The organism is Acinetobacter sp. YH12131, assembly GCF_013418635.1.
Taxonomy (GTDB): domain Bacteria; phylum Pseudomonadota; class Gammaproteobacteria; order Pseudomonadales; family Moraxellaceae; genus Acinetobacter; species Acinetobacter towneri.
Window position 1 is genome coordinate 1 of the sequence record NZ_VPBQ01000005.1, and the last position, 57671, is coordinate 57671.

Consider the following 57671-nt stretch of genomic DNA (forward strand, 5'->3'; position numbering starts at 1 on the left):
GCATGCTTGGCCAGAAAAATGAGTCGTTCTCGCTGTTCTAAACTAAGTGGTACAGAAACAATTCGAGGCATGTGTGAACATCTGTTAACTAAAAAAACTTTTTCGCATGATTAGTTATTTTTGTCAACTTACTGATCAAGCCGTCAAAGGCAAACATCAGCGCTCATCTTGACAAGCTGCGAGCATTAATCAATGCAAACAAAGCGACACGACAGGCCACTTTGATCGGTTTGCTCAACCCGATTCTAAGGGGTTGGGCCAACTATCATAGTCATGTCGTTGCCAAGAAGGTTTTCAACCAGGTAGACAACGCAGTGTGGGAAATGCTCTGGCGATGGGCGGTACGTCGCCACCCTCGCAAGACACTCCGATGGGTCAAAGATCGGTATTTCAAAGTACAAGGAGCGCGTCGATGGGTGTTCTCATGTGATGAACAGTCCGCCGATGGTCGGAAGCGACAATACACATTAGTGTCTGCCTCGGACACGCCAATTGTGCGACATATCAAGATCAAGGCTGCTGCTAACCCTCATAACCCCGCATGGGATGAGTACTTCGAATCCCGATGGGGTAAAAGAATGCTGGTCTCCGCAAAGGGGCGAGCCAAGCTGTATCGGGTGTGGCTAAAACAAGGTGGTCGCTGCTGCGCCTGTCTTAAACCAGTCACCAAAGATACACCATGGCACAGCCGTCATATTGTGAAGCTAAGTCATGGTGGAACGGATGCAGTTGCTAATCTTGAGATTTACCATCTGTATTGTCCGAGGAGTGTTCAGTTTGCCAATGTCAACGATGTATAACCGGGTGCCGAATGGCGCCTTAGCAGAGGCTTGAGCCGTGTGCTGGGAAACTCGCATGCACGGTTCTTAGGGGGTTGGACGTAGGTAACTGCGTCTGACTACCCGACAACCAGATGCGCCCCTGGGCGTTGGGACGTAAGAACTGGTTATTTGCAGGTTCGCTGCGCAGCGGTCAGCGAGCAGCCAATATTATGACATTAATCCAGTCAGCAAAGCTGAATGGCTTGGATCCGTATGCCTATTTAAGTGATGTGCTGAAAAGGTTACCGACACACAAAGTGACCCAAATTGAAGAATTGCTGCCGCACTGCTGGAAACCTAAATCGAATTAAAAAATAGGTATGGGATTCAGCGGACGCTTACACTTGTTTTTTATAACGTTGAGGAATAGGAATAGAACGTTTACGCTGATTTTGGGGTAATCGATTCATACCATGCCGTTTTAAAACATGGTACGCCCCAGCTGCTGAAATTTTAATTTGGTGATAACGCCATAAATACCAACTGATCCGTAGTTGTCCAAAATGATAGTGTTGACGTAAATAAATAATCTTATCTTCAATCACAGCAGGCGTGCGTAGCTTAAGGTTCTGTGGACATGGCTTACTGTTGACTAATCCTATCTCTCCTTTGGATTTATAATTCTTCTTCCAACGATAAAAAGTATTTCGTGAAATACCAAAATATCGACAGGTCAATACAACATTGCCATTTTGTTCAGCATGAGCAAACACTTTTAATTTATGGGCAATTTCCCGTTGGGCTTTTGTACTCAAAATTCAAACTCCTATGACATGAGGTAAAATTTACCAAAATGTCAGTAGAAGTCTCAATTTTCACACATTACTCAATTATCCATTTACTTTGAAGGTCGATTAGATCGATATAATTAAAATGTAGTCAAATTTACTGACATAGATTTTTGAACGCCCTCTTTTGAAGAGTGTGTAACCAAGTATTTTTAAAACTGTATTTACACAGAATTATTTACACCCTTTACCAGTCAATTTCTTAACTGACTGGCATTAGTCCGTTTCGAGGTATTTCAATTAATGCCATTTTGCACTTGTTGCAAAATCCAATCCTCGTATTCTTGCAGTGTTTCTCGTAGCATATCCATAGGTCGTACGATATAGTGTCTCTCAACTAATGCACTTGGTTTATGACCTGAGATCTGTGCTAAAGATCCTTCATTGATTTTTGCCCATATAGCTAATGTTTTATATGACCTTCTCAATCCATGGGGGGTAAGTCCAATATTTAGTTTTTTACATATTTTCTCTAAGCTATCATAAGGATTAACAATATGGCCACATTCAGCGCCTTTACTGCTAAATATGAATTTAGAATCAGAATTTTTCTTTAGTTCTAATAATAGGCTTTCAACATATGCAGTCAGAGGAATTAGGCGACCCTCATCTTCAATTTTATCTCTGACTTTTGCTGTTTTCCAACGAAAATCGACATCTGTCCATTTTAATGAAAGCAGCTCATTCTTTCTGCAACCAGTGATTAAACTACATATAAAAAAAATCGCAATTTTTCTACTAGTTAACTTATTTACCTCTTCAAACCATGGTTTTAGATGTTGTTTCATCAAACAATCATTTTTGGCTTTGGGGGAAGGGACTTTATCTTTAACCTTTTTGGCGTTATATGATTTTGGAGGTACTAAGTTTTCATAGTCTTCATGTTCCTCGCACCAATTGAGAAAAGCGCGTGTGAGCCGATATGCTTTAGCTGACGTTGTAGGGCGATAGTCATTTTGATCAAGCCAATCACAAAACACATCTGCAGTTAATTCAGAAAGCTTATACTCAAACAGTTGATAAATAGGTTGATTAGCATAAACACTATTTTTTTCAGGATCGTAACCACCTCTAGATAATTCGATATGATCCTGATAACTTCTAGGTCGCCAATTAGGTTGTCTTGCTTTTAAATATTCAAGCCATACATCTTTAAATTTAATCGTCTTGCGTTTTTCTTGTTTTAGCAGTTCTTTGTTATCTGCTAAAGCTTTCTTACGCTCGATCAATGGGTCAATCCCTTTGTGACACATAATAGCCAATTCTTGTGCATATTTACGAGCATCATCTAATTTCCATACATCAACGTCACCAATTTTGATACGGCGATTTTGGAGTCCAATACGCCCTTGGAAAATATAGCTTTTATTATTTTTAGGAGTAACTTTAACACCAAATCCAGGTGTTTTCGCATCCCAAAAAAAAGTTGGTTTATTTTTGTCTGAGCAATCAATTTTATCAATAGCAGGTTTTGTTAACTTCATTCTAGTAAGCATCTGGTAAGCAAGTAGTAAGCAAAATCAATATATATTAATCAACAAAAAGAGTTAATAATAAAATTTTAAAATTATATAAGTGTATGATAATATTTATTTTATATATGTTACTTGTTGATTTTTAATTGCCATGTAAACGGACTCATAATCCGTTGGTCGACAGTTCAAGTCTGTCTGGGCCCACCATATAAAACAACCACATAGGTGTACTAATCCTAAGTGGTTTTTTATTTTAAGCTTTATGTAAGCAATTGAAATGTAGTCTGTGAGCAGCTCAAAAGCTTATTCATTTAAGATTCCACTTGCACATCTACTTCTTCCTCGCCAACAACGTCGCAAAACGCTGTTTAATGCGATTGCCATCTGCATCTGTGCGGTGCAACTCACCGACATTTTCATTGTATTTCACAATATCCCAATCAGCATAATATGCACTTAACTCACCCGCTTTAAAACTAAAAGGGAAGTCTTGTTGCACGGGGTAATCTTCAGTATCCATCGCGCAAACAATTAAGTTAAAGCCTTGTGGTTTGGTCGCTTGCTGCATGTGCTGAATAAGCGTAGGAATGGTTTCAGGCGCCAAAAACATCATCACCACTGTACAGTTAATGAAGTCATATTCCTCCGTAATTGTGGCATCCTGATTTAAATCCCGCACAGTAGTTTGAATAGATGAAATCTGTTCTGTAGCAATAATTTCATTTAATTTTTGGATACTACTCGGATTCACATCCCAAGCATCCACCTGAAAACCGTTTTGGCTCAAATACAGCGCATTTCGGCCTGTACCACAGCCAACATCCAAAGCTTTACCCACGGTTAACTGTGGAAGTGCCATTAAAATTTCAGAATGTGTTGGGCTTAATTTATATTTTTTAACAAAATAATCTTGAGGCAAACAATAAAAACTAAGCTGGCACTCAATATCATCACTGGCAGATACAATTTTATGCCACGCTTGCGGTTCAATAAATGGTGGTTGATTTTCCACGGAAAAAATATGCTCAGATTGTACTTCACCAGATTCATGCAGCATCGAAAAATGCAATTCGCCTTTTAAAATAGTCAACTTCGCCCATGTGCCGACTTGGGTATTGTGTTGTTTTTTAAACCCTTGTGGAATTGAGTCATGATTCCAAATAGGAAGTTGTTTATAACAGATCAATTCTTGTTGCATCATAAACTCCAGTTATACCGATTCTGATGGGGTAAAGCTTCACAGTAATGTAGTGTCTTGTGTAGATTAGAAAATATCATCTTCATTTCAGCATAACATTGCAGACCTGTTTCAGCCATCTTCTGAATTTTATCCATCTCATTAAAATCAAAATTATTTAAATGATGTAGATGGTTAAAATACCAAACTGAAAAATATTCACCTCAAATTGCATGATTTTCATGTCTATTCAGTTGTGAATGTTTTACCATAAGCTGTTTTAATTCATTGAATTATCCCGTGTTTATTCAAGCCAATCAGTACGTTATTCCAACACAGCAGCATGATTATCCTGAATGGCATCGTGGGCGTGAGCGTTATGTGCTTTGGTATTTAGCTGTTCAACATCCAGCTTTAGAATGTTATTTACAACAATTAAAACAGCAATTTTCAGATGTATTATTTCGCCCAAACACTCGCCAGTTTCATATCACCTTATATATTTGTGGGTTTTATGCAGCAAAAAAGCATTGGGAAGATGACTTTCTCGAGTCACAATTTCAACAACAAGTTCAAGCCTTACAGCAGTTGCAACTAGAGCCTTTTCAACTGAAAGTGGGCGGCATCAATAGTTTTGATAGTGCTTTATTTGTAGAAGTGCAAGATCAATCACAGCAACTGGCGCGTATACGTCAGGCACTTAGCGTAGGCGGGGCTGAAATCGCAGCTTTACAGTATCATCCACATATTACTTTGGGTTTATATCAAACAGCGTGTTCAACCAATTTGATTTTGCAGCGTATTCAAAATCTCCCCGTGCAATATTTCGATTTAGATATCCATCATTTAAATTTTGGTTATTATCAGGCACACACTTTACAAGGTCAGCTATTTAGCACGCATCAATTTCCTTTGGAGCACATGTGATTCAACTTATTTTGGGCGGTGCGCGTTCGGGTAAAAGCCGTATGGCTGAGCAAACCGCGCAGCAACTTGGCAAATCCGTCATTTATGTAGCAACTGCACAAGCGGGCGATGCAGAAATGCAGGCGCGGATTCAGCATCATCGACAACAGCGTCCGCAGACTTGGCAATTGTGCGAAGAGCCTTTGTATTTGGCGGAGCAGTTAAAGATGCTAGATCATCCGAATGCTGTGATTTTAGTAGATTGTCTGACCTTGTGGATGAGTAATTTGTTGATGCAATCTGCAGAAAGCTTTGCCGAACAACAAATTTCAGCATTGCTCGAAGTTTTACCTCAGTTGCAAGCCGATATTATTTTAGTGAGCAATGAAACAGGTTTGGGCGTTGTACCGATGGGCGAAATAACCCGAAAATTTGTCGATGAAACAGGGCGATTACATCAGCAATTGGGACAAATTGCAGACAAAGTGCAGTTCTGTGTCGCAGGTTTTCCAATGCTTTTAAAAGGAGAGAAGAAATGACTTGGTGGTTTGCAGCGTGTCAAAAGCCAAATGAACAGATGAAACAACAGGCAATTGCACGACAACTTCAATTGACCAAACCAACAGGTTCATTGGCAGCATTGGAAAATATTGCGATTCAACTGGCGGCTTTGCAAGGAACAACGCAGCCGAATATTGAACGTCCGTGGATATGTATTTTCGCAGGCGATCATGGCGTGATGGAAGAAAATATTTCCGCCTATCCCCAAGCCGTGACTCGGCAAATGCTACAAAATTTTGCCACAGGTGGGGCATGTATCAGCGTCATCGCCCGACAATATCAGGCGCATTTACAAGTGGTGGATTGCGGCTCGGTCGGGGAAGCGTATGAATATGCAGGAGTAGAACGGCATTGTATTCGTGCAGGCACAGCGAATTTTGCTAAAACCCGCGCCATGACTGAACAAGCGTGTGCAGATGCGATGGCACTTGGACGTCAAAGTGTGGAAGATGCCATCGCACAGCAGGCCTCGATTTATGTCGCAGGTGAAATGGGTATTGGAAATACCTGTTCGGCATCAGCCTTGTCTTGCTTTTTATTACAAGAACCTGCTGAAGCCTTGACTGGCATAGGCACAGGAATTGACACTGCACAATTGCAACATAAAAAACAGGTGATTGATGCTGCTTTAGCTCTACATCAGAACTATGTGCAAGATGATGCTTTTAAAGCCTTATGTGCAGTTGGTGGATTGGAGGTCGCTGCAATGGTGGGCGCGTATATTCGCTGTGCGCAGTTGGGCTTGCCGATGGTGGTGGATGGTTTTATCAGCAGTGCTGCTGCATTAGTTGCAGTGCGTTTAAATCCTCAAGTCCGAGAATGGATGTTGTTTGGGCATCAATCGGCTGAATATGGACATCGTCGCTTATTAGAAGCATTAGGTGCACAAGCCTTGCTGCATCTAAATTTACGCTTAGGTGAGGGCAGCGGTGCGGGCGCGGCATTGGGCATTATCCAACTGGCCTGTGCCTTGCATAATCAAATGGCGACTTTTGCCGAAGCTGCGGTTATTGGTGAGAAAGTATCTTTATGATCATGCTAGACCTATTAAGACATGGCGAAACAGAATTGGGTCATACTTTGCGTGGCTCAACCGATGATGCTTTGACTTTAAAAGGTTGGCAAGACATGCAGCAGACTTTAAACACGGCAATAGCTACAGGACAGCGATGGGATGTTGTGGCAAGTTCACCTTTACAGCGTTGTCTGCAGGTTGCTCAGACCTTTGCGCAAGCACAGCAATTGCCACTGTATATTGATGCACAATTTCAGGAAATGCATTTTGGTGCATGGGAAGCTATTTCCACTCAAACCTTATATGAACAATACCCTGAAGATTTAGCTAAATTTTGGATGACACCGACCCAATTTAGTCCGCCACAAGCAGAATCTTTGCTAAATTTTCAGCAGCGCGTTTTGCAAGGTCTGTCTGATCTAAACCAATATATACAACAACTTGAGCAACAACCTAAACGTGTGTTATTGGTCACGCATGGCGGGGTAATTAAATTGCTCAAAGTATTGGCGCAGAAAAAATCTTTAGACGATATTTTAAAAATGTCTGCAGCGTTGGGGCAATTGAGTTCATTCCAGTTACATCCCAATGGCAACATTTGCATGCAGGGGCAAACATGACACCTTTTTGGATTGCCTTGCAATTCCTGAGCACTTTTCCTGTTTCTTTAAAACAGATGCCAACTGCAGCGCAAAATGCACAATCACTGCTGTTTTATCCGCTCGTTGGCTTACTAATTGGAGCTGCGCTGTGGGGGATGGCGCATTTATTGCAATTCTTGCCTTTGGTTCTGAGTAGCAGCTTAATTTTAGTGCTCTGGATTTGGCTGACAGGTGGTTTACATTTAGATGGACTGGCTGATACTGCCGATGCATGGGTCGGCGGTTTTGGTGATCCTGAACGTAGCTTAAACATCATGAAAGACCCAAGCAGCGGCCCGATTGGAGTATTGAGCTTACTGATCTGCTGTTTATTAAAATGGTCTGCGTTGTATGTATTGCTCGAACAACAGTATTTGGCATTTTTGCTGTTTGTACCCGTATTGGGACGATTAAGCGCTTTGGTTTTATTTTTAAGCACGCCTTATTTACGTGCCAATGGTTTAGGCACTGCTATTCAGGCACATTTGCCTAAAACAGGCACAAAAATTGTGATCGCATTGACCTTGCTTGCAGGAGTGCTTTGGGGATGGGTGGGTTTGGTGACCGTTCTGACTTTTATCCTTAGCACCTTGTATTTGCGATATAAATTTATGCAGCGTTTAGGTGGAATTACGGGCGATACCGTTGGTGCGAGTATTGAAATAACAGAAAGCATGATGTTATTGGCTATTGCGATTCTTTGGTTTTTAATAAATTAGCTTTTGAGCAGTTTTTCTTGTTTCAAGTGCGCTGAAAATTGAAATAATATAAGCGAATGAATTTACAGCTATTTATGCACTCAATTTCAGCAAGTATGCAGATGAATTTGTCATTTGTCAGAAAGTTCCTAAATTAGATTTGCTATTTTTTTTAAATATGATAATAGTAGTTTATGTCAATCAGCCTTGATGACATTTGTATCTCAGGATGAGATCACAAACGTGATGTATAAAAATCAAAAGGAATGTCATTTATGATCAAACTGTTAAAGCAAATTTTCTGTATCCATATTTATGAATATGACGCAATGGAAGAAATCGGGGCGCATTTAGAGTGTCGTAAGTGTGGGGATTCTAAGACACAATAATGTTAAGTATTGAATCTGTATTAAAACCAAGTGAGTCTTTATGACTCACTTTTTTATTTTAGGCTAATAGCCTGAATATTTTGCTTAGTCTTGCCTGCATGTATAGATTAGACTGCACTTATCCATCTTCAAAACTACATATATCATTCCCACCTCTTTTGGTGGGGAGACTTCTCATGCTGTACGAAGTTTGATTTATACAAGTGCACAATTAAATTTTCTATCCTCCGCACACTTTATCCCACAAGGTATTCCGCTTAAAATCCAGTACCTAGAAATATTGAACTGACCGTATTTATGGCTAAAAACTTTCAAGAAAAAACGTATATTGTAGATGACAATCTAGCAGATACTTTGACGTGGTTGCTGCATCATCAGGACTGTTATGATCGGTTTTATTATGATGCGATTCAGCAACAACTGACGGTAGAACATGCCAACGGGGTAGATATTATTAAAACAGGGCAGTATTTAAATGCCAGTTACGGAATTTTAATCACCTCTTAAAAGCATTGCCGCATAAACTTATTTTGCTGCATAAAAAACAAAGTCCCTTTGCGGGACTTTGTACATTTGGATGGATGCTAAAACTTTAAGCCATTGCCATCGCATCTACCGACAATTCAGAAACCGTTGGTTTAGCACGTTCAGGCACTAAGCCTAACTTTTGGAACAATTGTTTGTCTTTGCCTTCGCCTGCGTTTGGTGTGGTTAAAAGCTTTTCACCTGAGAATAACGAGTTCGCACCTGCCATAAATGCCAACGCCTGATCTGAATCAGACAACGATTCACGCCCTGCAGACAAACGAATATAGCTGTTTGGCATGATAATACGTGCAACTGCAATAGTACGAATCCATTCAATCACATCTAGCTTTTCGACTTCAGCCAGTGGTGTACCTTCAATCGGAACTAACATATTGATTGGCACAGATTCAGGGTGTAACGGTAAAGTCGCCAATTCATGTAACAAACCAATACGGTCTTGGGTATCTTCACCTAAACCGACAATACCGCCACTACACACTTTCATACCTGTTTGACGCACAATATCCAAAGTATTTAAGCGGTCATCAAAGCTACGAGTACTAATGACATTCGGATAATATTCACGCGATGTGTCTAGGTTGTGGTTGTAATAATCCAAACCTGCATCTTTTAAGCGTTCTGCCTGAGATTGATTCAACATCCCTAAAGTCATGCAAGTTTCTAAGCCTAGAGCTTTGACTTCACGCACCATTTCTAAAACATACGGCATATCACGTTCATGCGGATTACGCCAAGCAGCGCCCATACAAAAACGTGAAGAACCTGATGCTAAAGCTTCTTTGGCTTCCTGAATGACTTTATCCACTGCAATACGTTTTTCAGCTTCAAGCTGTGAATCATAATGCGCAGATTGCGAGCAATATTTGCAGTCCTCAGGGCATTTGCCTGTTTTAATAGACAATAAGGTACTGACTTGTACGGTATTGGCAGCAAAATGTTGGCGATGCACACGCTGTGCTTCAAAGACTAAATCCAGAAAAGGTTGTTCATATAACTGCTGAATTTCTTCTCGAGTCCAATCATTGCGTACTGACATAAGTAAAAGTCCATCATCCCTATTATTCATAGTCTGTATCATACACAAATAGTTTGAATCAGAAAGGCATAATCTCCCAATTTCATGGCTAATATTCGACAGTGTGGAAACAAAAATATGCAGTCGATTTAGTCGCAAACTTAAGCAATTTTACTGTTATTTAGCTGCAAAATTTATTTTTATGGATTTTTATTTTGCAATGAATTGGTCACTAAAATTCAGTTAACTGCATAAATTGGCAAGTAACCTGCAGTCAAAATATCGCACGGTTTTGGATATGATTTTTGTTTAAAATTTAGACTGTTTAAGGAGTTGTTCCTGAATCGCCCAATCAATATGGATTTGCACAATCTCATTATGCTGTGCACGCGTTTGCTGCAAAGTTTGTAAAATCTGTGCTGAAAATGGGGCATTTCCAAGCCCGATTGCAATATTACGCATAAAACTTTGATAGCCTGTACGACGTAATGGACTACCTTCGGTTTTGGCTAAAAATGTGCTTTCATCCCATTGCCATAAATCTAGCAAGCTGACCTGATCTAAGGCATGTCGGGGATGAAAATCCTCCACCGTGGTGACTTGAGCAAAGCTATTCCACGGGCAAATCAGTTGGCAATCATCACAACCAAACACCCGATTACCAATGCCACGACGTAATTCTTCAGGAATGATACCCTGATATTCAATGGTCAAATAAGCAATACATTTACGCGCATCTAACATATAAGGTTCAACAATGGCTTGCGTTGGGCAAATGTCGATGCAGGCTGTGCAAGAGCCGCAATGCGATGTTGCAGGTGGATCAAAAGGCAAATCTAGTGAAGTAAACAGCTCACCCAATACAAAAAATGACCCAGATTTTTTATGAATCAGTAAGGTATGTTTACCTGTCCAACCCATGCCAGCACTTTCAGCCAACGACTTTTCAAAAATCGGGGCTGAGTCCGCAAAGGGGCGTGATTCAAACTCGCCCACTTTTTCACGAATACGGGTGGCAAGAGTTTTTAGGCGTCCGCGCATGACTTTGTGATAATCGCGCCCACGTGCATAACGGGCAATAATTGCAGAGTTAGGTGCATCGGGAATGTGTCGTGGACGTGGTGTTTCCACCAAATAATTCATCCGCACACAAATAATACTTTTTGTATTCGGGACTAACAGTGTGGGATTAGCGCGCTTGTCTAAATTTTCTTCCAGAAACTTCATATCCCCATGATAGCCACGTTTTAAATATTCCTGAAAACGTGCTAATTCTGCTTGAGCATCTGGTTTGGCAATGACACAATCAGCAAAACCAAGCGCCAAAGCTTGAGCTTTAATCCACGCTTTCAAGGCGGCTGGATCGTCTTGATGCAGAGAAATATGTGCTGAAGTGGTGGATGTTGCCATAACAAAATAGAAGGGAAGAAAATGCCGCAGCAAGTGTACCATAGCCCTGTTTATCATAGTCAAAGTATTCAAGCGTGGGAGCAGCGCTGGTTTGCCCGTCAAAATAGTTCTTACGGTTTAATGCAGCAAGTGGCGTGGACACTGCATTTACAAATTCGCAAAATTTTTGCAAAACAGCCATCTACAATACAAAAAATTGCTGTGTGTTGTGGACAAGGCAATAACGCAGGCGATGGCTATTTAACTGCAAAATATTTAAAACAAGCAGGTTTTCAAGTCGATATTTATGCAGCAACACGCGGTTCATCGGCAGATTTACATCAGGCTTTTTTAGAAGCTCAGACAGAACAAGTCAATATAATTCAAGGTTTTGCATTTCAACAAAGTTATGACTGCTATATTGATGCATTATTTGGTATTGGTTTAGATCGTCCTTTAAATGATGAGTGGCAGTCGCTTATTCACGCAATGAATCAACAAGCGGGTTTAAAAATTGCGGTTGATATTCCAAGCGGTTTAAATGCCAACACGGGGCAGCCATTGCCATGTGCAATTAAAGCCGATTACACCTTTACAGCTTTGGGTTTGAAAGCAGGGTTATTTACAGGGCAGGCACAGGAATATACTGGACTGGTCGATGTGCTGGATTTGATTCCAGCCGATGCAGAACTCAAAGCGTTGGCCCAACTCACACCACATTTGATTCAATTACCCGCACGGCAGGCTTTTGGACACAAAGGCAGTTATGGGCATGTGTTGATTGTGGGCGGACATGCGCAAATGGGTGGTGCGGTGATGATGGCTGCAGAAGCCGCATCAAGCGCAGGTGCAGGGAAAGTGACTGTGGTCTGTCATGCCAAACATCATGTGGCGATATTAAGCCGTGCGCCGAATTTAATGTTGCGGGATATAGACGCACTGACAGGCGCAGAAATTCAGCACTTAATTTCACAGGTCGATGCCGTGAGTTTAGGGATGGGACTAGGACGAGATGCTTGGGCAGAACAGCATTATGCAGACTGGTTTGCCGCACTAAATCAGTCCGAGGTAGAAGTAGTTTACGATGCCGATGCCTTGTGGTTTTTGGCGAAACAAGCGCATTCATCGCATCATCCAGCCCAACTAAAACCGAACAGTTATGCCACACCACATTCAGGTGAAGCTGCGACCTTGCTCAATACTACGGTTGCAGCCATTGAAGCAGACCGTATTGCCGCGATTCAGCAATTGCAGCAACGCTATGCAGGCGATTGGGTGTTAAAAGGTTCAGGTAGTTTGACTTTGCAAGCTGCATCTACAGAACCGCAAGCAAGTTCATTGTGGATTTGTACCGCAGGCAATCCTGGTATGGGTACAGGTGGTATGGGCGATGTGTTGGCAGGCATGATTGCCAGTTTAAAAGCCCAGTTTCATCATAAAATTCAATTGCATGAAATTGTCATGTTACATGCCTTGGCGGGGGATGTATTGGCACAGCAGGGCATGCGCGGTTTACAGGCACAGCACATGAGCCAAGCGATTTATCAGGTTGTGAATCGGTAAAATATAAGCGATGGCGATGCTGATTTAGCGACGTCTGGAGCTTGAGCGACTGCGCCCGCGAGCCATACCGCCCAAGGCATTGAGCACAGCCAATTTGGTCATGCTGCCTGATGCATGAGCATGGCAAATTGCAGCAGCCAAAGCATCGGCAGCATCTTGTTGTGGTTTAATGGATAGATTTAATAGTTTCATGACCATCATTTGTACTTGTTCTTTATCGGCAGCGCCATAACCCACGACAGATTGTTTAATTTGACGGGCGGTATATTCCGCCACTTGTAAATCTAAATTCACCAAAGCGGCAATCGCTGCACCACGAGCCTGTCCCAATTTCAAGGCAGAGTCTGGGTTTTGCGCCATAAACACTTGTTCAACTGCAGCTTCAGTCGGGCCATGAAATTTCACAATCCGTTCAATCCCTGCAAAAATCCGTTTTAAGCGTTCAGGCATTTCACTGGTTTCGGTACGAATGGTTCCTGCATCTACAAAACGTAATTTAGCGCCATCACGTTCAATAATGCCGTAGCCCGTTAGACGAGAACCAGGGTCGATTCCAATAATAAGTGACATGCCAAGCCTTAAAAAATTACATCAAGTTGAATTATAGGAGTTTAAATCTCTTTTGTGTGGAGTAATTTCAAAACATTCGGTCAGTAAGCTGCCGTTTAAACAATTAGCATGTATCCTTTGCCATATTTTCAATTTTGGACTTCATTTTATTTTAAGTTTTGAGGTGTATATTTTATATACGGTAGCAAATGAGAGTGGCAATGAAGTGGATTGATAGGCTAAAACAGTGGGCGAAGCAAATTAAACGAAATGTTTATGCGGTTTGGTTTGTCGCACGTGATCCTGAAACGCCGTTTATGGCAAAGCTTTTGGCATTGTTGGTCGCTGCTTATGCCATTTCTCCCATTGATTTAATTCCAGACTTTATACCTGTTTTGGGTTATTTAGATGACCTGATTTTAGTGCCATTGGGCATCATGTTGGTATTGCGTTTAGTACCTGCTGAAGTAATGCAGCGTTGTCGCTTACAAGCCGATGCGATCAGTCAAAAACTGAGCAGTTATATTGCAGCATCAGTTTTTATTGCGTTGTGGTTATTATTGGCTTATGCCGCATATTTTTATCTTTATCGTTTAAATATATAGACGTATTAAGTCTGTTATTGGGTGATGATGAAAATATTAATGACAGACTTAACCTTTAAAAATACAATAATGCCCATATTGAAACAACAGCGAATCAAAAAAGCTTGATCCCGATGAAGCACTTGGTTACTGCATTTTATTTATTTTGTTGAGATTAGATTAATTTTCATGAAATTATTTCTTATTGTTCTAATTGGCTTAGTTCTTGAAGTCTTCGTCTGGATTGGTGTGGGCGACCTAGTGGGGAGCATGTGGTACGTGTTCTTTTGGTTTGTCGCTGCTTTCTTCATTGGTTTGAACCTGATTCGTAAATATTCTGCAGGCGTGATGCCACAAATGCAGCAAATGCAAATGGGGCAGATGAGTGCCGATCCTGCGCTGAGCAATAATTTACCTAAAATTTTTGCGGGTTTTTTATTGATGATTCCAGGATTAATTAGCGATGTTTTGGCATTGCTGGTGATGATTCCTGCCGTACAAAATGCCTTTAAAGCGGCAATGATGAAAGCCATGATGAAACGTCAGCAAGCCATGATGGATCAAATGATGGGTGGCATGATGGGCGATATGAATGGCATGGGCGGAGCAGGTCAAAACCCGTTTGCAGATTTAATGCGCCAAATGCAAGACATGCAAAATCAGCAGGGTGGTGGTCGTGATTCCAGTATTATTGATGGTGAAGCACGTGAAATTACCCCCGATGCGAAAAAAATTGAAATGAAAGATGTCAATCCACCTAAATAATATGGGTGATGCTTGAGATCAAACCGAATCGTGCTGATTCGGTTTTTTTATGGGTATTTTTTGTTGAATATGCACGTGAGTGTTTAAACATTGAGGTGTGCATTTAAAGCCTTATTTATTCTCCTACCGCACAAGGTATAATCGGATTTTCAATTCTCCTGATGTATTTATGTCTTTGTTATTCACCATTTGTGCGCTGCATTTTGTGGCACAGCTTAGTCCAGGACCAGATGTTTTATTAATTGCCAAAAGTGCAGCCAGCAATACCCGCCGTAATACCTTGCAGATTATTGCGGGTATTTCATCAGGGATTGTGGTGTGGGTGGTGCTGACCTTATTAGGTTTTACGGTTTTGGTGCAGCAATTTCCTTGGATTCAGCAAGTCTTAATGCTGATTGGCGGTTTATTTCTTGCCAAAATGGGATGGGGCATGTTGTCGGGCGGTTGGCATAGTTGGCAGCAGCGCAAACAGTTTGATGATACTCAAGTGCAAATTCCAGCCGCAAAAAACTACTTTTTATTGGGGCTATTCACCAATTTATCTAATCCGAAAACCTTAATTTATTTTAGTAGTGTATTTGCTTTGGCGTTGAGTTCATCGGCAAGTGCATCTTTGAAAGCCCAATTGGCAGTGATTATTCCAATCCAAACTTTTGTGACATTTACACTATTTATGTTGCTACTTTCTACACCAAAAATGAAAAAGTTATATCAGCGTTCAGGCAGTTATATTGATATGGTCTCGGGCGGATTATTTTTATTATTTGCTGTGTGGTTGTGGTTAGATGCACTGCGTATGTTTTAAAACATAGGTTTTGATGCCAATTAGTTAGATGATTTGATGTTGTCCAAAGCCAAGTTTGACGATTTTTCATTCAGTATTTCGGTTGCAGTCGTGTTTTCAGTTTTATCTAAATGATTGGGCTGATAAGTACGGTTTGATTGCAAAGTTGCTTCGGTATTTTCCGAACCTTGGTATTTACGACTACGGTTGGCACGTTCTCGCAAGCCACCTTTTTTAATGAGTTGCACCACTTTAACTTTACTCCGTGTAATAAAAAAATATGTGCTGAAAGCCAAGCTTGAGTCTAAACTTCAAGTAATCGAGCATGCAGAATTTTAGCATGGCATACCTATTTTAGATGGATAAAGTGACTGTTTATTCAAAAATACGATTTGCGCGAATAGCAGAACTTTGACATTCTAATTCACAAGCGATTGTGTCAGTTAAATCATCCAAAGGATGCAGGCTACAAAGTGTCACAGTTGCTTAAACAAAATTACACTGCATCAGGGTAGATGGTGTAACAATAAAAACAAGAATTACAGTGAAGTAGGAGAATACCTATGCTGTATCATCAGTATCGTTGCGCATGTTGCAATCGGGTGGTGGAATCATCAGAAAAAGAATGTGGTACTTGTGGTTCACACAATATTCGTAGTCCTTATGGTTTCTGGTTATTCTGTATTTTGGCATGCTTGGCAGCAGCCGTTGTGTTTAAAGTCGTGCATGTTTATTTGCAAGATCATCAAGAAGTGCCCGTGCAACAATCGGTGCTTGAGGTGATTCGTACGCAATAAGTGCTGCATCCAAGCTTAACGCTTATTTCGTCTATACAAGATTTCAAAAAATCCTGAATCATTAAATGGCTCAGGATTTTATTCAACTGTTTTTTCAATATTGAAGAGACTCACCATTTTATTCTTCAATATGGATGAGCAATTTAAAAAGATTAGCGACTTAAGAAGTCAGCTTGGTTGATTGCAGACAGTGCAGCATTCACCTCAAAAATCTTGCCACGAATATTCTTCACGCCAAAACTTTCTAAACGTGCAGTGTGCATTTTTAAATAGCGTTCAGCATTGGCCGCATGATCAAACAGATAGATTCCACCGGCTTCCTGTGTTTGACTGTTCTCAGTCCAAATTTTCCAAAGCATGCCAGTTTCTAGGTTAATGCTTTCTGCAAGTTCACGGTACGCTTGGCTCATGCTTTCGCCAAATGGGCCTTCAGAAGGGAAATCGACTTGAAGAATAACCGCCATAATAAACTCCTACATCATTATCTTAGATGAGTATTTAAAAAATCTCAGGAATGATTCACTATAACATATTCGTATTTTGTATATTGTGGTTTGACAGCTAAATTTTAGGCATAAAAAAGCCCACCAAAGTGAGCTTGATAAAACTGAAAAGTTTTACATTACAGACCTGCAGAAGCTTTTAACGCCTCAACTTTGTCGGTTTTTTCCCATGTAAATGCAGTGTCAGAACCTTGACGACCAAAGTGACCATAGGCTGCAGTTTGCTTATACATCGGTTGTAACAGGTTCAACATGTTGGTAATGCCGTATGGACGTAAATCGAAGTGTTCACGTACTAAAGCAATAATCAACTCATCTGCCACTTTTGCAGTGTTGAAGGTGTTGATTGAAATTGATGTTGGCTCTGCAACACCAATAGCATAAGACACCTGAATTTCACATTTGTCTGCCAAGCCAGCTGCCACAATATTCTTTGCAACATAACGACCTGCGTAAGCAGCAGAACGGTCAACTTTAGATGGGTCTTTACCAGAGAATGCACCGCCACCATGACGTGCCATGCCGCCGTAAGTATCGACAATGATTTTACGACCAGTTAAACCGCAGTCACCGACAGGGCCGCCAATCACAAACATACCTGTTGGGTTGATGTGGAATTTGGTGTCTGCATGGAACATTTCTGCAGGAATCACTTTTTTCACAATTTCTTCAATTACCGCTTCTTTAAGCTGAATTTGCGAAATTTCAGGATCGTGCTGAGTAGATAACACCACCGCGTCCAAACGTACAGGCACACCATTTTCATAAGCAAAAGTCACCTGACTTTTTGCATCTGGGCGTAACCACGGCAAAGCACCACTGCGACGTAATTCAGCTTGCTTTTCCATTAAGCGGTGTGCGTAAGAAATTGGGGCAGGCATTAATACATCAGTTTCACGGCTGGCGTAACCAAACATCAAACCTTGGTCACCTGCGCCTTGATCTTCAGGCTTTTGACGGTCTACACCTTGTGCAATTTCAGGTGATTGTTTACCAATCATGTTAATGACCGCACAGGTTGAACCATCAAAACCTAAGTCAGAATGATGGTAACCAATGCCATTTACGGTTTGACGAACAACGGCTTCAAAATCGACATTTGCAGTTGTTGTGATTTCACCTGCCAGTACAACCGCACCCGTTTTTACAAGCGTTTCACAAGCAACCCGCGCATAAGGGTCTTCTTTTAAGATTGCATCCAAAATGGCATCACTGATTTGGTCAGCCATTTTATCTGGATGGCCTTCGCTTACAGATTCCGAGGTAAATACAGCGTACTCGCGCATAAGTCCTATCACAGTTAAATTCAAAAGACGCAATATGTTACATCGAGTTAGACTTTAGGACTAGCGCATTACGACTAAATTGGCTGAATTTATTTCAATTCAATGACTTTTTATCGCATATCTTTAGCTAAAAAATAGATAAAGTATCGGTATGACTATATCGTGACTCAAAAATATTCATGTTGGCTAAAGTATGCTGTCATAATTTTAAACTAAGGAGCACCTTGTTTTTAAGTGGTGAATCATTTTTAAAAACAATATTGTAGATGGGTAATTTAAAGACTTTGAATTGACTTTATCTGCATCAAGCTGCATTTTCAAAAGCTGTTTTAAAATTTTGGACGATGGCTGTGATTCAATTTATTGTGTGAAAAGTGAATAAAATTCAAGATGTGTTAAAATCTGTCTATTATTTCTACAGAATACTGTTGTGTTTTAACTTGTTGCTAGGCATTTGATTGGAGTTGCTGCAAGAGCGACATCACAATTCCATCCTGCGTCTATAAATTGAAATATCTATACTTTAGAATTTTGCCAAGAATAGAGCTTAACACGGCAATTAGCTATTTTCTTGTTGTTATAAACGTGAAAACGTCTTTGAATTTGCACGAAAAATACCCTGAATGGGAATTAATGCGGAAATATTGTTGCATAGGCTTTACCCCTCAGGCGTTTTTTTGAGAGAATAGCGGCTGTTTTGAATTCTATTCATCTTCTTCTATTTAACGATTTTTTGTGGACTCTGACCTATGACGACCCCGCTTAACGAACGTCGTATTGCAAACGCAATTCGTGTATTGGCAATGGATGCTGTGCAAAAAGCAAATTCAGGACATCCAGGTGCACCGATGGGGATGGCAGATATTGCCGATGTGGTGTGGCGTGAATTTTTGAATCACAACCCAACCAATCCACAATGGGCAAACCGCGACCGTTTTGTATTGTCTAATGGTCATGGTTCAATGTTGCAATATGCGTTGTTGCATTTAACAGGTTATGATCTTTCAATCGAAGATTTAAAAGCGTTCCGTCAGTTACACTCTAAAACACCTGGCCACCCAGAATTGGGTTATGCACCAGGGATTGAAACCACCACTGGTCCACTCGGTCAGGGGATTGCCAATGCTGTTGGTTTTGCTTTAGCAGAAAAAACACTGGCTGCACAATTTAATAAAGAAGATATTCAGGTTGTAGACCATTTCACTTACTGTTTCTTGGGTGATGGTTGCTTAATGGAAGGTGTTTCACACGAAGCATGTTCATTGGCAGGTACTTTAGGTTTAGGCAAGCTGGTTGTTTATTATGATGACAACGGCATTTCTATTGATGGTGAAGTAGAAGGCTGGTTCTCTGACGATACCGAACAACGTTTCTTATCTTACGGCTGGCAAGTCTTAAAAGTTGATGGTCACGATGCCGATGCAATTCGTGCTGCAACGGTTGAAGCAAAAGCTGAAACGCAAAAACCGACTATTATTATTTGTAAAACTGTTATTGGTTTAGGTTCGCCAAACAAACAAGGTAAAGAAGACTGTCACGGTGCGCCATTAGGCCATGATGAAATCGCTTTGACTCGTCAAGCATTAGGCTGGACAGATGAAGCATTTGTTATTCCTGAAGATGTATATGCCGCTTGGGATGCTAAAGCGAAAGGTGCAGAAGCAGAAGCAGCATGGAATACAACTTTTGATGCCTATGCAGCAAAATATCCAACGGAAGCTGCAGAACTTAAACGCCGTTTAAGCGGTGAACTACCTGCAGAATTCATCGCGCAGGCAGATGCGTTTATTGCTGAAACCAATGCTAAAGCTGAAACTATTGCAACGCGTAAAGCCAGCCAAAATACTTTGCAAGCATTTGGCCCATTATTGCCTGAATTATTGGGTGGTTCTGCAGACTTGGCAGGTTCAAACTTAACCCTTTGGAAGGGTTGCCAAGGCGTTCAGGACAATGCAGCAGGGAACTACGTGCATTATGGCGTACGTGAGTTTGGTATGACTGCTATTGCAAATGGTGTAGCACTTCACGGTGGTTTCATTCCTTACGTTGCAACATTCTTAATGTTTATGGAATATGCGCGTAATGCCGTGCGTATGTCTGCATTAATGAAGCAACGTGTGATTCATGTGTATACCCACGACTCGATTGGTTTGGGTGAAGATGGTCCAACACACCAACCGATTGAACAAATTGCATCTTTACGTGGTACGCCAAACTTAAATACATGGCGTCCAGCAGATACCGTTGAAGCGGCTATTTCTTGGAAATCTGCATTAGTACGCAGCGAAGGTCCAACTGCTTTAATTTTCTCACGTCAAAACTTGCCATTCCAAACTCGTACTCAAGCGCAAATTGAGAACGTGGCAAAAGGTGGTTATGTCTTGGCTGAAGAAAAAGGTGAATTGAAAGCCATTATTATTGCAACAGGTTCAGAAGTGGGCTTGGCAATGGAAGCATACGCGCAGCTTGAAGGTGTACGTGTTGTGTCTATGCCGTGTGCAGAAGAATTTGTGAAGCAAGATGCAGCATATCGTGAAGCGGTATTGCCATCACATATTCGTGCACGTGTTGCGGTTGAAGCAGCGCATGTAGACTACTGGTGGAAGTTTGTCGGCTTAGACGGTAAAGTTATTGGTATGACAACTTATGGTGAATCTGCACCTGCAAAAGACTTGTATCAGTACTTTGGCATTACCACTGAAGCGGTTATTGCTGCAGTAAAAGAATTAACAGCTTAATTTTTTAATCCAGTGTTTTTAAAGGCGTTCCTGCAAAGGGACGTCTTTTATTTTTGCATATTTGTTTGGTATTCGATGTGATGATCCAACAAATTTTGTCAGTGTAAGTCAGGTTTGTGAATAAACCTCTGTGTAATTGAGTGAGATGAGAAATGAGTTTGTACGAGCAAATTAATGATGAAGTCACTTTAATGGATGCGGGTGAGCAAAAGTGGATTGGACAAGATTTACCACTTGAAGCTATGGTGGCGGTAGAGTTGTTGTTACAGGATTTGGCTGAAGATCAGCAAATCAAAATTCGCCGTAAGAACCATGAAAAGCAATCAGGCTTAAAGCAAGTTGATCGTATTTTGATTGAGAAGCTTTAATCTATTGCGATGAATGCGGTGCATTAAATGGTGTATCGTCAAAAATAGCTTTATTCTATGCGTAGGGTAAAGCTTTTTTTATTGCTGAAAAATAGTTTATAAAATAGCCTAAGCATAATATGAATGATGCATAATTAGTAAAATGATTCGATGCAAAAATAATCAGGCAATATCAAAGCATGCAGACAACTATATTAGATCATCAATTTAAGCACATCGACATTGTCGCGTTAAGTGAAATCCAATTTGAGCAATGGCAACCACTTTGGCAGGGTTATCAGCAATTTTATCAGGTGCAATTAAGTGATGAGGTTACGCAAAATACGTGGTCAAAACTAATTAATCCACACAGGACGCATATTTATGGTTTTGCTGCCGTATATCAAACTCAAGTTGTGGCAATTGTGCATGTAATTGAACATGACAGTTGTTGGACGCTTAAACCTTATGCCTATTTGCAAGATTTATATACCTTGCCTGAGTATAGAGGGATGGGAATTGCTCAGCAGCTTATTCAGCAGGTGAATCAAACAGCACAACAGCGTGAATGTGATCGGGTATATTGGCTGACCCATGAAGATAATTTACAGGCACGGCAGTTGTATGATCGTGTCGCAAAAAGAACAGGTTTTATTCAATATCGCAGTCCTGTAACGGTGATGTAAAACGCGCACGCATATTTTTACAAATTTATCGTTTCAGTCATGCAACATACCGTTTTATCTTTAATCCTGTATTTGCAGCAAAAATCTATAAACTAAACCTTATTGAAAACGTATCAACACTTTTAGAGATGAACAATATGAACATGAAATCACTTGCTTTAGGTTTGGCTATCGCGTCTGCAGCAACAATGACAATGGCTAAACCAGTGGCTTATCAAATTGACCCAACGCATACTGCTACTGTATTTACTTGGGATCACTTCGGTTTTTCTACGCCATCAGGTAACTTCTCAGACATTCAAGGTACTATCAACATTGATGAGAAAAAACCGGCTAACTCATCTGTAAATGTGACGATTCCATTAAGCAGCATCAACACCAACGTAAAAGCTTTAGATGAGCATTTAATGGCAGCAGATTGGTTTGATGCAGCAAAATATCCAACCATTACTTTTAAAAGTACAAAAGTTGAAACTCAGGACAAGAAAAACTTTAAAATCACAGGTGATTTAACAGTTAAAGGTGTAACTAACCCAGTTGTTCTTGATGCAGTATTGAACAAACAAGGTCCACACCCAATGACGCAGGCAGCGACTGTTGGTTTTAATGCAACGACTTCATTCAACCGTTCTGCATTTGGTATTGCAAGCTATGTACCAAACGTGGGTGATAAAATTACTGTTAACATCACTACTGAAGCATCTGTAGCTGCAAAAAAATAAGCAGTTGTAATTTGATCAAAAAGCATCATTTTTTAAATGGTGCTTTTTTTATGTCTGTGATTTCATCTACATGACTTTGATGTTAGTAATTTTAGGTCTATGACTTGTAAATCTATGTAGATAAATGGCTTTTTCTGTTTTTCTTTTTGTCCATCTGTACATCCCAAATATAAAAAAATGCGAACCGAAGTTCGCATTTTCATTCATCATGTTGAGGTTAAAAGCTTAACTTAGAAGAAGCCTGCAGGTTTAGTTGAATAACTTACCAACAAGTTTTTGGTTTGTTGATAATGTTCTAACATCATCTTATGGTTTTCACGGCCAATACCTGACTTTTTATAACCACCGAAAGCTGCATGCGCAGGGTAGATGTGGTAACAGTTCGTCCAAACGCGACCCGACTGAATAGCACGACCTGCACGGTAAGAAGTGTGCGCAGAACGTGACCAAACACCTGCACCTAAACCGTAAATGGTGTCATTGGCAATTTTAATGGCTTCATCGAAGTCTTTAAATGTGGTCACAGACAGCACTGGGCCGAAAATTTCTTCTTGGAAAATTTTCATGTCGTTGGTGCCTTTGAAAATTGTCGGCTCAATATAGAAACCACTGCCAACTTCATGACGTTCACCACCACCTGTTAAGACTTGAGCACCTTCGGCACGACCTGTCGCAATACAACCCAAGATTTTGTCTTGTTGTTCTTGCGATGCCTGCGCACCAATCATGGTTTCAGTATCAAGCGGGTGACCTGTTTTAATACGTTTAACACGTTCGATGGCTTTTTCAAGGAAACGGTCAGCAATACTTTCCTGTACGAGCGCACGTGATGGACAAGTACAAATTTCACCCTGATTCAGCGCGAACATGGCAAAGCCCTCAAGCGCTTTATCTAGGTAGTCGTCATCTTGCGCCATAATATCTTCAAAGAAAATATTTGGAGATTTACCACCAAGCTCTAAAGTCACTGGAATGATGTTTTCAGTGGCGTATTGCATGATCAATTGACCGACCTGGGTTGAACCTGTGAATGCAATTTTGGCAATACGTGGATTAGTTGCCAATGGGCGACCGACTTCTACGCCGTAACCATTGACTACGTTTAGTACGCCTGCAGGCAATAAATCTTGAATCAGCTCGACCAAAACTAAAATACTAGCAGGGGTTTGCTCCGCAGGTTTAAGTACAATACAGTTACCCGCAGCCAAAGCAGGTGCAAGTTTCCATGTTGCCATTAAAATTGGGAAGTTCCATGGAATAATTTGTCCCACAACGCCCAATGGCTCATGGAAATGATAGGCGATGGTATCTTCATCAATTTCAGAAATTCCGCCTTCTTGGGCACGAATACAGCCTGCGAAATAACGGAAATGGTCAATTGCCAATGGAATGTCGGCAGCCAATGTTTCACGGACAGGCTTACCATTATCCCAAGTTTCGGCTACTGCCAATAATTCCAGATTTTGTTCTAAACGATCTGCAATTTTAAGCAGAATGTTGGAGCGTGTGGTTGGAGATGAGCTGTTCCATTGTGCTTTGGCTTTATGGGCTGCATCTAAAGCCAGTTCAATGTCTTCTACCGATGAGCGTGGGACTTTAGTAAATACTTTGCCATCTACAGGAGAGATATTTTCAAAGTATTCGCCTTTTACAGGGGCGACCCACTCGCCACCAATAAAGTTTTCGTATTGTGCTTTAAATTGAACTTTTGAACCGGGTTGATTGGGATCTACGTAACGCATAATTCTCTTCCTTTGATGGTTTTTTATAATCTGCCGTCATCTTTACCTTTTATCACAATCCTGTGTCTAAAATCAGGTTAAATTTACGGCTAAGGTATAAGGTACTTTAGTACGTTATTTGATTAGCATACCAATATAAGGTTGGAAAAAGGTTGGAAAGTTGCAGGTTTACAAGCAGCGAACAAATCCTTACAAAAGTAAGCAGTACAATGGATGTAATGCCCACAGGATTGTGAGAATCAGTCATGATGAAAAAACAAGATCTATTGGAAAAAAAACTGCATATTGAACGGTTTAGACAAAGCAGTAGTTTATCGCCGCTGCATGCGCAGCAAATTCAGCAGAGTATTTTAAATTCTTGGCAACGCTCTGAAATTGCAGAAATTCCTGTAGATCGGCAGGCTGCTCCGTTAAATTCCAGTTTATCGCATCCGCAAGGCGGTTCGGCTTTACAGAGAGCTGTGCAAAATTGCGCAGAAGATTTAAAACATATCGCGCAGCAGTCCGACATGGTGGCAGCCGTGGGCGATGTGGGCAGTACGATTATTTGGACGGCAGCGAGCGCTCAAATGCGTAATGTGGCGGAACGAGTACATTTTGTAGAGGGTGGACAGTGGCGTGAAGAGTTGGTGGGTACCAATGCTTTGGCTTTGTCACTCAAAACTCAGCAAGCCAGTTGTGTGTTTTCCAGTGAACATTATATGTCATCGTTACATGACTGGGTTTGTTATGCCGCACCAATTTTAGACCCACATTCCAAACAAGTGTTGGGCGTGATTGATTTATCGACCACTTGGAAAAATCATAACAGTTTGGGTTTGTTGGCAGCAGAGCGCTGTGCTTCTTTAATTCAAAATGCGTTGCTGGAACAGCAAAAACAGCAGCTTTATATTCGCGCGTTTCGTGTGCCACAGGTGTTATTTAATGGCAAAGTGGTGGTGATGACACCGCGTCAAATTGAAATATTGGTGATTTTGGCACTTTGCCCACAAGGCATGAGTTTAGACACTTTACACCAAGCACTATATGGTGAGCGTAAAGTCAGCATGGGAACACTAAAAGCTGAAATGTCGCAATTACGCGATATTTTAGGGGGGATGCTCGGCTCGCGTCCTTACCGAGTTTTGGCGCATATTGAAGCCGATTTTTTACAAGCTGAGCAGGCTTTAGATGCAGGTTATGTGCAGTCTGCCTTGCAAACGTGTGCAGGGGTATTTTTGGCGAAAACTGAAAGTCCATTTTTATGCGCATGGCGAGATTGTTTAGAATCACGCCTGAGTGATGCCATTTTTAATGCACAAGATACCGATGTATTACTAAAACATTTGGCACGCAGCCCTGAAGCGATTGACGCGGTGGAGCGTTTAATTGAATTGATGCCAAAGCATCATCCTGCACATCAAATTTTATTAAAATACCAAGCCTAAAGGACGACTCAAGTCATTTAGGCTTTCATTTCACTGTCCTTTAGTTTTTATAGCCCTTTGCGGTTTAACCAGTCAAACAAGGACTGATATACTTCCGCACGGACTTCGGGCGCAGAAAGCACCAAATCATGCATGCCATTTTCAATTTGGCAAAGCTGAATATCACCATGCATGTGATGCCCATATTTTTGCATATCTGCAACATCTAAAATTACGTCAGTGCGTTGCGCAATCTCATTCCATTGGCGTGGATAACTACTTTGACTCGCATGCATAATTAAGGTTGGTACACCCAAATGTACGCTAGCATGAATTTCTTTTTGCGCTTCATGAATTGCACGTACAAAACTTAATCGTACTTTAGGATAGCGCGGTTTTTTCCATTCCAAGTTAAATAGCCATTCACCATGATATTGTTTGTGTAGACTTGGTACATAAAATGGATTAAGGCGGCTTGGAAATTTCATTTCTGGCAGCAATTTGCCCAATTGGCTTAAACGAGGAATGCCGAATTTTTTCTCAATCTCGCTCATATTGAAATCATAAAAAGGGCTGTTGCACCATAAACCACGAATCAGTGGATGATTGGGATGATGTGCCACATACAACGTGGTGATTAATCCACCTGTTGAATGTCCCGCCAAAATCACTGAGTCATGTTCTTCTGCGGCAATTTGCTCAAGTGCAGCGGAAATTTCTGCATCATATTCAGACAAGCTGCGCACATTGTACCAATTTTGATGTGACAAATGCGAACGCCCATATTTACGTAAATCTAGGGCATAAAAGTCATAACCATGCTGATTAAACTGGTCTGCCATTTCTGTTTGAAAAAAATAGTCAATAAAACCATGAATATAAAGTACGGCTTTACGGGTTTCCTGTTCGGCTTTTTTGCGTACCAAGGTAGCAATCACTTTGCCTTCATAATCCGAAGGAAAATCCAGCGTCATTTGTTGGTAATCGGCACCCAAAATATCGGGTTGATAGCTTGGTGTTGTTTTTTGTTTTTTACTTAACAGCATAAGGTGTTCGTCATCCATTTTATTTTGACTATATCCTTGATGAGCTGTGCGCATTTGTCAAATTGAATTATGCAAACCCTCTGCATCTAAATCGCTTTAGTTTTATGCTGCGAGTTCATTTTGTTCTGAACAGCAAAAAAAGCAGAACGCATCTGAGATGGTTCTGCCAAAGGGAAGGATAAAAATAAAACAGCAACAGACGAAAATTGAAAAAAGGATGGGAGATGCTGAGCAAATCGTGATTCACTCAGCAGGAGATTCAAATTACATCGCGGCTTTAAAAATTTCGACCACTTGTGCATGATTGGCTTTACGTGGGTTGGTGAGCATGCAGGCATCTTTTTGTGCATTTTCAGCCATAATCGCCAAGTCATCTTCTTTAACGCCTAACTCTGCTAAACCTGTTGGAATACCAATTGAGCTAGATAATTCACGAATTGCATCAATTGCGGCATAGGCGGCTTCTGTGGTAGTTAATCCATCAGTATTTACCCCCATCAGTTCTGCAATATCTGCATAACGCTCAGGGCAGGCAATCAGGTTAAACTCGCAAACATGCGGCAATAAAATTGCATTACATACGCCGTGCGGCAAGTTGTAGAAACCACCGAGTTGATGCGCCATGGCATGCACATAGCCTAATGAGGCATTGTTGAATGCCATACCTGCCAAATATTGCGCATAGCTCATGGCATCACGTGCTTCAATATTTTCACCATTTGCCACAGCAGGGCTGAGCCACTGGCTAATCATACGAATAGCTTTTTCCGCACAGGCATCGGTAATAGGATTGGCTGCAGTTGAAACGTAGGCTTCTACAGCGTGAGTTAAAGCATCCATGCCTGTTGCTGCGGTTAAACCTGCAGGTTTGGCAATCATGAGTTTTGGATCATCAATGGCGATGAGTGGTGTGCAGCGCCAATCGACAATTGCCATTTTAACGTGCGTGTCAGTGTTGGTAATGATACAGAAACGGGTCATTTCCGATGCTGTACCTGCTGTGGTGTTAATGGCAATTAGCGGGGTCATTGGCACGGTACTTTTATCAATGCCTTCATAATCACGAATATGCCCACCACCTGCGGTAACTAAGCCAATGCCTTTGGCGCAGTCATGTGAAGAACCACCACCTAAAGACACAATAAAGTCGCATTGATTGGCATTGTAGGCATCGACACCTTTATGTACGTTAATGTCGGTTGGGTTTGGCTCAGCACCTGCAAAGATATGGCTAGCAACGCCTGCTTCGGTGAGATAGCCTGCAATGGTATCGGCTACGCCAAATTTAAACAGTCCTTCATCTGTCACAATCAGGGCTTTTTTAGCACCTAAATTTTGCGCTCTTACGCCAATTTCTTTGGCACAACCAGGGCCGAAGAGAGACACACAAGGAATATAAAAACCGTTGGTTTGATCTGCAATATTTTTAAAAGCCATGCTCAGATTCCTTCTTGCATTGGGTATTGGAATAATGTGTTGTTATCGCGGTGTTGAACCGTGATTTGAGTATTCAATACTTTGTGGTGAAATCCTACCTACCAAACACCAACCCTATTTTCTGAGTAAATAATGCAAACTAATCAATTGAAACTTATTTGTTTTTTAATGGGTTTTTATTTTTTCTGAAGTTGTGCGCAGGCTATAGGCAAGGGCTTAAATCTTGTTTATAGTGTTTTTGTATCTCTAATTTTAAGGTGTAGATACCGTTCACATAAATTTCAGGTGTAATTCAATTAATAAGTGGCTTAAGCTCGATTGAAGAATTGTCCACTTTTTGCAGATGGAAATAAAAAACAAAAAATAGGGATGTATCACGAGATGGGTCTAGTCGGTGCAATCAAATAAAAATAAGATGACACTTAGATAGACCACACTTAAGCATGAGGAGCGTATATGCAGCCAATTTGCCAGCATAGCCAGTTGCATGCCGTTGCACAGCAATTGGTTCGTATTTCCAGTGTGGCCGCAGAAATCTATCAAGATCAAATGGATTTGGTCGGACATTTTACAGCACAAAATTTGTTTCGGATCGATCCTTTGCAGCATCGGGTCGAATTGCTGAATGGTCTGTTTAGTCTTGAATTTTATCCGCCAAAATCGCATACAAATTTAATAGAAACTCACTTTGAATTTGCGGGGAAACAGCAAGAAGCATTTGAAGATTTTTTCTTACATGATCTGCATTTTTTGACTGGGGATTTAAAACCGCAGCATTCTTTATTTTTGCGTAATCAGGCGCAGCAATTGCGACAATTGATTCTGCAGCAAGTTTACCTGTGGGTAGATGGTGCAGCACGGGTTAAGCAATTGTTATTGCATTTAGATGCAATGCAGGCACAAATTTTAGATCAGGCATTAATGCAGGCAGACGATCAGTATCAACCAGTATTGACCAAATTTGTGCAGCAAGGGCAGCACATTCCTGAAGATGTTTTAACTAACTTATCGATGCTGTGTGCTTTGGAATTTGTAGAGGGTGAAACCTTTTTGCCAGTGCAAGCACTGATGCAAAGTTATGATGATTTTTGTTTTAGTGCGGCAGAATTTTTACCTAAAGCCATGCATCGTATTTTAAGTATTTCATTTCCTGAACGATTTAATTTGCAGGATTTAATCGATCATCAGGATGATATTCGGTTGTTGTATCGACATGCCGAAGAACATGGGCATTTATTGGGTTTTGCGCGTTTAATGCACCGTGAGGTGTGGCAGCGTTCCGATGCTTTGGCGAAACCGCATTTTTTAAAATCTTGCCCTTTAATTTGGCAAAAGAAAGTCGCCAAACTGCCGTTATTTGATTATCCACGAGCGGTGAACTGGCTGTTTAAACAGTCTGCACAAGTGTTGGATTGGCTCAGTTTAAATATGCAGCATACCAGTGTGCGGGTCGCAGTGACTGCGCTCAGTTTTGTCGATTGTAGTCAGGCACATCCGCGTATTATTTTAGCGACATTGCAATATTTTCAATATTCTGCGGCGCGTATGTTTATTCAAAGCTGTAATGTGTATGCGACACAGCAGGCATGGTTTGCGCATGCACATAATGTCAGTCTAATGCCACATGGTGAAAAGCAATCTGTAGATGATCCACGTGTTGCGATTAGTCCTTCTATTTTGTATTTGGATGAATGGATGACTTTGCTGAAAACCGTGGCGCAACACGATGAGCATTTGGTCAAGCATGTATTTCGGCGTTTAAGTCGTGTTATGCAAAGTTATATGTTGTATTTACAGCAGATCACCCAAGATTTACCGACAGCTTTGTTGGACTATATTCAGTCTGATAGTCAGCAGCAACGTGACTTTTATACGGTATTGCAGCGTTATCAGATTCAGCCTGATGATTTTCGGCAGCGTTTTTATTTACGTGCGCACAATACACGCGTTTCAGTATTTGACAGTTATGTGCGTGACTATTTACTGGAGTATTTTGCAGCGCATACGCATATTCCAAAAAGTTTGAGTTGGTTGGGGTTGTTTCATCAAGCGGTGCATTGGCATCAACAAGTGTATAAAGCAGAGCTATTTGCCAAACTGAAAAAAGAAATTCCATGTAGCACATGGCAGGCGAAAAGCCCGCAGCAAATATTGTATTTTTCGGGTTGGTGTTTTGAAGAACTGACCGATTTAGACCGTATTATTGAAGAATCGAAAAACTTTAAACACTGTTTGGCACTGAGCTATGCCAAAGCCATGAGTGAAGGACAATATGTGGCATTTCACATGGCATCGCCACATTATGCGCAGCAATTGACCATGGGCTGTCACTTTAGAAATGGGCAACTTGTGTTTGATCAATTGGAATATCCTAATAATCAAAAAGCAGAACAATTGTTGGTTACCATCGCAGCGCAGTTTATTGCATGGCTGAATCCACAATTACCATCAAAGTCATAAGTTACAAGTCATAAGACAACTGTTGTCGTGTTCACGGACTTGAGCCTTAACTTTTGGCTCAAAACTCGTTAGGCTATAGCCGTTCAATCATGGTATAGGTCTTATGAAACAGGAAACTGCACTTAAACTTTTAAAAGCAGGCGAAAATGTCTTTTTAACAGGCTCGGCTGGTGCGGGTAAAACCTATACCCTGAATCAATACATCAATTATTTAAAAGCGCGTAAAGTGCCCGTGGCAATTACGGCATCTACAGGCATTGCAGCAACGCACATGAATGGCATGACCATTCATACATGGGCAGGCATTGGTATTAAAGATTTTTTGTCCGATGCCGACCTGAAAAATATGAAAGAGCGCAAATATCTCAAAGAACATTTAGAAAATGCGCAAGTGCTTATTATTGATGAAATTTCGATGTTGCATGCCAAACAACTGAATTTGGTCAATCAAGTTTTAAAATATTTTAAAGACAGTGATGACGCTTTTGGCGGCATTCAAGTGATTGTCGCAGGAGATTTTTTCCAGTTACCGCCTGTAGGAAAAAACGATGAGCGCAATCGTGACAAGTTCTGTTTTATGTCAGAGGCGTGGGTCGAAGCTAAATTTCGAGTCTGTTATTTAACTGAGCAGCACCGTCAGGGCGATGACTACTTAAATGACATTCTCAATGCAATTCGTGCACAAAGTATTGATCATCAACATATTCAGGCTTTGGAGCACACCCGCCATCAAGATATTGGCGACACTTTCACACGTTTATATACGCACAATATGGACGTGGACAATATCAACTTTAAGCATCTGAATGAAATTGAAACTGAGAGCAAGCAGTTTGATGCCGTGTGTGATGGCAATGAAAAGTTGATTGAAACGCTGAAATCATCCGTACGTGCGCCTGAAATTTTAAATCTAAAAAAACATGCCAAAGTGATGTTTGTTAAAAACAACTTCGATATGGGCTATATCAACGGCAGTTTGGGCGAAGTGATTGGCTTTGAAGAAGATGACGATCACGGTATTTTGCCTAAAGTAAAATTGACCGATGGCACAGTATTACTGGTCGAGCCTGAAACTTGGTCGGTGGATAATGATGCAGGCAAAACCATTGCCAGTTTCCAGCAAATTCCGCTGCGTTTGGCATGGGCAATTACCATCCACAAATCACAAGGTATGACCTTAGAAGCGGCAGAAATCAATCTTAGCCATACTTTTGAAAAAGGGCAGGGTTATGTGGCGTTGTCACGATTAAAATCGTTAAGCGGTTTGCGTTTATTGGGATTTAATAGCCAAGCTTTGGAACTCGACAGTTTAGCGATTAAGGCTGACCGCCGTTTTCAGGAATTGTCTGAAGAAGCTGAAACGCACTATGAGCTGATGGATTTAACACCACAACATAATGCATTTATTCGTCACTGTGGTGGCACGTTGAACGAAACCGAAATTTTGCGCAATGAAAAGAAAATTGCCAAAGGTGGAAAAACCAATTATGCGACTGCCACGTTAGATGAAACCCGCGCTTTATTTGAAGAAGGTTATGATATTCAGGATATTGCAGTAGAGCGAGGTTTAACTCCTGCAACTATTATCAACCATTTGGCACGTTTGCAAAAAGAACAAAATCTGGATATTTCAGTGGCACATCCAGGTGAAGAAGTGGTGGAAGAGGTCCGTAAAATTTATAAGCGATTAATGAAGCGTCAAAATGCAGAGCACTTCAGCGATGATGGCGCAATTAAACTGCGCCCGATTGTTGAAGCGACTAGTCCACGCATGGGCTATGATCAGGTGCGTTTAGCATTGCTGTTTATTCAGTAGTTTAGTCATTTGGATAATGATGACTTATACTGCAATTCTGCATTAAAAATGCCCGCTTAACGTCACATAAAATACTATCGTTTTGAGAAAAACTTCGGTTAAACTGCCATTACTGTAAGCCTTAAAATATAATATTCGGTATGGCATTTACACCGTGGTACACATTTCGAAAATTTGTCTATAACAACTTACACGACGATGACTATGAAACATGGTTTAGTCGTTGCATTAACTATTTTTTAATTTTACTGATTTTAAGCAATGCCAGTGCGGTTATTTTAGAGTCGGTGAATGATGTCTATCTTGCCTATCAGGTATTTTTTGACCATTTTGAAAACTTTTCCATCGCAGTGTTTACGCTTGAATATTTGCTGCGGATTTGGAGTATTGCCGAAAAAGACCCGTTTATTTCGCCGTGGAAACAGCGTGTAAAATGGCTTACCAGCGGTGGGGCAATTATAGATTTGTTGGCGATTCTACCTGCTTATATTAACTTCTTTGTGCATCTAGATTTACGGTTCCTAAGAATTTTACGTTTGCTGCGTTTGTTAAAACTGACACGTTACTTTGTATCATTGCAAATTTTATTAAGAGTGATCGAACGGGAAAAAGGATCATTTCAGGCAGTCATTTTTATTCTCTCTATTATGATTGTGATGTCTGCCGCAGGTGTGTATGTGGTGGAAAGCAAGGCACAGCCTGAAGCCTTTAGCTCAATTCCCGCTTCGATGTGGTGGGCAGTGGTGACTTTAACCACAGTCGGTTATGGCGATGTCACACCAATTACCCCTTGGGGCAGAATTTTAGGTGCGTTAATTACGGTATTGGGTGTCGGCTTGGCAGCATTGCCTGCAGGTATTTTAGCCACAGGTTTAGCCAACGAACTTGAACAACGTAAGCAGCATTTAGGGTTGAAATTTAGAGAGCTATTGCAAAATAGTGAGATTGATCTGTTAAATGATCAAGAAAAAATTGAAGATTTACGCAAACAAGTCGGTTTAACCACTGAGCAAACCCAAGATATTTTATTGCAGTTAATTCGTGAGCGTCGTGAAGAAGAGCTGCGTTTAGAACAGGAGCCTTATAAATACTGCCCACATTGTGGAGAGAAGTTGTCGGAGTAAGCGAGGCTTGGGTTAAGAATTTCAATTCTAGTTTGGCTCTGCACGTTGGAGGCCTAAAACATGCTTGCTGAAAGCCATATTATTTTTATGGAATTGTATTGATTTCGTAGTAAATATCATCGAATAAAAACTAAGATGAAGAAAACTCATTATTTACATGCTAAGATTAAATTAATTCATTATTAAATTGAATCATGTTTGGCTTTGTTTCTTATTTTGCAAAATAAAAATGCGACCTAGGTCTAAACATGCAGTCAATAACTTGAAAAACTAGGAACAAGCAATGCTTGAAATTCGCCACTTAAAAACGCTATCAGCCCTGCGTGAACATGGTTCTTTGGTTGCTGCCGCCAATGATTTATGTCTGACGCCATCTGCCATTTCTCATCAACTCAAAGAACTAGATCATTGGTATGGCGTAGAAGTGGTGAACCGTCGTAGTCGCCCTGTGACATTTTCCAATGTCGGACAGCGTTTATTGAAACTGGCGGATGATGTCCTGCCACAAATTCAAATCACCCAAACTGATATTACCCGCATTGTGCATGGTCAAACGGGGCGAATTATTTTTTCTTCGGAATGTCATAGTTGCTTTGACTGGTTGATGCCGCTGCTGAATCAATATCGTCAGCAATACCCTGATGTAGATTTAGATTTTGCTTCAGGTTTTGAAGCCAATCCGCATGAATTATTGCAAAACGCAGAATTTGACCTATTGATTACTGCAGACCCGATTGCCTTAAAAGGTATCGAATATTTTCCAATTTTTGAATATGAATCGCGTTTGGTGTTGTCAAATACTCATCCTTTAGTACGTGCCGAGCGCATTACCGTACAGGAGTTGGCAGAAGAAACCCTGATTACCTATCCTGTCGATAAACACCGTTTAGATATTATGTCTAAGCTATTCATTCCAGCCAATATTCAGCCAAAAGCTATTCGTACTACAGATTTAACCCAAATGTTGATTCAACTGGTGGCGAGTGGGCGAGGGATTGGCGCATTGCCAGATTGGGTGGTGAATGAATATGAGCAAAAAGGCTGGGTAACTTCACGTCGTTTAGACTGCGTTGCTGCGGGAGGATTACGCCGTACCTTGTATGCGGGTTATCGTAGCGAAGAAAAAGAAAAGTGCTATTTTGAAGGCTTTTTGAAGCAATTAGAGAAATTTTCCCAAAAACGCACGCAGTATTATTCAAGTTAAAAATCGTACGATCAGCATCGTAAAGAGAATGCTAATTTATCGCTAAAAACACTAAGCTCATCTAAATCTCCACTAAAAACAGTGAGATGTTCTTGCTAAGCTTGCCTTGCGAAAATTAAGGGAGAGCGCAGTGAGTTCGGTACGTTGGCTGACAAAGGATTTGTGGATTGTTGCTGCGGGTTTTATGGCAGCAATGCATATTGGCAAGTTGCCACCGACTGTACCCATCCTACAAGCTGAACTCGGAGTTAGTTTGGTTCAGGCAGGTTTTTTGCTGTCTTTGGTACAAGCTGCTGGCATGTCTTTGGCGTTGTTGCTAGGCAGTTATACCGCAAAAATTGGCTTAAAACGCTGTGTACTTTTGGGTTTGTCTTTATTGGCAGGTGCAAGTTTTGTTGGTGGTTTTGTACATAGCTTTTCCGCACTATTAAGTCTGCGTGTAATTGAAGGTTTTGGCTTTTTACTGATTACACTCAGCGGCCCTGCATTTATTCGTCAACTGGTTGCAGTGGAGCAGTTGCCTGCCAAAATGGGGCTGTGGAGTGCCTATATGGGCGGTGGGATGGGTATTGGTTTACTAAGTACGCCGTTTTTACTGACCATCTTGGATTGGCAAGGCGTGTGGATGTGTTTGGGATTGTTATCCTTTGCGCTCGCAATCATCATTTATAAAGCCGTACCGAGTGTGCAGATCAGCACGCAAGCCATTGCCATCTTTGAACTGATTAAAAGCACTTTGAGCCATCCACCCGCATGGATATTGGCTTTGGTTTTTGGTGTTTATGCAGGGCAGTGGTTCAGTTTGGTGGGTTTTTTGCCGACCATTTATCAGCAATATCAAATATCTTTACAAACCGCAGGTGTGCTCACAGCTATGGTTGCAATGGCAAATGCGGTGGGTACATTTGTATGTGGGTTGTTATTACAGCGTGGGCTGAGAGCGCAAGTGTTGATGCAAATGGGTTTTGCGGTATTGATGCTATGCGCACTGAGTTTTTATATTTTGCGTGATGTTTTACCATTCATTGTGCAGTTTTTATTGGTCATCCATTTCTCTTTATTTGGTGGTTTAGTCGCAGCTGTGGTATTTGCGCAAGTACTTAATTTTGCACCACAACCGATTGCGATTAGTACCACCGTAGGTTTGGTGTTGCAGTGCTCGGCAATTTCACAATTTTTATTGCCGCCTGTGGTCGCAGCTATCGTATCTGCCACAGGAACATGGCTTTGGGTTGGTATTTTAATGGCCGTTTTATCTGCAATGGGAATGATATTAACATCTATCTTGTTTCGCAAAGTGGCTTAGATTTGGATGGTTTTTATTGAAATTGGTTGATACAAGACGATGAATTCAAGCAAAACCATCTAAACCAAGCGTCCCTAAATCTATGTTAAGAATAGCCAATAAACAAGGTGAGAATTCCTGCTGCAATCAGTGGTCCCACAGGCACGCCACGTAGCACAGCAACACCTGCGACTGTACCAATCAATAAGCCTGCGACCACATCAGGCTGATTGGTCATGAGCTTGACACCACGCCCGCCTAACCATGCCACAAAAACACCAATTGCAATCGCAAGTAAAGATTTCCAACTCAGGAAAGATTTTAGAATTGCTTCGCCTGGAAGTTTGCCACTGGCAATGGGTGTCAGTACGCCAATGGTGAGAATGATAATGCCCAGATTTAAGCCATGCTGCTGCAATAGTGGGAAAAATTCACTTAGCGGCGTAATTCTAAAAATAATCAGTACTGCTGCGGCAATGGTCACAGCCGTATTTTGGCTAAAAATACCGCATGCGAGTAGAACGATCAGCACCATCAGGTTAAGGTCTAATTGAGAGAGCATGGTGATCCATAAAAGGGGAAATAAATTGGAAAAGTGCAGTTATTGTAACTGTTTTGAACTACAAGCGGGCAAGGTACGCAATGTGTTCAGAATTTACGGTGTATTTGGTTTAGAATAGCAGCAAATATATTTATACTTTTTATCATTAGGTCGCTCATCATGTTGTTGGAAAAAATGTTGCAATCACAAGGCTTTGGATCACGTAAACATTGCCAACAACTCATTAAAAATGGTGCAGTCACCATTATGGGCGAAACCCAGACCAATCCTAAATTCGCGATAAAAATTGCGCCTGAAACGGTTTTGCAATTTTCGGTGTATGGGGAAAATTATCAATATCGTGAAAAGGTCTATATCGCCTTACATAAACCACAAGGCTATGAGTGTTCGCATCAGGCGACCCATCATTTTAGTGTGTTTGACTTGTTTGATGATGTATTGCTGAATCGTGGTTTGCAGTGTGTTGGACGCTTAGATCAGGACACCACAGGGCTGTTATTGCTGACGGATGATGGACAGTTTTTACAAGCATTGACCCATCCTAAAAAGCATGTGGCAAAAGTGTATGCTATGCACACCGCAGACCCGATTAATGCAACACAAATCCAGCAACTTGAGCAGGGTGTCGCATTGCGCAATGAATCAGGGACATTTGCTGCAACAGAGGTACAACAGCTTGCTGAACATGAATTGCAGATGACCATTCATCAAGGTGTTTATCACCAAGTTAAACGTATGCTGGCAGCAGTGGGCAATAAAGTAGAACAATTACATCGTCAGCAAGTTGGTGCATTAAACTTGACTGATTTGGCTTTAGATGTGGGTGAATGGATGTATTTAAGCCCTGAACATGTCGAGTTGGCAAAAAGCCGTATGGAATAACATGAGTTTAGCTGAGCTTTCATCAATAGTTTATGAGCAATGGCTTGGGCTAGGTTAAATTTAAATCCATTGTCTAACTCTGCAATCGTCAGATCAGATGACTATTTTAAAAAGCAGTGATAGGTTTGAAATTCATCATCTTTGACAAAACCCATCTTTTCATACAATTGGTGGGATTGGTAATTACTTTTCTGTGTTTCAAGGCTAATCCGTAGCGCATTTTCATGTCGTGCAAATAAAATTGCAGTATCAATGAGCTGTTTGGCCGAACCTTGTCGTCTAAAAACAGGGGTGACATAAACGTCATCTAAAATATAGTAGGTCGAGCAGGCAACCGAAGAAAAGCCTAAATAAAGTAATACAAATCCAGTGATTTTTTGATCTTTGATATGAATGAAAATCACACTTTCCTGATTTTCAAAACGCTGTTTTAAGAATGCTGCTGAAAGGCTTAAATTCGAGGATGCACCATAAAACTGACGATACTCATCGAACAATACAGCAAGCTGGTCTAAGTCTTCTAAAGTGGCACGTCTTACAATCATTACGATACTCCATGCTTTTTTATTGTCCTTGCATGAAGCATAGCTAAGTTTTTAAAGTAAATTTTTAAAGAATTGTTTAAAAATGCAACACTGTTAATTTTTGTCAGTTTCACCCAAAATTGCATTGAGTTCATCAAACAAGTCTAGATGTTCATCATCCAGTTCAAAATCTTCAACACTATTATTGCCAGTTACAGATGCTTCATTGCTTGGGGTTGCATCCACTAGCGTTGCTTTTTGCTCTTGTTTTAATTTGCGTAACTTAATCAATTGTTCCAGATTAATATTCTGATTTTCAATTGAAAAGGGAATTGATTTAGTCAGCACGACTTGCTTAAAAAACAAACGTACCGCTTGCGCAGGCGTAATCCCCAACTGTTTAAACACAGCAAAGGCTTGTTTTTTCTCTTGAGAGTCCAAGCGTACTTGATAGACTTCAGTTTTTCTCATAATTTTTAATAGAAGGAAGTAGATTTAAATTTTAGCAATATTGTAAACAATTCATTTGTAATTTCAATATGACTACAACGAAAATCCACTATTTTGTAATGACAAACATATTACAATGTCAATTCTTGCTGTGCGCTAAAGTGGAATTGTTGCTGGCTAATCGGGTCAAAAAAACTTAAATGCTTGGCAAGCAATTGTAGCGGTGCAGAAAAATCATCTGCTTGTTTGTGCTGTAAAATGGGATAAAACGGGTCGTTCTTAATCGCAATACCTAAGCTATTTAAATGCACACGCAGTTGGTGCTGCTTGCCTGTTGTAGGCTTTAATTCATATTTTGCCCATGTTTGATTATGTTCAAGCAAACGAATTTCTGTTTCGCTGTTAGGTGTGCCTGCCACGACGTGCATCAAATAAAAAGGTTCATCTTTTTCCATGCGTAATTGCACAGTACATGGTAGTGACAAATTAGCTTGATAAGGCGCAATGGCATGGTAGGTTTTTTGCACCTGACGTTCTGCAAATAATTGCTGATACACCGCCCGAGTTTCTGGTTGTTTGGAAAACAGCACCACACCCGCAGTTTCGCGGTCTAAACGATGAATAGGTGTGAGCTGCTCATTCTGTGTTTGTTTTTTTAAGCGTACTAATAGGGTTTCTTGTACATATTGCCCTGTAGGGCTCATGGTCAAAAAATGTGGTTTATCTACAACCAATAAGTGTTCATTTTCAAATAAAACTTGATGCTGAAAAGGCACGGCAACTTCATGCGCTAAAAAACGATAATAAAAAATATCCTGATGTGCGCTATAAGGTGTATCTAAATCTAAACGCTTGCCTTCGGCATCATAAACCAGACCATCCTCAAAGCGTTGCAGCCATTCCTGTGCAGAAATATGGGCAAACTGGGCACATAAATAACGAAAAATTGATTCAGGCTGTGTGCTTAATTTGGGTAAATGCAATTTGCTGGCGCTCACACCATCTAGCATGGGTGGAACAAAGGTGTTGGGATGAGTCGACTTCATCTGCAAATTGCTCATATTCAGGTGGGAGAGTTTCTTTTTCATCATATTGAAAATAGCCTAAGCAGTTTGGGTGCTAAGCTTAATAATCTTGATTCATTGCCTTGTCTAAACTTGTTATAAATTGTCCACATTTACACAGTTTTATCCATCAGTACATAGGCTTTAAAGCAGTGCGATGCTATCATAATTGGTCTTTTGAATCATGTCGTGAGCGTTATGCAGTATTCATTTAATTTGGCTTTAAATAATGAGCAAGATACCCAAAATCTGGCGCAGGTTTTGGCAACGCATTTTCGGTCGGGTGTGATTTATTTAATTGGTGATTTAGGCGCAGGAAAAACCACTTTATCGCGTTATTTTCTACAGCATTTGGGGCATCAGGGCGCGGTTAAAAGCCCGACTTACACCTTGGTGGAACCTTATCAAATACAAGGACAAGATATTTTTCATTTTGATTTATATCGTTTAAATGATCCTTATGAATTAGAGCTGATGGGCATTCGTGATTATTTAGAAACCCCAAATGCCTTGTTTTTATTTGAATGGCCATCAAAAGGTGGCGATGAAATTCCGCCCGCAGACCTGATCATTGAAATTAAAAAATCGGAAGATGAATTAAGCCGTACTGCAACGCTAAGTTCGTCTTCGGTTGCATTACAACAAGCTTTGGAGCAACAATTTAATCATGCCTAATGATGTGTTAAATCTACGTCGGATCCACACGCTTGAACCTGCCTTAGCCAACCAAATTGCTGCAGGTGAGGTGATTGAACGTCCTGCCTCTGTGGTCAAAGAACTACTAGAAAACTCCATTGATGCAGGTGCAACCGAGCTAATTATTCGGGTGGCACAAGGCGGCAGTACACTCATTGAAATTATTGATAATGGTCGTGGCATTCATGCTGAAGATTTGCCTTTGGCGGTGACTCGTCACGCGACCAGTAAAATTCAAACGGCTGATGATTTACATGCTATTGTCAGTTTAGGCTTTCGTGGTGAAGCACTGGCATCAATTGCAGCAGTATCGCGTTTGACTTTGGTCAGCAGCCAAACTGAAGATGGTGTTGGTTATCAGGTTGAAGTCAATGGCACTGCCTTTGACCATCAAGATATTCAGGCCGTTGCTGCACAAAAAGGCACACATATTCGGGTGCAGGATTTATTTTTTAATGTGCCTGCACGACGTAAGTTCCTGAAAAAAGCAGGTACAGAATTTGGACATATTGAAGAAATTGTCCGTCGTTTGGCGCTGACACATTTTGATATTCGTTTTGTTTTGGAACACAACGACAGCATTAAACTGAATTTACCCATTGCAGACAGTGGCGAATTGCGTTTTCAGCGCGTGCAGCAACTTTTAGGACGAAACTTTGTCGAAAATGCCTATTGGATTGATGCTGATAGTGTCACCATGCGCTTATCGGGTTGGTTGGGGCATCCTTCCGATGCACGTTCACAAGCCGATTTACAGTATGTGTATGTGAATGGACGTATTGTAAAAGACAAGACCATCTCCCATGCTTTGCGTATGGCATACGAAGGTATTTTGCATGGACATCAACATGCTGCATATTTGCTATTTTTAGAAGTAGAACCTGAAAATATTGATGTCAATGTGCATCCGACCAAGCATGAAATTCGCTTTTTAAATCAGCGAGAAGTTCATGAGTTTGTAAGACATTACGCCAAAGAAACCTTAGCGCAATTTCAAACTGCAACTGCAGATTTAGCTACAGCCATGAAAGCCGATCCTATCGAACAAGCTGCGCCTTATGTGGTGCAACCGCGTTATCAGGAACAATTTTTACTGCACAAACATGCCGAGGCAAATCCTTACAATTCCGCTGACGATGCAGTAGATGCGTACACGATGCAGCCCGCTTCACAAGCGGGAAGTGAGTTACTTACCGATTTTAATCAGAGTCAGCCGCAGACAGTTCAATATAACCGACCTGTGCAGAGTAATTATCAAGGTTCGCAACAGCTCAACAATGCTTTAAAAAGCTATCTCGCGCCTTTACGTGATCTAGATCAAGACTCAGCCAATCTTACGCAAACAAACACAACACCTGCGGTGGATGAGCATCCGCTCGGCATTGCAATTGCGCAATTGCATGGTATTTACATTCTGGCGCAAAACAGTGAAGGCTTGATTATTGTAGATATGCATGCCGCCCATGAACGAATTGTGTTGCAACAGATGAAAGCCGCTTGGGATAAACCTGAGTTTTGGACTTCGCAGCAATTGCTGATCCCCAAAGTTATCAGCATTAGCCGCATGCAAGCCATGCGGGTGGATGATTTAAAAGAACAATTGGCACGACTGGGCTTGGAAATAGACCAATATGGCGATGAACAGGTCATTGTGCGCGGTGTGCCCGCGATTTTGCATAAGGCAGATTTTGCCGAATTAATTCCTGAATTACTTGATGATTTAGACCCAAATGATGAAGCGCAGGCGTTACTGCAAAAGCGTGATCATATTTTGGCGGGAATGGCATGTCATAGTGCAGTACGTGCACATCGGATGTTAAGTCTTTCTGAAATGAATGCCTTATTGCGTCAAATGGAACAAACCGAATTTGCTAGCCAATGTAATCATGGTCGCCCGACTTGGCGTGCCTTTCCATTGGCACAACTAGATAAACTTTTTGCTCGAGGAGAGTAGCGTTACATGTCAAATCAATTGCCGGTCATCAATTTAATGGGACCAACTGCAAGCGGTAAAACTGCTTTGGCATGTGAGCTGTATGAAATGGGGCATTTTGAGCTGATTTCAGTCGATTCTGCGCTAGTTTATCGAGATATGGATATTGGTACAGCCAAACCAACTAAAGCGGAACAGGCGCGTTATCCGCATCATTTGATTGATATTATCAGCCCGCTTGAAGTTTATTCTGCTGCACAGTTTGTGGAAGATGCTTGTGCCTTAATTGATGATATGCACGCGCGTGGCAAAACCCCAATTTTAGTGGGTGGAACCATGCTGTATTTTAAAGCTTTGCTTGAAGGACTATCTTCCAATTTACCCAGTGCCAATTACGACGTCCGTGCAGAAATTGAAGATAAAGCTGCACGCGAAGGTTGGGAAGCGGTCTATGCAGAGTTGTGTGCAGTAGATGCACTGGCGGGTGAAAAATTTAAGGTATCAGATAAACAACGTATTATTCGTGCACTAGAAGTTTATAAATTAACAGGAACGCCAATTACCCAGCTTCAGGCGGAACAACCCAAAAATGTACCATATCGTTACACTTTTCATAACCACGTCTTGATGCCTGATCGGGTAGAATTACATCAGCGTATTCAAAAACGCTTAGAGATTATGTGGGAAATGGGTTTTTTGAATGAGGTGCGACATCTTATTGAAAATTACGATTTAGATGCTAATTTACCCTCTATGCGTTCAGTTGGCTATCGTCAAGCTTTAGAGTTTTTGCAAAACGGTGATGAAAGTCGCGAAAAAATGCAGGAAATGGAGGATAAGGCGCTATTCGCGACACGACAACTCGCGAAACGTCAATATACTTGGCTCAGATCGTTGCAAGAATCGCATAAATTTCACACATATTTTACGATAAAGCAGGCTCAAGAAGACTTGCGAAACTGTTACGGATAAAGCAAAATTTACCTACTGTCTTTTTTATAATTTTTAATTGAAAAATAGAGATAGTTTTTGCGCTGATTTTTAATTATTTTTGGAGTTATAACATGTCTAAAGGTCAAACTTTACAAGATCCGTTCTTGAATTCTCTCCGTAAAGAACGTATTCCTGTTTCTATCTTCCTTGTGAACGGTATTAAGCTACAAGGCCATATTGAATCTTTTGACCAGTATGTTGTTTTATTAAAAAATACGGTAAGCCAAATGGTTTACAAACATGCAATTTCTACAGTTGTTCCTGCACGTAATCCACGTCCTGCTGGTGCACCTGCTGGTGGTCAAGGCGCTGGCTTTGGCGGTCAAGGCGGTGGCTTCGGTGGTCAAGGTGGTGGCTTTGGTGGTCAAGGCGGCTTCGGTGGTCAAGGTGGTGGCTTTGGTGGTCAAGGTGGCGGTTTCGGTAGTCAAGGTGGCTTTGGTGGTCAAGGCGGTGGTTTCGGTGGTCAAGGCGGCGGCTTCGGTGGTCAAGGTGGCTTCGGTGGTCAAGGTGGCTTCGGTGGCGGTCAAGCAACTGGCGGTTTTGACAACGATTCTAAATTTGAAGAATCTTCAGAAGACGATAACAACCGTTAATTGATCTTCTTAAAAAACCTCTCGAAATGAGAGGTTTTTTTATGTCTATGGTTTTTTTATCAAAGTCGTATTTTGGTAGTGGCTAAGATGAAGTGCATATGGTAAAAAAGCATAAAAAACCAGTGTTGCTACACTGGTTTTAATTTTGGAAATAGCAGAAAACTTAAGCTTAGTTTTTCTTGCGGTCTAAGCTTGGGTCTTTAATTTCTACAAAAGCATTGTTACGTGTTTCACGTAACCAGCTATCCAATTCAGTATCAAACTGGCGTTCACCTAGTATTTGACGTGCCATACGTTCTTGGTATTCACGAGTCATATCTTGCTGGCGTGTATCGGTCACTTGCAGTACATGCCAACCAAACTGGGTTTGGAATGGTGCGCTAATTTCACCTTTTGCAGTATTTTTCATTTGATTTTCAAATTCTGGCACCATCACGCCAGGATTCACCCAGCCTAGACTGCCGCCATCACGTGCAGAGCCAGCGTCATTAGAGAACGTCGCTGCTAAGGTTGCAAAGTCTTCACCCGCTTTTAAACGGTTGTGAATACTGTCAATCATGTGTTTCGCATTTTCAGGGCTTACGACTTCACTTGGCTGAATCAAGATATGTCGAGTTTGATATTGTGGAACTAGTGCACGTTGCTCAGTACTTTTGCGCTCCAGTAATTTTACGACATGAATACCATCACGGACTTCAATCAGTTCACTGGTTTGCCCCACATCTAATGGCGTAATACGTGCAGCAAGTTCCGCGGGAATATCGGTCAAGTTACGTAAACCCATGTCTGCAGACTGAACGGTTACACCATTGCCTGTATATTTTTTACTAATGGCTTGAATGTCATTGTTCTGCGCCAATTCAGCTTTGACTTGTTGCGCAACTTGTGCGGCATTTTCTGCTCCAGAAACACGCACATGCAAAATATGTACTTGATTGCCTAAGGCAGCCTGACCTTGTGGTGTTTTCAGGAAATTATCAACATCTTGGTCGCTAATTTGAATACGTGACATTACGACTTGCTGACGTAAGCGATTCATTGCCAAATCTTCAGCAATACGGTTACGTAAAAACGCATAACTGCCTGGTGCAGATTTATCTAATTTTTGCTGAAAAGTTTCTAGGCTGTTTGCGCCATTTTGCTGTGCAACTTTTAAAACTGCTTCATTTAAAGATTTTTCATCAGCTTTAATGTTGTAGCGTTTGACTTGCTCTAATTGCGCTTGGCGTACAATCAGTTGTTCTAAAGCTTGTTGTTCTAAAATGTGTTGTGGTGGAACAGGGCGCTTTTGCATCTCAAGTTGTTGTTTGAGTTCAACCACGCTTTGCGCTAAATCACTTTTTAAAATGACACTATTGTCAACTACAGCCACAATTTGATCATTCGCAGCAAATGCAGGCAGCGCTGCTGTCATGCAAAGTGCTAAGGTTGATGCTTTTAAAAATCGTTTTAACTGTTCTGTTTTCATTAACGTTGTGTCCAAGATTGATTAATTTTATTAAAACCTAAAATACGGTTTTCAAGTAAAGATGCAAGTTTATTATTGAAACTGCCTAAACCTTTTAAATTTAACTCTGCCATAATGGCACGTTTGGGTTTAACGCCCGCATCCGTCACATCATCCAAGTCGTTATAGTAAGAGCGACCATAGACTGAAATACCCCAGCAGCATGATTCGTAATTTACACCCAGTAAATACTCACGTGCCACACTGTTATCTAAGTCATATTGTGCGTGACCTAAAATACGCCAGTTCTTGTGAATGGGTTGAATGAATGATGCAACCACTTGATCATAATGGTCTTGGCGGTTTGGAATATAACGACGGTTAATATAGCCAAAGTTATATAAGTTACCCTGATCGCCAGCGTAAAGCAGATTTACATTACGCTGAGCATTGTCGCCATTAGACATCCAAGCAGCATTGGCACTGATGCTGAGATTTTGGCTTAATTGGCTGGTGAGGCTGACAATTGGCCCTGTACGGCTTTGCGTGTCAAAATCATCGCTGGTATTTTCTAGTGTGACACGGCGGTCTTCAAAATAGAAACTTTGACCAATGCCTGCCTTAACGCGCTCTAAACCAATTTCATCAAACAGACTGTAGCTTAGGCCTAAAGATAGGAAATTATTATCTTCTAAACGGTCATGTCCATAGAAACGGTTTGGACTGAATAATTGATCATAATTGATTGATGCTGTTGCAGAATCAAAGTTAGGGTGATCATTTTGATTTTTATACGGTGCATAGGCATAGAATGCACGTGGTGTAATCGTTTGTAGGAATCGGCCATCTTTTTCAAAGGTAATCCCTGTGTCCAATGTAAATTGTGGCACAGTGACGGATTCACTCTCACTAGATGAGTTATATTGATTCCGAGTGTCTTTGTCATAGAAGGTGTTGATGTTGCGTAACGATACTTCTGGAATCACAAATGACCACGGGTTACGGTAGTTGTAACGCACTGCAAAGTCATTATAAATACGCGTACCACTTGGTTCCCCATCTTGCGCAGCTAGATCTTTTTTGAAGTAAGCTGTGTCGTTATTAAATTCGACTTGGAAGCCTTGAGGATTGCCCGTTTTATAGTTCAATAAAAATTGTGGTAGGCGTGCATAAGGGCGATCCACAGATGGAATCGTCTTATCCAGGGTTTGGAAATCTTCAACTTTGAGCTGTGCTTTTAAACCCGGTATGCCGTTACGATAATTCAACTCCCAAGCACGACGTAAATTTAGGTCGGTTTTAGAGTTCGGGTTGTTATTTAAATCGGCAAAGTAGTCTTTGTCCGATGCATAGTTATATTCTAAGTTGGTTGAAAATTGTTCGTTGATTTGCCAGCCGTGTAAAAAATGTAAGTCTTTACGGTCTTGGTCATCATATTTGGCATCCGATGCTAAATAACCGCCCCAAATTTTACCTGAACCAAAATTTTCAGTTAAATAACGGAATTCACCTTCTAGCATCGCGCCACGATCGGCAATATAACGCGGGCTAACGGTTGCATCAAAATTCGGTGCAAGGTTTAAATACACAGGCACAGACAGCTCGACACCACCATCATTGGTAAAGCCAAAACTAGGCGTCAAAATACCTGTGGTACGGCGGTCATCAATTGGGAAATTGAAGTAGGGTACAGCTAAAACTGGTACATTTTTCACATACAATTTGGTGCCGCGTGTTTCACCGCGTCCCGTTTCCTGATTCAGCTTAATTTCATTGGCTTGAATTTTCCAGGTTGGCGCTTGCTCGGGTGGGCAGGTGCTGTAGGTGGCGTTATTGAGTACCATGGTATTGGTTGAGGTACGTGCAATTTTTTCTGCCATGCCATGCGCATGCTGTTCTTCAGCAATATAAAAACTGTTATTTAAATCGCCTTGCTGAGTTTTAAGGTTGTAGTTAATTTCATCACTTTGCGCAAGTAAACCAGCTTGTGCCATTTGTACACGACCTTCGGCTTTGGCAAAGGTTTGGGTTTGATCAATGGTAATTTTATCGGCGCGAATTTGACGGCCTTGCTGGTCAATCAGGACATTGCCTTCCAAGACGGAATCGCCATTTGGGTCATAGTGACCATAATCGGCAGTAACGGTAGAGGTCGCTTCTGCAGCATCTACGGCAACGGTGCTTGAGCTGATAGGCGTCAGCCAAGCACCTTTGCAATAAGCCGAGCTGGCTGTGTTACCAAATTGTTGTTGCGCTTCGGGCGTTGCTTTATCAACATAATATTGCTCAAAGAACTGCTGCCCAGGATAAGCTTCCTGAATGGTGTGTTTAAGCTGCTGGTTATTGAGATTTGTGACAGATGAAGTCTGATCTGTGGTCTGCGCATAGCTGGAAACAGAGTGACCACATAACAGAGTTAAGACCGCAGTCGCTAAAGGATTAAATTTAAACTGATGCTTCATTTATCTCATCAACCAAGAATGCTTAATCGCAATTAATTATTGTCGCATCATAGAGAAAAAGCGCAGAAGTAGCTACACTTAGCACTTTAAAAACTCAGCCTGTATTAGAATTTATTGCAAATGAATACACAACGCGAACAATTGATACAAACATGGATAACATCTGTACTTGGTTCAGATCAATTTGAAACTCATTTTTTAGCAGGCGATGCAAGTTTTCGTCGTTACGCACGAATCAAGTTGAATAATAAAACATTTATGCTCATGGATGCACCACCAGAAAAAGAAGATTGTGGTCCTTTTGTGACGATTGATGAATTTTTTGCTGCCCATGGCGTGCGCGTGCCAAAAATTGTAGCTAAAGACCTGACACAAGGCTTTTTGTTGCTTGAAGATTTTGGTGATGTCTTATTATCTACCTTGCTGAATGATCAGACTGTAGATGACTATTATGCGCAGTGTTTTAAACAACTGATTCAATTGCAAGGCATTGATGGTACCGCACATTTCCCTGAATACTCGTATGACAAACTGATCAGTGAAATGGAACTACTCACCGACTGGTTATTGCCTGCCTTACAGATTCAGCCAACGGCTGAAGAAAGTGCATTAATTAAACGTACATTTGCAATTTTGGCCAATGCCGCTTTGGCTCAGCCACAAGTGATTGTGCATCGCGATTTTCATAGTCGTAACTTAATGAAAATTAATGATGATACCGAGCTAGGTGTAATCGATTTTCAGGATGCAGTGATTGGTGCAGACACCTATGACCTGATTTCAATTACGCGTGATGCTTATGTACAGTGGAATGCTGAGCGTGTGTATCGCTGGTTTAAAATGTTTTATGACTTGTTGCCGGCAGCATCTAAGCAAGACCGTGATTTTGAACAATTTAAAAAAGATGCCGATATGATGGCGATTCAGCGTCATATCAAAATTTTAGGTATTTTTGTGCGTTTATTTGAGCGTGATGGTAAATCGGGTTATCTCAAGGATTTACCGCGCGTAATGTGGTATTTACTTGAAGAAAGTAAACCTTATCCAGAATTACAACCATTTATGCACTTTATTCACACGACAGTAATGCCAAAATTTACAGCCAAATATGGTCAGTATGAGGTGGTTGCCTAAATGAAAGCCATGATTCTTGCTGCAGGCATGGGTAATCGTATGCGTCCTTTAACGTTGTATACACCTAAGCCATTATTGGAAGTCGGTGGTAAGCCTTTAATTGTGTGGCACATCGAAAAATTACAAAAGATGGGTGTGCAGGAAATTGTCATCAATACGGCATGGTTGGGTGAAAAACTTGCAGATGCTTTGGGTGATGGTTCGCAATTTGGTGTGAAAATTTTGTGGTCGCATGAAGGCGAAGGCTTAGAAACTGCAGGTGGCATCATCAATGCGTTGCCATTATTGGGCAATGAACCTTTTATATTGGTGAATGGCGATGTTTGGACCACGATGGATTTCGCACCTTTGTTGAATGTACAACTGCAGGATGCTTTGGCACATTTGGTTTTGGTTGAAAATCCCGTGCAGCATCCACAAGGTGATTTTACCTTGTCTGAAAATAAGGCTTATACCTTTGAGCAAGCACAGTCAGGTGAAAATCTGACTTACAGTGGCGTGGCGGTGATGCATCCACAAATGTTTGTTGGTTTAGAATCGGGCAAGCGTCCACTAGCGCCATTGTTGAAACAAGCCATGCAGCAAGAAAAAATTTCTGCACAGAAATTGCAGGGTGTTTGGGTGGATGTTGGCACTCCTGAACGATTAAATACGCTAGATCAACAAATTCAGCAGGGTGTGTACGCTTAAGTGCATATTCACTAAGCATTCGCCCCTATGACTGCAACTATAAATCGGTATACTTCCATTAACTTTTTCGAGATGTGAATTGTGATGCATTCGTTTTTTCAGGAACTCAAGCAAGGTAGTCAGGCTTTAGGTTTAGAGCTCAGTGATGAGGCTTTAAATTTATTACTCAAATACCAAGATGCTTTGGTGCTATGGAACAAAGCGTACAACCTCACTGCAATTCGTGACCCGAAAGAAATGCTAGTGAAGCATTTGCTAGACAGTCTGAGCATCCTCAAAGATTTGCCTGCAGGTCGTTTACTGGATATTGGTACTGGCGGTGGTATGCCGGGCATGATTATTGCCTTGTGTCAGCCTCAGCGCGATTGCGTGTTATTGGACTCGAATGGTAAAAAGATTCGTTTCTTAAAACAGTTTATTGCCGATTTAAAACTGAAAAACGTCGTGGCAGTTCAGACCCGTGTTGAAAATGAAGACAGCATCCGCGAGTTAGGTCAGTTTGATGTAATTACCAGTCGTGCTTTTGCATCTTTAACTGACTTTGTAGCCGCGTCAAAACCATTTATGCATGAGCAAAGTATTATTGCATCTATGAAAGGTTTGATTCCTGCCGATGAAGTAGAGGCATTGAAAGATGAATTCAGCTGTGAAATTATCGAGCTTAAAGTTCCGCGCTTAGACGAACAACGTCATTTACTTTTATTAAAACGTATCTAATTTTCAAAGGACTGGGGTGATCATGGCACAAATTATTGCGATTGCGAACCAAAAAGGTGGTGTCGGAAAAACCACAACCGCAGTAAATTTGGCAGCATCTTTGGCTGTTTTGAAAAAGCGCATTTTATTGGTCGATATGGACTCACAAGGCAATGCCACCATGGGTTCAGGCATTCAAAAAAATGATTTGCTGTATTCAGTGACCGATGTATTGTTGGGCGAAGTGCCGATTGAAACTGCAATTAGCAAGGCAGAAGTTGGTTATAAAGTTTTGGGTGCCAATCGTGATTTGGCTGGGGTTGAATTGGTGATTGCTGAGCAAGAGGGGCGTGAGTTTATTTTGCGCAATGCCTTGCAAGAAGTTGCCAAAGACTTTGATTATATTATTGTCGACTGTGCACCAAGTTTAAGCTTAATTACAGTAAACGCTTTAGCAGCAGTGCAAAGTGTAATCATTCCAATGCAGTGCGAATATTATGCACTTGAAGGTTTGGCTGACCTGACGCAAACCATTGACCGTATTCAACAAGCACTCAATCCTGATTTAGAAATTATTGGTGTATTACGCACCATGTATGATGCGCGCAATGCCTTAACCCGTGACGTGTCTGAAGAATTATCGCACTATTTTGGTAAAAAATTATACGATACCGTGATTCCGCGTAATGTACGCTTGGCAGAAGCACCTGCACACGGTTTACCCGTCATTTATTTTGAAAAAAGCTCGAAGGGTGCAGTTGCCTACCTGAATTTAGCAGCTGAAATGTTGAAAAAAAGCAAAGTGAAAAAAGGAAGTAAAGCATGACCACAAAAAAACGCGGATTAGCCAAAGGTCGTGGTTTGGATGCCTTATTGGGGTCAATCCAGAAAGAAAAATTACAACTTGAAGTGCAATCTTTAGATCATGGTCAGCTCAAACAAATTGATGTCAATTTATTAAAACGTGGTGAATATCAACCGCGTCGTTTTATTCAAGAACAAGATTTGCAGGAACTGGCGGCATCTATTGAAAAACATGGTGTAATGCAGCCAATTGTGATTCGTCCTATTGATGACGAACTACATCCTTATGAAATTATTGCAGGTGAACGTCGCTGGCGTGCTGCACAGTTGGCTGGTTTAACTGAAATTCCAGCAATTGTGCGTGATTTGACCGATCAGGTCGCGATTGCTTTGGCATTAATTGAAAACATTCAGCGCCAAGATCTTAATCCGATTGATCAGGCAATGGCGCTGCAACGCTTTCACGATGAGTTTGGCTTGAGTCATCAAGAAATTGCCGAAACAGTAGGTAAAGCACGTACCACGGTCAGTAATTTATTGCGTTTACTCACTTTGGCTGAGCCTGTTAAAGAGTTGATGCAGCAAGGCTTGCTAGATATGGGTCATGCACGTGCTATTTTAACTTTGAAAGCTAAAGATCAGCTCAAAGTCGCGCAGCATGTAATTGAAAAGAATTTATCGGTACGTCAAACCGAACAGTTGGTACGTGACTTTAATGCGCCAAAACAAGAAAAGCCGAAAACGGCTATTGCGCCTGATATTCAACAACTCACGCAACGTCTTTCTGAGCGTTTTAGTGCAGATGTTAAAATTGATTATAACAAGCAAGGTAAGGGCAAATTGACCATCAGTTATCACTCTCTGGAAGAGCTGGATGGTATTTTAAATATTTGCCTGTCCGATTAATTTTAATTCGTATTTTATTGGGGAAAAGCGAATGTGGGAATTGGTAAAAGCAGGTGGCTGGCTGATGCTGCCGTTGGTATTGTGCTCGGTATTTACCGTTGCAATTACCATTGAGCGTTTTATGCGTTTAAAGAGAGCAGGTATTTTGCCCAATGCGTTGTTGCTCAACCGCGGGCAAAGTTTAGCGACTGTGTTGCAACAACTGAATCAAAGTGCCAACTTAAAAAACAGTACATTAGGCCGTATTTTTGAGGCGGGTGCGCGTAACAAACAACAATCAGAACACTATGCGCGTGCACAAATGGAAGCGACAGCTTCACAAGAAATTGGTTATTTAGAAAAAAATATCAACTTCTTGGGTACGCTCAGTGCAGTTGCGCCATTATTGGGTTTATTGGGTACAGTGCTTGGGATTATTGAATCATTTTTAGTGATTGATGTGGGTGCAAGTAATCCAACCTTAATGATTCCAGGGATTTCTAAAGCCTTAATTACCACTGCTGCAGGTATGTTAATTGCAATTCCAGCCTTATTTGCCTATCGTTATTTTCAGCGTTTGGTGCAAGAATATACTGCTGAGTTAGAGCAGCAAGCGACTTTGTTTCACGCAGGATTATTTCATCAGAGTCAACCTCATCAGCTTGATGCGGATGTGCAAGATGTGAAAAAAGTAAGCTAAGGTGAGTTTATGAAATTCAAACGCTCGCAAGTTGAAGATATTCATATTAACCTGACTCCAATGATTGACTGTTTACTGTTCATCTTGGTGTTTTTGTTGCTTTCGACCACATTTAACCAATTTAGCCGTATGAATTTAACTTTGCCAGATGCGCAAGGCGTACCACCAAAATCTTATGAACATAAAATTGAAGTCGTGGTAGATTCTTCAGGGCATTATTCTGTCAATGGTCAGGCACTTTCGACTAAGGAAGTGGCAGATTTAAGCACAGCAATTAAACAAATTTCTCAAGATCGACGTGATTTAATGTTTATCATTGCTGCAGATGCCAAAGCCACTCATCAAGATGTGATTCGAGTGATGGATGTCGCAGGACAACTTGGTTTCGTCAACATCAATATCAGTACGAAAGTCCCAACTCGAGGTTATTAGTGAAGAAGGATTTACAGGTCTATCGCCGTCTTCTGAGATATTTGCTCCCATTTTGGGGCTTGGCAATCTTGGTGATTATCGGTTTCGCCATTAATGCAGCCACAGAAGTATCTGTGGCAAAACTCTTGGAAAAAATTATTAATGCCATTCAGGAGCGTGACCAATCTTTCACCACACTATTTCCGCTATTAGTCATTGCACTGATGTTTTTCCGTGGTTTGGGAACTTTTATTGGCGGTTACTATACCGCAGTGATTTCACGTAATTTGGTATTCAATATCCGTCAGGAAGTCTTTGCTAAATTGCTGCGTTTACCTGCACAGTATTACTTAGATAATACCAGTGGGCACATTACTGCCAAAATTATGTATAACGTAGAGCAGTTGACCGCTGCATCTACAGAATCGCTGCGTACATTGGTACAACAGGGTTTGATTACACTCGGCTTGCTCGGCTATTTGCTGTATACCAACTGGCGTTTGACCCTCTGTATTTTGGTATTTGGCCCATTAATTGGCTTGCTGATTCGTAAAGCTGCAAAACGCATGCGTCGTTTATCTATTCAAGTACAAGACACCATGGGGGATGTAAACCACGTGGTGCAAGAAACGGTGAATGGTAATTTGGTCGTCAAAGGTTTTGGTGGTCAGACCTATGAACAAAGCCGATTTAAAGAAAACTCTTTAGAAAACCTGCGTCGTGGTTTAAAGATGGTGGCAGTGCAGCAATTGAACAGCCCTGTGGTGCAGTTCATTATGTCCATTGCTTTGGCAATTATTATCTGGATTGCCTTACGCCCAGAAATTCTACGTGATATTTCAGCAGGCGAGTTTGTAGCCTACATTACTGCCGCAGGTATGTTGAGCAAACCAATTAAAGCCCTTACCGATATTAATGAAAAATTACAACGCGGTTTGGCAGCAGCGCATTCGGTTTTTGAATTGCTCGATATGCCTGAAGAAGATAATCACGGGACGCTTACACCAGACTTAAAAGGTAATTTGCAATTTAAGAATGTGAATTTGGTGTATTCCGATGGGCATCATGCCATTCATGATTTTAATCTGGATGTCAAAGCAGGTGAAACTGTGGCTTTAGTTGGGCGTTCAGGTGCGGGTAAAACCTCATTGGTCAATCTGTTGGTACGTTTTCAGGAAGTATCTTCAGGGCAAATTTTGTTTGATCAGCAGGATATTCGTGACATTGAGCTGAATAGCCTGCGTTCACAAATTGCTATGGTCAATCAGCAAGTGGTATTGTTTAACCGTACGGTGCGTGAAAATATTGCCTATGGTCAGCTTGAAGGTGCGAGTGATGAAGCAGTGATTGCTGCAGCCAAAGCGGCTTATGCACATGACTTTATTATGGCTTTACCGCAAGGCTACGACACAGCATTAGGTGCGCAAGGCTTGAATTTGTCTGGTGGTCAGCGACAACGTATTGCCATTGCACGTGCAATCTTAAAAAATGCACCAATTTTAATTTTAGATGAAGCCACCAGTGCTTTAGACAATGAATCTGAATACTTTATTCAGCGTGCATTTGATGCGGCTATGCAAGACCGTACCACCATTGTCATTGCACACCGTTTATCTACCATCGAAAATGCTGACCGTATTGTAGTGATGGATCAGGGACGTATTTTAGAACAAGGTACTCATCAGGAACTCATGGCGCAAAAAGGCGCGTACTTTCAGTTGCATCAGCGTAACTTCGAGGAACATTAATTCATGTCTTTGGCACAATTTATTCAGGACGCTTGGCAGCAACAGGCCAAATGGCTAGTTGTGCTTAGGCCCTTGTCTTTATTGTACCGTGGTGTGAGTTTGCTCAATCAAAATTTATATCGCTCAGGTATTAAAACCGCTTATACTGCGCCCGTACCTGTGATGGTGATTGGCAATATTACTGTGGGTGGCAGCGGCAAAACCCCTTTGCTGATTCACTTGGTCAAATATCTACAAAGTTTAGATGTTCGTGTTGGCGTGATTAGCCGTGGTTATGGCGGAAAAGGCCCATTTCCAGCCTATGTCAGCATTGACGCTAATGTTGACGTAGTGGGCGATGAACCGACTTTGATTGTGCAATCTACAGGCGTACCGATGGCTGTGGGGCCAAATCGTCAAAAAAGTATTGAATTGTTACTTGCACAGCATGAATTGGATTTAATTATTAGTGATGATGGTTTGCAGCATTTGGCTTTAAACCGTCAATTGGAATGGATTGTTTTAGATAATAATCGTGGTTTGGGTAACGAGAAAATATTGCCCGAAGGTTATTTGCGTGAACCAAAATCTCGATTAGAGCATGCCACGGTGATTGAACATGCAGCGCAACCGAGTTCTGAATTAAATATGCATTTGGCCGTTGCAGCGCCATACTTATTGCATCCCGCACAAGAATTAATTTTTGATCCGACCCAAAATTTTTATGCTGTCGTGGGCATTGGCTTTCCTGAGCGGTTTTATAAAACTTTAGAGTCGATGGGTGTGACCCAATTTCAATGCCATGAGTTTCCAGACCACCATGACTATGAAATTACCGATTTGCAGTTTGAAGATTCGCAACCGATTATTACCACAGAAAAAGATGCAGTAAAGTTATTGCCTCTGTTAAAACAATATCCAGATTTTCAGCGTGAAATTTGGGTTGTACCTGTAGATGCAGTATTGTCATCGGCCTGCTATGTCACCTTACATCAACAATTGAAACAATTGGGTTTAAACCTGCCTGAAAGACCATGATAAGGAAAATTATGAAGCACATTGTTATCCCTGCACGTTATGCTAGTTCACGCCTGCCAGGCAAACCTTTACTGGAAATTCATGGTCGTGCCATGATTTTACGTGTGGTTGATCAGGCAAAAAAAGTGGCAGGTTTTGATGACTTGTGTGTGGCGACCGATGATGCTCGTATTGCAGAATTATGCCGTGCCGAAGGTGTAGATGTAGTGCTGACTTCGGCAGACCATCCATCAGGTACAGATCGTTTAAGTGAAGTGGCGCGCATTAAAGGTTGGGATAAAAACGATATTATCGTCAATGTGCAGGGCGATGAGCCACTTTTGCCTGCGCAATTGGTGCAACAAGTGGCGCAGTTGTTAGAAGCTCAACCTGAATGCTCGATGTCTACGCTATGTGAGCCGATTCAGCAACTAGATGAATTTACTCGCGACAGCATTGTTAAAGTGGTCATGTCTAAACACAATCAGGCTTTGTATTTTAGCCGTGCCACGATTCCTTATGACCGTGATGGTGCGAAAGCAGCGACACCACAATTGCATGCACATGCGTATCGCCATTTAGGTTTGTATGCGTACCGTGTGGAATTGCTGCAAGAATATGTGACTTGGGAAATGGGAACATTGGAAAAGCTGGAAAGCCTAGAGCAATTGCGTGTCTTGGAAAATGGACATCGTATTGCCATTGCAGTTGCAGAAGCCAATTTACCACCGGGTGTAGATACCCAAGCAGACTTAGACCGTTTAAATGCAATGGATATTGCCCATTTTGAGTAAGTGAATCACCGACCATGCAACGTGATGTAATTGGACAAGTATATCCTTGGCAGCAACAAGTTTGGGAAAACCTGACAGGGCGATTTCCCAAAATGGGGCATGGTTTATTGTTTTTTGGCAAACAGGGTTGTGGTAAAGAAGCCTTTGCACAGCAATTTGTGGTTTGGATTTTATGCCAACAGCGTGATGTGCAGTCACAGCCTTGTGGTGAATGTAGCAGTTGTCAGTGGTTAAAATCAGATACACATCCGAATTATGTCTATATCAGCACCGATGAAGAGAATAAAAAGCAAAACGCGAAAATTAAGATCGAGAAGATCCGTGATTTATTACCTTTTGTCCAGCAAACGGTAGATGGCTGGCGGGTGATTGTGATTGAACCTGCTGAAGCCTTAAATATTGCATCTTCCAATGCGTTGCTGAAAACCCTCGAAGAACCGGGTGATCGCATCGTGATTATTTTGCTGGCAGATCATTATCTTAAATTACCTGCAACCATTCGTAGCCGTTTGCAGCATTTTGCTTTAGACCGTATTGATGCTGCACAGGCTACGGCATATTTGCAGCAGCATTTGCCCGATTTAGATGCGAACAAACAGCAATTGTTGATGAATTTGTCTAATCAAATGCCATTGCAGGCTTTGCAGTTGGCACAGGCAGAATGGCTGGAACAGCGTACAGATTTTCTGAAAGACTGGTATAAACTGGTGACGCAAAAAAATATGCCGATGGCAATCGCAACCAAGTGGAACAAGGCGCTGAGCTTTACTGATTTTAGTCAGATGTTTGAATACTTGTTGTGTGATTTAATTTGTGTCAAGCTAAATCAAAGCATTAAAAATTTGGATTTAAGCACCGCTTTGCAGCATTTGGCTGAACAATATGACTTAGAAAGTCTGTTTGGTTTATATGCAGAATTACAGCAAGCCAAGCCAATGC

The 57671-nt window shown here is 41.2% G+C and carries 56 protein-coding genes and 3 pseudogenes (1 of these 59 running past the window's edge); 40 read left to right on the forward strand and 19 right to left on the reverse strand.

The annotated features are described in order from the left end of the window. Positions 1–71 (reverse strand): annotated as a pseudogene (locus tag FTU66_RS13720) (helix-turn-helix domain-containing protein); the annotation flags it as partial. Positions 72–155: 84 nt separating this feature from the next. Between FTU66_RS13720 and FTU66_RS13630 the strand changes: the two are divergent. The 3 genes and pseudogenes from FTU66_RS13630 to FTU66_RS05305 form a co-directional block, all read left to right on the forward strand. After that, positions 156–380: pseudogene (locus FTU66_RS13630) on the forward strand (group II intron maturase-specific domain-containing protein); the annotation flags it as partial. Between the two features lie 198 nt (positions 381–578). Then, a complete protein-coding gene (locus tag FTU66_RS13635) occupies positions 579–800 on the forward strand; it encodes an HNH endonuclease (protein ID WP_225530263.1) in 222 nt (73 codons plus the stop codon). A 104-nt stretch (positions 801–904) separates the two neighbouring features. Further along, positions 905–1132 (forward strand): annotated as a pseudogene (locus tag FTU66_RS05305) (transposase domain-containing protein); the annotation flags it as partial. Positions 1133–1159: 27 nt separating this feature from the next. Here the strand turns inward: FTU66_RS05305 and FTU66_RS05310 are convergent. The 3 genes from FTU66_RS05310 to tehB all read right to left on the reverse strand — a co-directional run bounded on the left by FTU66_RS05310 (position 1160) and on the right by tehB (position 4282). Further along, positions 1160–1576 (reverse strand): helix-turn-helix domain-containing protein, encoded by a 417-nt coding sequence (locus tag FTU66_RS05310; protein WP_227592049.1) that lies wholly within the window; start codon positions 1574–1576, stop codon positions 1160–1162. A 269-nt stretch (positions 1577–1845) separates the two neighbouring features. Next, positions 1846–3093: an integrase family protein gene (locus FTU66_RS05315; protein ID WP_180112437.1), complete on the reverse strand. Its 1248-nt coding sequence runs from the start codon at positions 3091–3093 to the stop codon at positions 1846–1848. 322 nt (positions 3094–3415) lie between these two features. Then, on the reverse strand, positions 3416–4282 hold the full coding sequence (gene tehB, locus FTU66_RS05320) for an SAM-dependent methyltransferase TehB (protein ID WP_154321273.1): 867 nt from the start codon (positions 4280–4282) through the stop codon (positions 3416–3418). A 279-nt stretch (positions 4283–4561) separates the two neighbouring features. Here tehB and FTU66_RS05325 point away from each other — a divergent pair, with 279 nt between their 5' ends. The 6 genes from FTU66_RS05325 (at position 4562) to FTU66_RS05350 (ending at position 8978) form a co-directional block, all read left to right on the forward strand. Beyond that, positions 4562–5188 (forward strand): 2'-5' RNA ligase family protein, encoded by a 627-nt coding sequence (locus tag FTU66_RS05325; RefSeq protein ID WP_096901204.1) that lies wholly within the window; start codon positions 4562–4564, stop codon positions 5186–5188. After that, positions 5185–5706 carry a bifunctional adenosylcobinamide kinase/adenosylcobinamide-phosphate guanylyltransferase gene (cobU, locus tag FTU66_RS05330; RefSeq protein WP_180112438.1) on the forward strand — a complete coding sequence of 174 codons (522 nt, stop codon included), beginning with the start codon at positions 5185–5187 and terminating at the stop codon, positions 5704–5706. Before FTU66_RS05325 ends, cobU begins: the two co-directional genes overlap by 4 nt. Then, complete coding sequence (gene cobT, locus FTU66_RS05335) at positions 5703–6761, forward strand: nicotinate-nucleotide--dimethylbenzimidazole phosphoribosyltransferase (RefSeq protein WP_004976913.1); 1059 nt, start codon at positions 5703–5705, stop codon at positions 6759–6761. Before cobU ends, cobT begins: the two co-directional genes overlap by 4 nt. Then, positions 6758–7363 (forward strand): histidine phosphatase family protein, encoded by a 606-nt coding sequence (locus tag FTU66_RS05340; RefSeq protein ID WP_180112439.1) that lies wholly within the window; start codon positions 6758–6760, stop codon positions 7361–7363. The genes cobT and FTU66_RS05340 overlap by 4 nt, the downstream gene beginning before the upstream one ends. Then, the gene (locus tag FTU66_RS05345; RefSeq protein WP_004976907.1) at positions 7360–8103 is read left to right on the forward strand and encodes an adenosylcobinamide-GDP ribazoletransferase; all 744 of its coding nucleotides are present in this window, start codon (positions 7360–7362) and stop codon (positions 8101–8103) included. Before FTU66_RS05340 ends, FTU66_RS05345 begins: the two co-directional genes overlap by 4 nt. Positions 8104–8768: 665 nt before the next feature. Then, positions 8769–8978, forward strand: a complete 210-nt coding sequence (locus FTU66_RS05350; RefSeq protein WP_004976903.1) for a hypothetical protein — start codon at positions 8769–8771, stop codon at positions 8976–8978. Between the two features lie 85 nt (positions 8979–9063). Here the strand turns inward: FTU66_RS05350 and bioB are convergent, their stop codons facing one another. Both bioB and queG read right to left on the reverse strand, forming a co-directional pair. Then, positions 9064–10056, reverse strand: a complete 993-nt coding sequence (bioB, locus tag FTU66_RS05355) for a biotin synthase BioB (RefSeq protein ID WP_104851863.1) — start codon at positions 10054–10056, stop codon at positions 9064–9066. Between the two features lie 288 nt (positions 10057–10344). Then, positions 10345–11445, reverse strand: a complete 1101-nt coding sequence (queG, locus tag FTU66_RS05360) for a tRNA epoxyqueuosine(34) reductase QueG (RefSeq protein WP_154320819.1) — start codon at positions 11443–11445, stop codon at positions 10345–10347. Positions 11446–11466: 21 nt separating this feature from the next. On the opposite strand from queG, the gene FTU66_RS05365 reads away from it, so the two are divergent. Then, positions 11467–12987, forward strand: a complete 1521-nt coding sequence (locus tag FTU66_RS05365; RefSeq protein WP_104851865.1) for an NAD(P)H-hydrate dehydratase — start codon at positions 11467–11469, stop codon at positions 12985–12987. Positions 12988–13011: 24 nt separating this feature from the next. On the opposite strand, the gene ruvC is transcribed toward FTU66_RS05365, so the two are convergent. Continuing rightward, complete coding sequence (ruvC, locus tag FTU66_RS05370) at positions 13012–13557, reverse strand: crossover junction endodeoxyribonuclease RuvC (protein ID WP_004976895.1); 546 nt, start codon at positions 13555–13557, stop codon at positions 13012–13014. Between the two features lie 200 nt (positions 13558–13757). Between ruvC and FTU66_RS05375 the strand changes: the two genes are divergently transcribed. The 3 genes from FTU66_RS05375 (at position 13758) to FTU66_RS05385 (ending at position 15690) form a co-directional block, all read left to right on the forward strand. Then, the gene (locus tag FTU66_RS05375) at positions 13758–14141 is read left to right on the forward strand and encodes a YkvA family protein (RefSeq protein ID WP_180112440.1); all 384 of its coding nucleotides are present in this window, start codon (positions 13758–13760) and stop codon (positions 14139–14141) included. A gap of 168 nt (positions 14142–14309) precedes the next feature. Then, complete coding sequence (locus FTU66_RS05380) at positions 14310–14885, forward strand: FxsA family protein (RefSeq protein ID WP_004976892.1); 576 nt, start codon at positions 14310–14312, stop codon at positions 14883–14885. Positions 14886–15054: 169 nt separating this feature from the next. Then, the gene (locus tag FTU66_RS05385; RefSeq protein ID WP_096901197.1) at positions 15055–15690 is read left to right on the forward strand and encodes a LysE family transporter; all 636 of its coding nucleotides are present in this window, start codon (positions 15055–15057) and stop codon (positions 15688–15690) included. Between the two features lie 20 nt (positions 15691–15710). Here FTU66_RS05385 and FTU66_RS05390 read toward each other — a convergent pair whose 3' ends face one another. Next, on the reverse strand, positions 15711–15920 hold the full coding sequence (locus tag FTU66_RS05390) for a hypothetical protein (protein ID WP_154320816.1): 210 nt from the start codon (positions 15918–15920) through the stop codon (positions 15711–15713). 315 nt (positions 15921–16235) lie between these two features. On the opposite strand from FTU66_RS05390, the gene FTU66_RS05395 reads away from it, so the two are divergent. Continuing rightward, on the forward strand, positions 16236–16466 hold the full coding sequence (locus FTU66_RS05395) for a hypothetical protein (RefSeq protein WP_372238839.1): 231 nt from the start codon (positions 16236–16238) through the stop codon (positions 16464–16466). Between the two features lie 152 nt (positions 16467–16618). On the opposite strand, the gene FTU66_RS05400 is transcribed toward FTU66_RS05395, so the two are convergent. Next, complete coding sequence (locus FTU66_RS05400) at positions 16619–16930, reverse strand: monooxygenase (protein WP_004976884.1); 312 nt, start codon at positions 16928–16930, stop codon at positions 16619–16621. A 158-nt stretch (positions 16931–17088) separates the two neighbouring features. Then, the gene (gene metK, locus FTU66_RS05405) at positions 17089–18255 is read right to left on the reverse strand and encodes a methionine adenosyltransferase (RefSeq protein ID WP_004976883.1); all 1167 of its coding nucleotides are present in this window, start codon (positions 18253–18255) and stop codon (positions 17089–17091) included. 749 nt (positions 18256–19004) lie between these two features. On the opposite strand from metK, the gene tkt reads away from it, so the two are divergent. From tkt to FTU66_RS05425, 4 genes are all read left to right on the forward strand, one after another. Then, entirely contained in the window at positions 19005–20993 is a 1989-nt protein-coding gene (gene tkt / locus FTU66_RS05410; protein ID WP_179988715.1) for a transketolase, read from the forward strand. 152 nt (positions 20994–21145) lie between these two features. After that, positions 21146–21361, forward strand: coding sequence for a hypothetical protein (locus FTU66_RS05415; protein WP_004976879.1), 216 nt, complete (start codon positions 21146–21148; stop codon positions 21359–21361). A gap of 179 nt (positions 21362–21540) precedes the next feature. Then, complete coding sequence (locus FTU66_RS05420; protein WP_180112441.1) at positions 21541–22026, forward strand: GNAT family N-acetyltransferase; 486 nt, start codon at positions 21541–21543, stop codon at positions 22024–22026. A 137-nt stretch (positions 22027–22163) separates the two neighbouring features. Then, entirely contained in the window at positions 22164–22748 is a 585-nt protein-coding gene (locus tag FTU66_RS05425) for a YceI family protein (protein ID WP_180112442.1), read from the forward strand. Between the two features lie 230 nt (positions 22749–22978). On the opposite strand, the gene FTU66_RS05430 is transcribed toward FTU66_RS05425, so the two are convergent. After that, positions 22979–24490, reverse strand: a complete 1512-nt coding sequence (locus FTU66_RS05430; RefSeq protein WP_180112443.1) for an aldehyde dehydrogenase family protein — start codon at positions 24488–24490, stop codon at positions 22979–22981. A 245-nt stretch (positions 24491–24735) separates the two neighbouring features. Between FTU66_RS05430 and FTU66_RS05435 the strand changes: the two genes are divergently transcribed. After that, on the forward strand, positions 24736–25917 hold the full coding sequence (locus FTU66_RS05435) for a transcriptional regulator (RefSeq protein WP_180112444.1): 1182 nt from the start codon (positions 24736–24738) through the stop codon (positions 25915–25917). A gap of 47 nt (positions 25918–25964) precedes the next feature. Here the strand turns inward: FTU66_RS05435 and FTU66_RS05440 are convergent, their stop codons facing one another. Both FTU66_RS05440 and FTU66_RS05445 read right to left on the reverse strand, forming a co-directional pair. Next, positions 25965–26960, reverse strand: a complete 996-nt coding sequence (locus FTU66_RS05440; RefSeq protein WP_180112445.1) for an alpha/beta hydrolase — start codon at positions 26958–26960, stop codon at positions 25965–25967. A 246-nt stretch (positions 26961–27206) separates the two neighbouring features. After that, positions 27207–28379: an iron-containing alcohol dehydrogenase gene (locus FTU66_RS05445; RefSeq protein ID WP_004976867.1), complete on the reverse strand. Its 1173-nt coding sequence runs from the start codon at positions 28377–28379 to the stop codon at positions 27207–27209. 456 nt (positions 28380–28835) lie between these two features. Between FTU66_RS05445 and FTU66_RS05450 the strand changes: the two genes are divergently transcribed. The 5 genes from FTU66_RS05450 (at position 28836) to FTU66_RS05470 (ending at position 36289) form a co-directional block, all read left to right on the forward strand. Further along, positions 28836–30839, forward strand: a complete 2004-nt coding sequence (locus tag FTU66_RS05450; protein WP_180112446.1) for a hypothetical protein — start codon at positions 28836–28838, stop codon at positions 30837–30839. A gap of 103 nt (positions 30840–30942) precedes the next feature. Next, on the forward strand, positions 30943–32655 hold the full coding sequence (locus tag FTU66_RS05455; RefSeq protein ID WP_019837405.1) for an AAA family ATPase: 1713 nt from the start codon (positions 30943–30945) through the stop codon (positions 32653–32655). 140 nt (positions 32656–32795) lie between these two features. Then, positions 32796–33779, forward strand: a complete 984-nt coding sequence (locus tag FTU66_RS05460; protein WP_179993816.1) for an ion transporter — start codon at positions 32796–32798, stop codon at positions 33777–33779. Positions 33780–34062: 283 nt separating this feature from the next. Next, positions 34063–34983 (forward strand): LysR family transcriptional regulator, encoded by a 921-nt coding sequence (locus FTU66_RS05465; protein ID WP_131261626.1) that lies wholly within the window; start codon positions 34063–34065, stop codon positions 34981–34983. A gap of 130 nt (positions 34984–35113) precedes the next feature. Next, positions 35114–36289, forward strand: coding sequence for a CynX/NimT family MFS transporter (locus FTU66_RS05470; RefSeq protein ID WP_180112447.1), 1176 nt, complete (start codon positions 35114–35116; stop codon positions 36287–36289). Between the two features lie 85 nt (positions 36290–36374). Here FTU66_RS05470 and FTU66_RS05475 read toward each other — a convergent pair whose 3' ends face one another. Further along, positions 36375–36830: a DUF441 domain-containing protein gene (locus FTU66_RS05475; RefSeq protein WP_179995309.1), complete on the reverse strand. Its 456-nt coding sequence runs from the start codon at positions 36828–36830 to the stop codon at positions 36375–36377. A 159-nt stretch (positions 36831–36989) separates the two neighbouring features. On the opposite strand from FTU66_RS05475, the gene FTU66_RS05480 reads away from it, so the two are divergent. After that, positions 36990–37712 (forward strand): pseudouridine synthase, encoded by a 723-nt coding sequence (locus tag FTU66_RS05480; protein WP_131261624.1) that lies wholly within the window; start codon positions 36990–36992, stop codon positions 37710–37712. Positions 37713–37813: 101 nt separating this feature from the next. On the opposite strand, the gene FTU66_RS05485 is transcribed toward FTU66_RS05480, so the two are convergent. The 3 genes from FTU66_RS05485 to FTU66_RS05495 all read right to left on the reverse strand — a co-directional run bounded on the left by FTU66_RS05485 (position 37814) and on the right by FTU66_RS05495 (position 39732). Next, positions 37814–38257 (reverse strand): GNAT family N-acetyltransferase, encoded by a 444-nt coding sequence (locus FTU66_RS05485; protein WP_004976850.1) that lies wholly within the window; start codon positions 38255–38257, stop codon positions 37814–37816. A gap of 93 nt (positions 38258–38350) precedes the next feature. Continuing rightward, the gene (locus FTU66_RS05490) at positions 38351–38707 is read right to left on the reverse strand and encodes a type II toxin-antitoxin system RelB/DinJ family antitoxin (protein ID WP_004976848.1); all 357 of its coding nucleotides are present in this window, start codon (positions 38705–38707) and stop codon (positions 38351–38353) included. A 110-nt stretch (positions 38708–38817) separates the two neighbouring features. Then, positions 38818–39732 (reverse strand): pseudouridine synthase, encoded by a 915-nt coding sequence (locus tag FTU66_RS05495; RefSeq protein WP_180112448.1) that lies wholly within the window; start codon positions 39730–39732, stop codon positions 38818–38820. A gap of 216 nt (positions 39733–39948) precedes the next feature. Between FTU66_RS05495 and tsaE the strand changes: the two genes are divergently transcribed. The 4 genes from tsaE to hfq all read left to right on the forward strand — a co-directional run bounded on the left by tsaE (position 39949) and on the right by hfq (position 43965). Continuing rightward, positions 39949–40425: a tRNA (adenosine(37)-N6)-threonylcarbamoyltransferase complex ATPase subunit type 1 TsaE gene (gene tsaE, locus FTU66_RS05500; RefSeq protein ID WP_096901184.1), complete on the forward strand. Its 477-nt coding sequence runs from the start codon at positions 39949–39951 to the stop codon at positions 40423–40425. Next, positions 40418–42400, forward strand: coding sequence for a DNA mismatch repair endonuclease MutL (mutL, locus tag FTU66_RS05505; RefSeq protein ID WP_154320806.1), 1983 nt, complete (start codon positions 40418–40420; stop codon positions 42398–42400). Before tsaE ends, mutL begins: the two co-directional genes overlap by 8 nt. A 6-nt stretch (positions 42401–42406) precedes the next feature. Beyond that, on the forward strand, positions 42407–43351 hold the full coding sequence (miaA, locus tag FTU66_RS05510; protein ID WP_180112449.1) for a tRNA (adenosine(37)-N6)-dimethylallyltransferase MiaA: 945 nt from the start codon (positions 42407–42409) through the stop codon (positions 43349–43351). A 92-nt stretch (positions 43352–43443) separates the two neighbouring features. Beyond that, positions 43444–43965 (forward strand): RNA chaperone Hfq, encoded by a 522-nt coding sequence (gene hfq / locus FTU66_RS05515; protein WP_104851882.1) that lies wholly within the window; start codon positions 43444–43446, stop codon positions 43963–43965. Between the two features lie 169 nt (positions 43966–44134). Here the strand turns inward: hfq and FTU66_RS05520 are convergent, their stop codons facing one another. Beyond that, positions 44135–45433 carry a peptidylprolyl isomerase gene (locus tag FTU66_RS05520; protein ID WP_104851883.1) on the reverse strand — a complete coding sequence of 433 codons (1299 nt, stop codon included), beginning with the start codon at positions 45431–45433 and terminating at the stop codon, positions 44135–44137. Next, complete coding sequence (locus FTU66_RS05525) at positions 45433–47874, reverse strand: LPS-assembly protein LptD (RefSeq protein WP_180112450.1); 2442 nt, start codon at positions 47872–47874, stop codon at positions 45433–45435. The genes FTU66_RS05520 and FTU66_RS05525 overlap by 1 nt, the downstream gene beginning before the upstream one ends. A gap of 120 nt (positions 47875–47994) precedes the next feature. On the opposite strand from FTU66_RS05525, the gene FTU66_RS05530 reads away from it, so the two are divergent. From FTU66_RS05530 to FTU66_RS05580, 11 genes are all read left to right on the forward strand, one after another. Next, positions 47995–49008, forward strand: a complete 1014-nt coding sequence (locus FTU66_RS05530) for an aminoglycoside phosphotransferase family protein (RefSeq protein ID WP_154320802.1) — start codon at positions 47995–47997, stop codon at positions 49006–49008. Next, positions 49009–49698 (forward strand): N-acetylmuramate alpha-1-phosphate uridylyltransferase MurU, encoded by a 690-nt coding sequence (gene murU, locus FTU66_RS05535; RefSeq protein ID WP_180112451.1) that lies wholly within the window; start codon positions 49009–49011, stop codon positions 49696–49698. It abuts the gene before it with no gap. Positions 49699–49782: 84 nt separating this feature from the next. After that, on the forward strand, positions 49783–50415 hold the full coding sequence (gene rsmG / locus FTU66_RS05540) for a 16S rRNA (guanine(527)-N(7))-methyltransferase RsmG (RefSeq protein WP_180112452.1): 633 nt from the start codon (positions 49783–49785) through the stop codon (positions 50413–50415). A gap of 22 nt (positions 50416–50437) precedes the next feature. Continuing rightward, a complete protein-coding gene (locus FTU66_RS05545; RefSeq protein WP_096901175.1) occupies positions 50438–51220 on the forward strand; it encodes a ParA family protein in 783 nt (260 codons plus the stop codon). Continuing rightward, the gene (locus FTU66_RS05550; RefSeq protein ID WP_131261484.1) at positions 51217–52104 is read left to right on the forward strand and encodes a ParB/RepB/Spo0J family partition protein; all 888 of its coding nucleotides are present in this window, start codon (positions 51217–51219) and stop codon (positions 52102–52104) included. Before FTU66_RS05545 ends, FTU66_RS05550 begins: the two co-directional genes overlap by 4 nt. A 31-nt stretch (positions 52105–52135) precedes the next feature. Continuing rightward, positions 52136–52783: a MotA/TolQ/ExbB proton channel family protein gene (locus tag FTU66_RS05555; RefSeq protein WP_004976814.1), complete on the forward strand. Its 648-nt coding sequence runs from the start codon at positions 52136–52138 to the stop codon at positions 52781–52783. A gap of 9 nt (positions 52784–52792) precedes the next feature. Then, complete coding sequence (locus FTU66_RS05560; RefSeq protein ID WP_004976812.1) at positions 52793–53215, forward strand: biopolymer transporter ExbD; 423 nt, start codon at positions 52793–52795, stop codon at positions 53213–53215. After that, complete coding sequence (msbA, locus tag FTU66_RS05565; RefSeq protein ID WP_178318410.1) at positions 53215–54942, forward strand: lipid A export permease/ATP-binding protein MsbA; 1728 nt, start codon at positions 53215–53217, stop codon at positions 54940–54942. Before FTU66_RS05560 ends, msbA begins: the two co-directional genes overlap by 1 nt. A gap of 3 nt (positions 54943–54945) precedes the next feature. After that, a complete protein-coding gene (gene lpxK / locus FTU66_RS05570) occupies positions 54946–55959 on the forward strand; it encodes a tetraacyldisaccharide 4'-kinase (RefSeq protein WP_131261483.1) in 1014 nt (337 codons plus the stop codon). A gap of 11 nt (positions 55960–55970) precedes the next feature. Next, on the forward strand, positions 55971–56732 hold the full coding sequence (kdsB, locus tag FTU66_RS05575; RefSeq protein WP_004976805.1) for a 3-deoxy-manno-octulosonate cytidylyltransferase: 762 nt from the start codon (positions 55971–55973) through the stop codon (positions 56730–56732). Between the two features lie 14 nt (positions 56733–56746). Then, positions 56747–57671, forward strand: partial view of a DNA polymerase III subunit delta' C-terminal domain-containing protein gene (locus FTU66_RS05580; RefSeq protein ID WP_180112453.1) — the 5' portion only. Its footprint extends 65 nt past the window's final position; the window shows 925 of its 990 coding nt (coding positions 1–925); it begins with the start codon at positions 56747–56749; its stop codon lies off the right edge, out of view.

Coding starts and splice junctions, on each gene's coding strand:
- FTU66_RS05430 (WP_180112443.1), bottom strand. CDS start 24,490: ATGCGTTACGTAGATCCCAATCAACCCGGTTCAAAAGTTCAATTTAAA.
- metK (WP_004976883.1), bottom strand. CDS start 18,255: ATGCGCGAGTACGCTGTATTTACCTCGGAATCTGTAAGCGAAGGCCAT.
- FTU66_RS05425 (WP_180112442.1), top strand. CDS start 22,164: ATGAACATGAAATCACTTGCTTTAGGTTTGGCTATCGCGTCTGCAGCA.
- FTU66_RS05445 (WP_004976867.1), bottom strand. CDS start 28,379: ATGGCTTTTAAAAATATTGCAGATCAAACCAACGGTTTTTATATTCCT.
- FTU66_RS05455 (WP_019837405.1), top strand. CDS start 30,943: ATGAAACAGGAAACTGCACTTAAACTTTTAAAAGCAGGCGAAAATGTC.
- FTU66_RS05400 (WP_004976884.1), bottom strand. CDS start 16,930: ATGGCGGTTATTCTTCAAGTCGATTTCCCTTCTGAAGGCCCATTTGGC.
- hfq (WP_104851882.1), top strand. CDS start 43,444: ATGTCTAAAGGTCAAACTTTACAAGATCCGTTCTTGAATTCTCTCCGT.
- FTU66_RS05525 (WP_180112450.1), bottom strand. CDS start 47,874: ATGAAGCATCAGTTTAAATTTAATCCTTTAGCGACTGCGGTCTTAACT.
- FTU66_RS05550 (WP_131261484.1), top strand. CDS start 51,217: ATGACCACAAAAAAACGCGGATTAGCCAAAGGTCGTGGTTTGGATGCC.
- FTU66_RS05560 (WP_004976812.1), top strand. CDS start 52,793: ATGAAATTCAAACGCTCGCAAGTTGAAGATATTCATATTAACCTGACT.
- FTU66_RS05520 (WP_104851883.1), bottom strand. CDS start 45,433: ATGAAAACAGAACAGTTAAAACGATTTTTAAAAGCATCAACCTTAGCA.
- FTU66_RS05415 (WP_004976879.1), top strand. CDS start 21,146: ATGAGTTTGTACGAGCAAATTAATGATGAAGTCACTTTAATGGATGCG.
- FTU66_RS05345 (WP_004976907.1), top strand. CDS start 7,360: ATGACACCTTTTTGGATTGCCTTGCAATTCCTGAGCACTTTTCCTGTT.
- tsaE (WP_096901184.1), top strand. CDS start 39,949: ATGCAGTATTCATTTAATTTGGCTTTAAATAATGAGCAAGATACCCAA.
- FTU66_RS05465 (WP_131261626.1), top strand. CDS start 34,063: ATGCTTGAAATTCGCCACTTAAAAACGCTATCAGCCCTGCGTGAACAT.
- FTU66_RS05365 (WP_104851865.1), top strand. CDS start 11,467: ATGCCGCAGCAAGTGTACCATAGCCCTGTTTATCATAGTCAAAGTATT.
- murU (WP_180112451.1), top strand. CDS start 49,009: ATGAAAGCCATGATTCTTGCTGCAGGCATGGGTAATCGTATGCGTCCT.
- FTU66_RS05480 (WP_131261624.1), top strand. CDS start 36,990: ATGTTGTTGGAAAAAATGTTGCAATCACAAGGCTTTGGATCACGTAAA.
- tehB (WP_154321273.1), bottom strand. CDS start 4,282: ATGCAACAAGAATTGATCTGTTATAAACAACTTCCTATTTGGAATCAT.
- FTU66_RS05420 (WP_180112441.1), top strand. CDS start 21,541: ATGCAGACAACTATATTAGATCATCAATTTAAGCACATCGACATTGTC.
- FTU66_RS13635 (WP_225530263.1), top strand. CDS start 579: ATGCTGGTCTCCGCAAAGGGGCGAGCCAAGCTGTATCGGGTGTGGCTA.
- kdsB (WP_004976805.1), top strand. CDS start 55,971: ATGAAGCACATTGTTATCCCTGCACGTTATGCTAGTTCACGCCTGCCA.
- FTU66_RS05450 (WP_180112446.1), top strand. CDS start 28,836: ATGCAGCCAATTTGCCAGCATAGCCAGTTGCATGCCGTTGCACAGCAA.
- miaA (WP_180112449.1), top strand. CDS start 42,407: ATGTCAAATCAATTGCCGGTCATCAATTTAATGGGACCAACTGCAAGC.
- FTU66_RS05385 (WP_096901197.1), top strand. CDS start 15,055: ATGTCTTTGTTATTCACCATTTGTGCGCTGCATTTTGTGGCACAGCTT.
- FTU66_RS05475 (WP_179995309.1), bottom strand. CDS start 36,830: ATGCTCTCTCAATTAGACCTTAACCTGATGGTGCTGATCGTTCTACTC.
- queG (WP_154320819.1), bottom strand. CDS start 11,445: ATGGCAACATCCACCACTTCAGCACATATTTCTCTGCATCAAGACGAT.
- FTU66_RS05545 (WP_096901175.1), top strand. CDS start 50,438: ATGGCACAAATTATTGCGATTGCGAACCAAAAAGGTGGTGTCGGAAAA.
- rsmG (WP_180112452.1), top strand. CDS start 49,783: ATGCATTCGTTTTTTCAGGAACTCAAGCAAGGTAGTCAGGCTTTAGGT.
- FTU66_RS05555 (WP_004976814.1), top strand. CDS start 52,136: ATGTGGGAATTGGTAAAAGCAGGTGGCTGGCTGATGCTGCCGTTGGTA.
- FTU66_RS05315 (WP_180112437.1), bottom strand. CDS start 3,093: ATGAAGTTAACAAAACCTGCTATTGATAAAATTGATTGCTCAGACAAA.
- FTU66_RS05380 (WP_004976892.1), top strand. CDS start 14,310: ATGAAATTATTTCTTATTGTTCTAATTGGCTTAGTTCTTGAAGTCTTC.
- FTU66_RS05460 (WP_179993816.1), top strand. CDS start 32,796: ATGGCATTTACACCGTGGTACACATTTCGAAAATTTGTCTATAACAAC.
- FTU66_RS05340 (WP_180112439.1), top strand. CDS start 6,758: ATGATCATGCTAGACCTATTAAGACATGGCGAAACAGAATTGGGTCAT.
- bioB (WP_104851863.1), bottom strand. CDS start 10,056: ATGTCAGTACGCAATGATTGGACTCGAGAAGAAATTCAGCAGTTATAT.
- cobT (WP_004976913.1), top strand. CDS start 5,703: ATGACTTGGTGGTTTGCAGCGTGTCAAAAGCCAAATGAACAGATGAAA.
- FTU66_RS05530 (WP_154320802.1), top strand. CDS start 47,995: ATGAATACACAACGCGAACAATTGATACAAACATGGATAACATCTGTA.
- FTU66_RS05375 (WP_180112440.1), top strand. CDS start 13,758: ATGAAGTGGATTGATAGGCTAAAACAGTGGGCGAAGCAAATTAAACGA.
- FTU66_RS05440 (WP_180112445.1), bottom strand. CDS start 26,960: ATGGATGACGAACACCTTATGCTGTTAAGTAAAAAACAAAAAACAACA.
- lpxK (WP_131261483.1), top strand. CDS start 54,946: ATGTCTTTGGCACAATTTATTCAGGACGCTTGGCAGCAACAGGCCAAA.
- mutL (WP_154320806.1), top strand. CDS start 40,418: ATGCCTAATGATGTGTTAAATCTACGTCGGATCCACACGCTTGAACCT.
- tkt (WP_179988715.1), top strand. CDS start 19,005: ATGACGACCCCGCTTAACGAACGTCGTATTGCAAACGCAATTCGTGTA.
- FTU66_RS05350 (WP_004976903.1), top strand. CDS start 8,769: ATGGCTAAAAACTTTCAAGAAAAAACGTATATTGTAGATGACAATCTA.
- FTU66_RS05485 (WP_004976850.1), bottom strand. CDS start 38,257: ATGATTGTAAGACGTGCCACTTTAGAAGACTTAGACCAGCTTGCTGTA.
- FTU66_RS05435 (WP_180112444.1), top strand. CDS start 24,736: ATGATGAAAAAACAAGATCTATTGGAAAAAAAACTGCATATTGAACGG.
- ruvC (WP_004976895.1), bottom strand. CDS start 13,557: ATGTCACTTATTATTGGAATCGACCCTGGTTCTCGTCTAACGGGCTAC.
- FTU66_RS05495 (WP_180112448.1), bottom strand. CDS start 39,732: ATGAAGTCGACTCATCCCAACACCTTTGTTCCACCCATGCTAGATGGT.
- FTU66_RS05490 (WP_004976848.1), bottom strand. CDS start 38,707: ATGAGAAAAACTGAAGTCTATCAAGTACGCTTGGACTCTCAAGAGAAA.